The organism is Pseudomonas sp. NFACC45, assembly GCF_900113505.1.
Taxonomy (GTDB): Bacteria; Pseudomonadota; Gammaproteobacteria; order Pseudomonadales; family Pseudomonadaceae; genus Aquipseudomonas; species Aquipseudomonas tehranensis.
Genome location: NZ_FOPO01000009.1, coordinates 56681 through 114351, shown reverse-complemented (window position 1 = coordinate 114351; position 57671 = coordinate 56681). Strand labels below are relative to the sequence as shown.

Genomic DNA, 57671 nt, shown 5'->3' with positions numbered 1-57671 from the left:
TTGATCGTACAGAAATTTGGAGGCACCTCGGTCGGCACTGTCGAGAGAATCGAACAAGTCGCCGACAAGGTTAAGAAATTCCGTGAAGCGGGCGATGACCTGGTGGTTGTGTTGTCGGCAATGAGCGGCGAGACCAACCGTCTGATCGATCTGGCCAAGCAAATAAGCGGCGAGCAGCAACCGGTTCCGCGTGAACTGGACGTGATCGTTTCCACCGGCGAGCAGGTGACCATTGCCTTGCTGGCGATGGCGCTGATCAAGCGGGGTGTGCCGGCAGTGTCCTATACCGGCAATCAGGTTCGTATCCTGACGGACAGTGCGCACAATAAAGCGCGTATTCTGCAGATCGACGATCAGAAAATTCGCGGTGACCTGAAGGCCGGTCGCGTGGTGGTGGTCGCCGGTTTCCAGGGTGTGGACGAGCACGGCAACATCACCACCCTTGGCCGTGGCGGCTCCGATACCACGGGCGTGGCGCTGGCGGCGGCACTCAAGGCTGACGAATGCCAGATCTACACCGATGTGGATGGTGTCTACACCACCGACCCACGGGTGGTGCCTGTGGCTCAGCGCCTGGACAAGATCACCTTCGAAGAGATGCTGGAAATGGCCAGTCTCGGTTCCAAGGTGTTGCAGATCCGGGCCGTCGAATTCGCCGGCAAGTACAACGTTCCGCTGCGCGTTCTGCACAGCTTCAAAGAGGGTCCGGGCACCCTCATTACTATTGATGAAGAGGAATCCATGGAACAGCCGATCATTTCCGGCATCGCTTTCAACCGCGATGAAGCCAAGCTGACCATCCGTGGCGTGCCAGACACCCCCGGCGTGGCGTTCAAGATTCTCGGCCCGATCAGTGCCGCGAACATCGAAGTCGACATGATCGTGCAGAACGTCGCGCACGATAACACCACCGACTTCACCTTCACCGTGCACCGCAACGACTACCAGGCCGCGGAAGCTGTGCTGAAAAAGACGGCTGACGAGATTGGTGCCCGAGAAGTGGTGGGTGATACCAAGATCGCCAAGGTCTCGATCGTCGGTGTCGGCATGCGTTCTCACGCAGGCGTGGCCAGCCGTATGTTCGAATCCCTGGCCAAGGAAAGCATCAACATCCAGATGATCTCTACTTCGGAAATCAAGGTTTCCGTGGTCATCGAAGAGAAGTACCTGGAGCTGGCCGTGCGCGCCCTGCACACGGCTTTCGAACTCGACGCTGCTGCCCGACAGGGCGAGTAAGGCGTTGTCTTGGGGGCGCGGTTTACCGCGCCCTTTGTTTTTCTGAAAGGCGCGCTCCAAAACTGTTCTTTTGCTCGCGCTGGTCAATACTAGGCTTGTAGGCTGCGACCGTTTCGGTTGTAGGGCCTACGCCTTTTTTTTGCAGACTGTTGTCCCTGAACTGAATTGCGTGAGGAGAAAGGTATGTTGATTCTGACTCGTCGGTGCGCAGAGAGCCTGATTATTGGCGATGGCGAAATCACCGTGACCGTGCTCGGCGTCAAAGGAAATCAAGTGCGTATTGGCGTCAACGCCCCGAAAGAGGTCGCGGTGCACCGAGAGGAAATTTACCTGCGTATCAAGAAAGAGAAGGACGACGAACCAAGCCATTAATTTTTATCGTTTTTTATGTTTGCAAACGGGGATGAAGGTGGTTAATATACGCCCCGTGTTGCGGAGAGCTGGCCGAGTGGCCGAAGGCGCTCCCCTGCTAAGGGAGTACACCTCAAAAGGGTGTCGGGGGTTCGAATCCCCCGTTCTCCGCCATTATTTATTTAGTGCGACGTAATCTGGCTTTATCGGTAAGTTGTTGTAATTACTGAAAAAAAGCGCTTTACAAAAAGATTCGGCGACCTATAATGCGCGGCAACAAATGCACTCGTAGCTCAGCTGGATAGAGTACTCGGCTACGAACCGAGCGGTCACAGGTTCGAATCCTGTCGAGTGCACCATTTAAGAGTTGTTTGCAGTGATGCAAATAACTTGGCTTCAACCAGTTGTGATCTGGTATAAAACCACAATCTGCACTCGTAGCTCAGCTGGATAGAGTACTCGGCTACGAACCGAGCGGTCACAGGTTCGAATCCTGTCGAGTGCACCAAACACCAAAAAGCCCGCGTTTAACGCGGGCTTTTTGCTGTCTACGATTTGCCTTTTACACACCCCTTCTCATCGAACACGATCTCTGCGCTGCGACCTTTTTTCGCTTTGTAGGTATATCGGGTGCTGGAGTTCCTGATTTTGACCGAGTCGGGTCTGCCCAGAGCGCTTTCCACGTCCTGCTGGCTCATGCCGCTCACGATTCGCCTGTTTATGATCGCTTCGCGGCGTTGCCTAGGGTTGAGCAGATTCGTGCAGTTGTCTTCAAGCTGACCGACAACAGTCGGTTCCTTGCGGTTGGTTTTGTTGCCAGATGTTTGCCGAACCTCCGCTTCGGGCAGCAGGGTTTCTGTCAGCGGCTGGATCGTCCCTGGGCTGGTCGGATGGACCTGCTGAAGTGACAAGGTTTCTCCTGGTCGGCAACTCAGGGTGGTGAAGGTTACGTGCCCAGCGGTACTTTCGCAGCGATGCACGCTTTGCCCGGCAGCTCCCAAGGGCAGGCAGGGCAGGGCAGCGAGTAAAAACAGGTAATGACTGACGGGCATCCTGACGTCCTCCTTGACGGTGAAGAACAGAAGGGTAGTCGCTACATTTTTACCAGGGCGTGTGTTTTCTTTTCAGGATAAGTCGTCGTAGGCATAGAGGTTCAATCTGCGTTCAGGTATGTCTCGCAAGCGCTTGTTCTTGCCATGATTTTTTAACGTTTTAAAGCGTCAAGCGGTGTATGATTGCGCCCGTCAGCCCCGCCGGGGCTTGTGGAATATCCCATGGACTTACCCAGTAGTTACTCAATATCCCGTTTCACCAATCATGAACTGACTGATTGATCCTTCCGGCGTGCTCCACTGCTGGGAGTGGAGTTCGCCTATGACCGAAATAGAAGTAAAGAAAACGCAGGAAAGCCTTCAGGATCGCCTTGCTCAAGTCGTTGAGCTGCTGCATCGCCAGCGGGTGGTCGAAGACCTGACACATCGCCAGGAAGGCCCGCATCACGACCTGGTCGAGAACCTGGTCCACCGGCAGAATCTCGTCGAGCTGCAACGCAAGCTCGATGACCTGCACTCCGCCGACGTCGCCTACATCCTTGAAGCCTTGCCGCTGGAAGAGCGTCTGACGGTCTGGCAGTTGGTCCAGGCGGATCGTGACGGTGACATCCTGCTTGAAGTGTCCGACTCGGTTCGTGAAACCCTGATCGCTGACATGGATGATCACGAACTGCTGGCGGCGGCCAAGGAAATGGACGCCGACGAACTCGCTGACCTTGCGCCCGAATTGCCACGGGACGTTATCCACGAACTGATGGAAACCCTCGACGGCCAACAGCGCGAGCGCGTGCGTTCGGCGTTGTCCTATGACGAGGAGCAGGTCGGTGCGCTGATGGACTTCGAGATGGTGACCATCCGTGAGGATGTCAGTCTTGAAGTGGTATTGCGTTACCTGCGCCGCCTCAAGGAGCTGCCGGGACATACCGACAAGCTCTTTGTAGTCGATTACGACGGTGTGCTTAAGGGCGTGCTGCCTATCAAGCGATTGCTCGTCAATGATCCGGAAAAGCAGGTGGCCGAGGTCATGGCCAGCGATCCGGTGAGTTTTCATCCGGATGAAGATGCCTACGATGCGGCCCAGGCGTTCGAACGTTACGATTTGATTTCTGCACCCGTTGTCGACAAGAACGGCAAGTTGATCGGCCGTCTGACTATCGACGAAATGGTCGACCTGATTCGTGAGGAGAGCGAAAGCGAAGTCCTCAACATGGCCGGTCTACGCGAAGAGGAAGACATCTTCGCCTCGGTCTGGAAGTCCCTGCGTAACCGTTGGGCCTGGTTGGCGGTCAATTTGATCACGGCTTTTATCGCCTCCCGGGTCATCGGTCTGTTCGAAGGCTCTATCGAAAAACTGGTGGCCCTTGCGGCGTTGATGCCTATCGTTGCGGGGATTGGCGGCAACTCCGGCAACCAGACGATTACCATGATCGTCCGCGCCATGGCGTTGGACCAGGTCAGTACCGGCAATACCTCGCGACTGATGCGCAAGGAACTGGCCGTGGGCTTGATCAACGGTCTGGTTTGGGGTGGGGTGATCGGCGTGGTGGCGTATCTGCTGTATGGCAGTTGGTCGCTGGGTGTGGTGATGACCGCCGCGATGACGCTCAACTTGTTGTTGGCGGCCTTGATGGGGGTATTGATTCCCATGACCCTGGCTCGATTGGGGCGTGACCCCGCCATGGGGGCCAGCGTGATGATTACCGCCATGACCGACAGTGGCGGGTTCTTCATTTTCCTGGGGTTGGCAACGATTTTCCTGCTCTGATTCGCGCATCAATAAAGCCCGCCAATTTGGCGGGCTTTTTCGTGGGCGTCAGAAATCTCAGTCACCAAATTCCAGGCAAAAAAAAGCCAGCACAAGGCTGGCTTTAACATTTTGGGGGCGATCAGGACGCGTCTGCGGCCATTTCTGCGTCATGGGCAATCAGCGAAACGAGGGCGTTTTGCTGGCGATGAGAGAGTTGTCGGAAGCGTTGAAGCAGCTCGCGTTCGTGCAGTGACAGCTCTGGGCTGTCCAGCCGCATGCTCAGCTCTTCACCCAACGCACCTTCCTGAATAAGGCTTTGCTCAAGGCGCGCGATGATTTCGGAGTTCATGCTGCGGTGATGATTGCGAGCCACCTCGGCAATGCGTTCCCGCATTCCGTCTGGCAGACGTACGACGAACTTGTCAGCCGTACGGCTGGAATAAATTGCCTGTTTCATTGGGCGCATATTTATTTAACCGGTTAGTTCAGGGGAGCGGTTCTCGGGATTGGCCGCAGGATGTCGATAGGACAAGCCCCTTAGCCAAATGTTCAACCTGAATTGTTAAGAGGCCCGCATCATGCCTCAAAATTGCCAGATCATTGGCGCCAATTCTGTGACAAATATTGATCCGCGTAAAGGCGTTATGCCAGTACCCTTCATCAAAAATGCGGACTGGTTTGAAAAATTCCCAGGTTCGCATCTTGTGACCACTGCATCGTGTCTATGTGCCATACCGTCTGGCGGATAAGCGCAGAAGGGGGCAGAGGCGTGTGCTGTCCTTGTATTGTACAGGATAGTGGCAATTTGCCGATTTACTAGAATGAGCAGGGTGGGCCAGATAAGCGGCAGCCCGGTCCGGGATTTTCAATGGGGGCTTGGTGAGCGGTACATCTGTCTACACTTAAAAAGCCATGGACGACATGACAAACGCCAGGCTGACCGTTAACATGCACGCCGTCCAACGCACCGCGTTTCTCGTGGTCGACTTGTGTCTCAGTAGCTCAATTGGATAGAGCATCCCCCTCCTAAGGGGAAGGTTGGCAGTTCGAACCTGCCCTGGGACACCACCTTCCAATCAATTCCATTTCCTCAAAGCTGTGACTGCGTCCCCATTTTTCTACGAATCTGTATCGACTCATTCGGGCGCGTGAAACTTATCCCCCCCTTTGCTATCTGAGCGTCTCGGTACGTTGTAGGACTTTTCCTTCGCTACGAGCGGACACGTACCTCTTTATTTATCTGAGTCGGTGCCACTGCCATCCCTGGCGGTCTGACCCACCGTGTCTTTGATTCAGGCCACAAGGATGTGACATGCACCCAGCCGCACCCAGCCGAACGCGTAAACCGAGCAGCGCTCGCCTTCTTGTCGACGGGACCCGTTCATTTCCACAGAACGCCATGCGCTTCGCGCTTCTTTTAGTAGCCGCGTGGACGGTGACGGCTGGAGGCGTTGCACAGGCGGCCGGGCCTGAAGAGGAGTTGCTGCGCCAGCGTGAGCGCGAGCGCGTTCTGCGTGACCAATTGGAGTCTCGGCCGGACGTACGCCTTCAGGCGGCGCCGGTGACCGAGGGTGCCGAACGGTTGCCGGACAAGGAAAGCCCTTGTTTTGCCATCAACGATATCCGCCTGATCGGTGAGGCGTCGGAGCAATTTCAGTGGGTGCTGCGCGCCGCCAACCCCAAGCATGACCCGGCCATAGGCCGTTGTCTGGGCGGCGCCGGGATCAACCTGACGATGAAACGCATGCAGAATGCGATCATCGAAGCCGGTTACGTCACGACTCGCGTGCTTGCTGAAGCCCAGGATCTGAACAGTGGGATTCTGGTACTGACTCTGGTGCCGGGGCGCATTCGCGAGATTCGTTTCGACGAGGGCACCAGCTCCCGCGCCAATGCCTGGAATGCGATGCCCGCCAATCCCGGTGATCTGCTCAACCTGCGCGATATCGAACAGGCGCTGGAGAACTTCAAACGCGTACCCACCGCCGAGGCCGACATCCAGATTGCGCCTGCCCGCGCTGCCGACGCCAAGCCCGGTGAAAGCGACGTAGTGATCGCTTGGAGTCAACGGTTTCCGGCTCGCGTGAGCTTGTCGGTGGACAACTCCGGCAGCAAGACCACCGGTAAATACCAAGGCAACGTCTCGTTGTCCCTCGACAATCTGCTGTCGCTTAACGACCTGTTCTACGCCAGCGTCAACCATGACCTGGGCGGTGGCGAGTCCGGTCAGCGCGGCTCCGATGGCAGCACCCTGCATTACTCGCTGCCGTTCGGTTATTGGCAGCTGGGTTTTACCAGCAGTGAATACGATTACGAACAGTCTGTCGCCGGCGCCACCCAGACCTATCAGTACCGTGGCGAGAGTCGCAACAACGAGGTGCGCCTTTCACGTCTGCTTTACCGCGATGCCGTTCGCAAGACCTCGGCCTGGGGCAGCCTGTGGACGCGTTCGTCGGAGAACTTCATCGACGACACCGAAATCGGCAACCAGAAACGACGCATGGCCGGTTGGCAGTTCGGCCTGAACCATCGCGAGTTCATCGGTGCTTCGATCCTCGATTTGGGCGCCGCCTATCGTCGCGGCACCGGTGCTCATGACTCGCTCAAAGCGCCCGAGGAAGATTTTGATGCCGGCACTTCACGCTCGCAGATCATCACCGCCGACGCGCAATTACAGGTGCCGTTCGTGGTGGGCAAGCAGCGTCTGCGCTACATCGGCGGCTGGCGTGCGCAGTGGAATCGTACACCCCTGGTGCCCCAGGACCGTTTCTCGATCGGGGGGCGCTACAGCGTGCGCGGTTTCGATGGTGAAAACATTCTTTCCGCCGACCGTGGCTGGACCTTGCGCAATGAAGTCGGCCTGTCTTTGGGCCAGACCGGCCAAGAGCTCTACACCGGTATCGATTATGGCGAAGTCAGCGGCCAGGCCAGTGAGTTCCTGATCGGCCAGCGTCTGGCGGGTGCCGTGGTGGGCATACGTGGCGGCTACAAAGGCCTGTCTTATGACTGGTCGCTGGGCACGCCGCTGAAGAAACCCGATGGCTTCGAAACGGCAAACGTGACCAGTGCCTTCAGTGTTATCTGGTCATTCTGAGGTGAATCCATGCAGTTCGAAACGCTAGACATTATTGCCCCCGGCCTGATCGACGAACCCTGGAATGAAGCCGCCGTGTTGGGCTCCGCCACGTGGCTGTGGATGCACTCCAAAGCCCATCGCGATGCACCACTGCATAGCCTGCCGACGCTGTTGTTGCCCGCTCTCAAGCATCGTCAGTTCGTGCTTGGCAGTGAGCACGGTAAGCCCGTGTTCTACCTGTCCTGGCTCAACTTCGACGAGGCCGCCGAGCGACGTTATTTGCAGCAGTCGCCGCTGGCCCTGACTGAAGCCGACTGGAACTGTGGCGAGCGCCTCTGGTTCAACGACTGGGTTGCGCCTTTTGGCCACACGGCGGCATTGAGCCGGTTGCTACAGCGCCACCTGTTCACCAATCGTTGCGCCCGTGCCCTCTATCACCGCGGCGACGAGCGCGGCCTGCGGGTCAAGACATTCCAAGGGATCGGCGTCATCCCTGAACAGGCCAAGGCCTGGTTTGCCGCTCATCCGCTGGCAACTGCACCGTAACCCCAACCTCTGGACTTGCGGACAGTCACCGCAAATGGAATTGCAATGAACAGACATTTGTACCGAATCGTTTTCAACAGGGCCCGCGGACTGCTGATGGTGGTGGCGGAAAATGTCACGGGCCAGGTCAAGGCACCGGGAACCCGTTCCGGCCAGATCGCCGGTGCGCCGCAGTGCACGGCGACGCTCGGGGCATTGCGCTTTGCGCTGATGGCAGCGATCGGGCTGGTGTCCTTGAGCGTAGCGCCGGTCTGGGCCGGCACCATCGTCGCCGACCCCGGTGCTCCGGCCGGTCAACGCCCTATGGTGATCGAAAGCGCCAACGGCACCCCGCAGGTGAACATCCGTGCGCCCAGCGCCGCCGGTGTTTCGCGTAACACCTACAAGCAGTTCGACGTCGACAACCGTGGCGTGATCCTCAACAACGCTGCAGCCAACAGTCAGACGAAGCTGGGCGGCTGGATTGAAGGCAATCCCATGTTGGGCAATGGTGGTGCACGTGTGATCCTCAACGAGGTCAACGCCAGCAATCCCAGTCAGTTACGTGGCTACGTCGAAGTCGCCGGCCAACGCGCCGAAGTGGTGATCGCCAACCCGTCCGGTATCACCTGCAACGGTTGCGGCTTTATCAACGCCGACCGGGCCACCCTCAGCACCGGTCGGGCGCAGTTGGAGAACGGTCGCATCACCGGTTACACCGTGCAGGGCGGCACCATCAATATCGAAGGCAAAGGCCTGGATGCCCGCGAGACCGACTACACGGACCTGATTGCTCGCTCGGTGCAGGTCAACGCCGGGGTGTGGGCCAACGACTTGAAGGTCACCGCCGGACGTAATCAGGTCAATGCCGACAACACCCAGGCCACGCCGCTGCCAGGCACCGAGGAAGACAAACCCACCGTTGCCATCGACGTTGCCAAGCTCGGCGGCATGTACGCCGGGAAAATCATGCTGGTGGGCACCGAATCCGGTGTCGGTGTGCGCAACGCCGGGCAGATCGGCGCCATGGCTGGCGAGGTGGTGATCAGCGCCGACGGAAAGTTGCAAAACCAGGGCGCGATCAGCAGCGCAGCGGCGACCCAAATCACTGCCGGCAGTGTTGAAAACAGTGGCACGCTCTACGCCAAGGGCGACTTGGGCCTCGATAGCGTCGGTGACATCGACAACAGCGGCACCGTTGCCAGCCAGACCCACACGACGCTGACCGCCAAGAACATTCGCAGCACCACGGCCTCGAGCCTGGCAGCGGGCGTCGATGCGGACGGCAAGCTGGGCAGCAGCGGCAACCTCACGCTCAAGGCTTCCACGATCAAGGCGCAAGGTCAGAACGTCGCCGCTGGCGATGTGAGCGTCGAGGCTGCTGATCTGGACCTGAGCAGCAGCCAGACCCGAGGTCGCAATGTCACCCTGACCGCCAGCGGCGGCGACGCCAACCTCAGCGGCAGTCAAGTCGATGCGAGCCAGGTGTTGACCGCCAAAGCGACCAAGACCCTGCGCACCGATGCGGCCAAGGTCAACGCCGGTAATCTGCAATTGAGCGCCCGCGATGTTTCCAATGTCGGCGGTGAGCTGGTGCAGACCGGCACCGCCGACACGTCGATCAAGGCCGCCGCCACGCTCGACAACAGTCGTGGGCGAATCGCTTCCAATGCCGGGAACCTGAAGCTTGAAGCCAATCGCCTCGACAACAGCAACGGCAAGGTCGAGCACGCCGGCAAAGGCATCCTGGACATCCAGGCCGACCAGTTGGCCGGCAGCAAAGGCACTTTAGCGAGTAATGGCAAGCTGAGCGTCAAGGCCCGCGAGGCGGTGGTCGATGATGGCCTGACCCAAGGCCAACAGATCACGCTCGACACCACGACCTTGTCCAACCAACGCGGACGCATTATCCAGACCGGCACGCAGCCCTTACAGGTCACTGCCCGTGAACGTTTCGACAATCAGGCCGGGCAAGTCAGCGCTCCCGCGGCGGTGGTCCTGAAGGTCGGTACGTTGAACAACCAGGGCGGCAAAGTCCTCGCCACCAATAACGGTGCCTTGACCGTCACGGCTGACAACGAGATCAACAACGGCGGTGGGACGCTGGCCGCCGGCGGTGCGACAAAGGTCAGCGGCGAGGCGCTGGATAACACCCAAGGCACGGTGAGTGCCGGCGGTGAGCTGCACGCCGAGTTCGACCGCTTGAACAATATCGGCGGCACGCTCGCTGCTACCCAGCGCATGGAGATTATCGCTGGGCAGTTGAACAACACCAATGGCGTGCTGGGCTCGGTGAAGTCCGGCTTGCTGGTCAGTGTCTCGGCCGATGCATTGAACAACAGCGGCGGGCGCCTTGAAGCGCTGGGCGATATCGAGCTGTCGGCCCAGGGCCTGAATAACCAGGGCGGGGTCATCAGTGGCCAGGCCCTGGACCTGGACAGCCACGGTCTGCTGATGGACAACAGCCAGGGCACGCTCAATGCCGGTGCGACACTCGACCTGCGCAGTGGTGAGCTGCGCAACGCGGCGGGCCTGATCCAGGCCAAGGGCAAGCTGTTCATCGACACCGGCAGCCAGGCGCTGAACAACATTCAATCGGGCACCACCCAAGGCATCAGTGGGCAGGGTGACGTGCAGATCCACACTGCCAACTTCAACAACAGTAGCGGCTTCCTCGGGGCCAAGGGCGCTCTGGTTCTGAAGACCACCGACCTGGGCAACAGCAGCGGTGGCCAGATCATTGGTGAGAAAACCGTAAGCGTCGAAGGCGCCCGGCTGGATAACCGTGGCGGCCAGCTCCAAGGCCTCGGCGATGTCGACCTGATACTGGCTGATACGCTCAATAATCAGGGCGGATTGATACGCAGCGCGGGAACACTGAAGGTGAGCGCCAACGTGCTTGATAACAGTGCCACCCAAGGCGTCAATCAGGGCCTTGAAGGTCGTGCCATCAGCCTGGCAGTCGACACCTTCGGCAACCAGAGCGGTGCTGTGCGCGCCGACCAAGGCCTGTCCATTGGCGTCAGCCAGACGCTGGACAACCAGAGTGGACTGATCTCGTCAGGGGCCGGCCTGACCATCACTGATCGCGACCCGACGCAACGGCGCCAGGCGGTGCACAACCTCGACGGTACCTTGCTTGCTGGCAGTCTGTTATCCCTCAACGCGGCCTATTACAGCGGTTCCGGCCGCGCCCTGAGCCTTGGCGACCTGACGTTCAGCCTGCAAAGTGGCTTGGACCTGAGTGGACAGATCCAGGCCAATAACAAGATCGACCTGAGCACCGAGGGCGCTTTCAACAACAGCGGAAAACTGTTGGCAGGCAATCTCCTGCTGGTGCGCTCGCAGACGCTGGACAACGCCGCCAACGGCGAGATCAACGCCGGTCAGGTTCGCCTGATCGTCAACGACAGCCTGACCAACCGAGGCCTGATCGACGGTCAGCAAGTGCGTGTGCAAGCGCTGTCGCTCAACAACCTGGGCACCGGGCGTCTGTACGGTGATCGATTGGCGATCGCCACCTCGGCACTGAGCAACCGCGATGAGAACGGACTCGCCGCGACTATCGCCGCCCGCGAGTCGCTCGACATCGGCGCTGGCACCCTGGACAACCGCGAACAGGCGCTGATCTTCAGCGCCGGCAACCTGGCCATCGGCGGTGCGCTGGACGCCAACGACAAAGCCCAGAATCGCGCTCAGTTGCTGACCAACGCCAGTGCGACCATCGAGGCCCTCGGCGACCTGTCGCTGAACGTGCAGAGTGTGCGCAACACCAACGAACACTTCAGTACCCAGGAGGTGGAGGTCAGCCGCACCGCCCTGCAAGAGTTCCAGCTCACCGGTTCGTCGAACCGCTATCAGGGCGATCAGATCTCCTTGAGCCACGACGAGGTTCTTTACCTGAACACCCCGGAGGGGCGGCGGGACAACTGGAACCGCTACGACTACACCCGCGTGGTGCGCGAAACCCAGATCGCCACCTCGGCGCCGGCACAGATCCTGTCTGGCGGGACGATGCAGATCAGTGCAGATGATGTGCTCAACGACAAGAGCCGGATCATTGCCGGTGGACTGTTGCAGGCCGACATCGTCAGCCTGACCAACACCGAATTGTCCGGCCAGCGCACCACTTCCGACAGCGGCACCGCCAGCCACTTCTTTCGCATGCAGCGCAAGGGCCGCGACAGGCAGGGAACCACCGTCACGGCCTACACGCCAGCACCTTTGATTCAGGACATCTCCCTGCAGCCCACCGTGTTTGCCCAGAATACCGCCGGCAACGGAAGCGGCACCCAGATCAGCGCCCGCGCGACTCAGAGTGTCAGTGATCAAATCACTGGCACGGGGGCAGTCAGCGCCCCGGTCGGCAGAACCCATCAAGTGGCGCCCATCGTTCAGGTCGCCGCGCAAACCACACTGAACACCAAAGGCGTCGCCGAGCAGATTCGCAGCGGTGGGCCGTCCCTTGAACTGCCGAACAACAGCCTGTTCAACACCACGCCTCAGAACAGCAACGGCTACCTGATCGAAACCGACCCGCGTTTCGCCAGCTATCGCACCTGGTTGTCTTCGGACTACATGCTGCAACGCCTGCAAGTCGACCCGGCACTGACCCAGCAACGTTTGGGGGACGGGTTCTACGAGCAGAAGCTGATTCGTGAACAGATCGCGCAACTCACCGGTCGCCGCTTCCTCGATGGCTACGCCAATGACGAAATGCAGTACCGGGCGCTGATCGACAACGCCGTCACCGTCGCCAGCCAGTGGCAATTGGTCCCCGGTGTGGCCCTGACCTCCGAGCAGATGGCGCAGTTGACCAGCGACATCGTCTGGCTGGTGCAAAAGCAGGTCACCCTCGCCAACGGTGAAACCCGCAACGTGCTGGTGCCGCAAGTGTACGTACGGGTTCAGGAAGGCGACCTCAATGGCTCCGGTGCTCTGATTGCCGGGCAACAACTGAACCTGAACATCGCCGGCGACCTGATCAACAGCGGCAGCCTGGCCGGGCGCAGCGTCATGGCGATCACGGCGCAGAACATCGAAAACCTCGGTGGCCGGATCCAGGCCGACAAGGCCTCGCTCACTGCACGGGAAAACCTCAACAACCTCGGCGGCCTGATCGGTGCCGTGGACAGCCTGTCGCTCAAGGCCGGGCAAGACATCAACGTCGTCTCCAGCACTCGAGACAGCAGCAGTGATCAAGGCACCCGCACCAACCTGTCACGGGTGGCCGGGCTGTTTGTCAGCGGCGCCCAGGGCACGATGGGCGTCAGTGCCGGCAAGGACCTGAACCTCACCGGCGCCCAAGTCGTCAACGCCGGCAAGGGCGGCAGCACATCGCTGGAGGCGGGCAATAACATCAATCTTGCCACCGTTGGCGAGGCCCATCAGCAGTCGTTGACTTGGGACAGCAGCAACTGGCGCAAGGACGAAAGCCGGACCGAAGCGGGTTCGCTGGTACAGGGGCAGGGCGACGTGCGTCTGAGCGCGGGCCAGGACCTCAACACGCGGGCTGCTCGCGTGACCAGCGAGCAAGGAGCGGTGTTTGCCGAGGCCAAGCGTGACGTCAACCTGAGCACTGGCCAGAACTACCAATTTGCCGACGAAGCGCACAAGGTCAAAGGCAGCAGCGGGTGGCTCTCCAGCAAAACCACCACGACCCGCGACACTGTCAGTCAGACCCAGGCCGAAGGCACCACCCTGAGTGGCGAGCAGACCTATGTACAGGCCGGTCGCGACATCAATCTGAAGGGCAGCAATGTAGTGTCCACCAGCCAGACCGTTCTGGTGGCGGACAACAACGTCAACATTGAAGCGGCCACCGACAGCAGCAACGAACGCCACGACAAGTCGGTGAAGAAAAGCGGTCTGTTCAGCGGCGGTGGCATCGCCGTCACCATGGGCAGCCAGCAACAAAGCGTCAAAGACCTCACCACGCAACACACGGCGGTGGCGAGCACCGTCGGCTCGACCACTGGCGATGTACTGATCGAAGCCGGCAAGGGCTATCGTCAGGTCGGCAGCCAGGTATCGGCCCCGCAAGGCAACATCGACGTCACGGCGCAGACCCTCGACATCGTCGAAGCGCGCAACACCAGTCAGCGCGAACGTGAAACGCTGTTCAAACAGACCGGGTTCACCCTGACCGTGACCAACCCGGTGATCAGCGCCATCCAGACCAACCAGCAGATGAAACAGGCGTCGGAAAAAACCGACGACGGGCGCATGAAAGCGCTGGCCGCTGCCACCGCCGTGCTGGCAACCCACAACGCCGCCACCGCCGTGGCGATGGATCCCGGCGCTGCGGGCGGTATCAACATCAGCCTGTCGCTGGGCACCAAGAAGAACGAAAGCACGACCACCTATGTCAGCGACAGCGCCGCCAGTTCGACCATGCTCGCCGGTAACGACATCCGCCTGCGGGCCACGGGGGCCGGCGCCGCCAGTGACATCACCATACAAGGCAGCGATATCAAGGCCGGACGCAACGCCAGCCTGCTGGCAGACGGTGACATCAATCTGCTTGCGGCGCGCAACACGGACAAACAGGACACCGACAGCAAAGGCACCAGCGCCAGCATCGGTATCGGCTTCTCCATTGGCGCTCGTAACGGCTTCACGCTGGACCTGGGCGCGTCCGGCAGCCGTGGCCAGGCGGACGGCGATGGACTCACCCACACCAACACCCACGTCGAGGCGGGTAACCAGTTGCTGTTGTCATCCGGCGGCGACACTAATCTCAAAGGCGCGGTGGCCAGCGGAAAACAAGTGTTGGCCGATATCGGCGGCGACCTGAACATCGAAAGCCTGCAAGACACCAACACCTACGAGGTCGATGAACAGAGCCTGGGCGTTGGCATCAGCCTGTGCATTCCGCCGTTCTGCTATGGTCTGAGTACGATCAGTGGCGCCAGCGGCAGCTTCGGCGCCACGGATATCGACTCCAACTACGCCAGCGTCACCGAGCAATCGGGCATCAAGGCCGGGGACGATGGTTTCGATATTCGTGTCGGTGGCAACACCGACCTGGTCGGCGGCGTCATCGCCAGCAGCGACAAGGCCGTGCAGGACGGCAAAAATCGCCTGGTCACCGCCAGCCTCACCAGCCGCGACATCAAGAACAAAGCCGAGTACGACGCCAGCACTGTCAGCGTCGGCGGCGGTTATCGGGAAGTCGGCAAGGACCAGCAGGGCAACGCCCAGACCGGCGCTCAGCAAACCCCAGGCACCGACCTGCCGAAGAATGAAAATGAGTTCGGCGCCACGATGCCGATCGCCATCAGCGCCAGCGATGACGCCAGCAGCGTCACCCGCAGCGGCATCAGTGGTGGCACGATTGTCATCAGCAACGACGCCGAGCAACAGAAACGCACCGGCCAGAATGGCGAACAAACCGTCGCCAGCCTCAACCGCGACGTGTCCAGCGACCGTGACACCAGCAACGCGCTCAAGCCGATTTTCGACGAAGACGAAATCCGTGCCGGTTTCGAGATCGTAGGGGCGTTCGCCAATGAAGCCAGCACCTTGCTCGCCAACAAGGCCAAGGAAGTCGACCGCAAGCGCCAACAGGCCGAGGAGGCCGAGACCAAGGCGCTGGATCCCAAGGCCCCACTGACCGACACCGAACGCCTGGCGCTGCTCAACAGCTCCCGGCAGTTGAAGGCGCAAGCCCGAGACATCGCCGACAACTGGGGCGCGGGCGGTACCTACCGCCAGATCACCACCGCGCTGGTGGGCGCGGCCAGCGGCAACATCAGCGGCAGCAACGGCGCCTTCGTTCAGGGGCTGGTGGTCAATTACGTGCAACAGCGGGGCGCCGGCTACATCGGCGATCTCGTCGCAGACGGCAAACTCACCGAAGGCTCGCCACTGCACGCCGCCCTGCACGGCATCGTCGCCTGCGCAGGTGCCGCCGCCAGCAGCCAGAGCTGCGGCAGCGGTGCGGCAGGCGCGGCGGCGTCGAGCCTGCTCACCGGCCTGTTCTCCGAAGCCAGCCCCGATGAAAGCGAAGCCCAGCGCGAAGCCAAGCGTAACCTGATTGTCAGCATCGTCACTGGGCTGGCGGCCAACAGCGCTTCAGTGGACGCCACCACCGCCAACACCGCAGCGGGCGCAGCGGTGGACAACAACTGGCTGGCGACTCAGCAATTGGTTCAGGCGGAGAAGGAGTACAGCGAGGCTGATCTGGTGGGCAAAACTAAGGTGGTTGCCAAGTGGGCGTACATCTACCAAAAACAAGAAGTCCTGACCCGATTCGGCATCGGCAAGGGCCTGGCGCAGGCGGGTTGGAGCGACGTTGAAGGGTTGGCGCAATTCCTCCTTAATCCGGTTGAAGGGATCAAAGGTATCAAAGCATTGATCGACGACCCCGAGGCCCGCCAGAAACTAGGCGACAACCTGATCAATGACGCCAACGCCAAAATCGTGCGCATTCAAGACGCCTTGGAACACGGCGGCGACGACCGTGCCGTGCAACTGGGCCAGGATATTGGCGAATTGGTCTGGCAAGTCGGCACCATCGTCACGGGCGTGGGGACGGCGGCCAAGGGCGGCGTGACCCTGGCGAAAGCCGGGATCAAGGTGGGGGCCGAAGGGCTTGAAAAGATGGCCGATATGGCCAAAATTGCCAAAGCTGAAGCGTCGGCTGGTAAGCCGATGAACTGGAGCAGTGTAGAGGGGGCGTATAGCGGAAAGCTTGAGGGGGGGTATGGCCCTGGCACGACCACTTTTAATGGGAAGGTTGTTGAGAATCCTGGGGAGTACAGTGTTGGAGGAAAAGGCGCAGGTCCAACTCTAGAGCGAGGTCTTGCCTATGACAACCCATCGAGCCTTATCCAAAATCGTGTAAGTGAAATTCAGTCACAAATACCTGCGAACTCTCAAGGTCGAATAACTATGGGGGTTGCTGTGGTAGAGGATGCGAATGGTGTTCGCTCTGTTCTAATCAGTACAAGTGAACCTCGTGGCTATCTTCGTCCTGGAGTGAGCTTGCAAGAAGGTGAAAAAATAGTTGTTGGAACTGGTCACGCAGAAGCAGATATTGTCAATTATGCCAACGCTAACGGACTAAAAGTTGTTGATATTGGTGCCACGCGGCCTGTCTGTGTATCATGTCAGAATGTGATTGAGCCGACAGGGGCCAATGTGTCAACACCATTAAAACCACCGCCAAAGGTTAAGCAATGATTATGCGTTTAGAGATGGTTGAGAAAAACCTTGTCGAAAAGCTAAAAGTCGCCAGTGAAGAGCAGCGACGAAATGCGGTAAAAGTAGCCTGTGAGCTTGCTTTTCAGGCCTGTCCAGTAGACGTGCCTATTGTTGTTGAATCCCTTAGGGAACTATGTCTTGGTAATAAGCTTACGACTGAACAGGTTTCTGGGCTAGATGATTTGGCTGCGCAGTTAGACGAGCGGTATTTTGACTTGCAAGACAGTATGGAAGAGGGGCAGAACTTAGATGTAAGAGTCCTTCAGATATTTAGCCAGGCACGCGCTGTATCGGCGCTGTCCTTAGCCGGTGGAGATGATTCGCTTATGGCAGCGGCTGAAGCAATATATGAGGCATCATCAGCGGTTGATGATGGGGCTAATATTTTTAAATCCGTACTTTCGGTCTTGCCAGAGTCTTAATTGGTAGATGTTTTTACTTTGGCTGATACCCGGCGCACGTTTGTTTCGGTACTGTCAGTATTGCTGCGCTCTACATATACCATTTTTGTTATCTGCGGGAAAAGGGACCAGGAAAAGGGGGCAGATGTATTTGATTGCTTTGGTCTTAAATAAATCTGTCCTCTTCGTCTCTCTTTTCTGGGAGGTATCTGATGCGTAACGATAGCGATATTTATAATGATATTGTCGCGATTTTATTCGATGTCGCTCCAAAGGGGGCGTGTAAGGTTGTGATGCGCGCGCAGTTAGCGCAGGAGTTGGACAGCTGCGAGTATGAATATGACTTCGTGGATGAGCAAGGTAACGTGTCCTGGTTTACTGCTGGAGGGCGTGCAAATACGGATATTTTGAAGCTGTTGGTGGAACTCCGACATTGGTATTTTCAGAATAAGCTAACGGCAGGTATGTCTGTTTGGAGTGGCTGTGAAGTGACAATTGACTTGGTTGAGGGGGAAATTGGGATTGAGTTTGTATATCCGCAATGAAGACGACTTCTGTACGGAAAGTTGTGAGTCTTAAGTTTTTAGGAGGGGTAGGTCATAATAGGAAAAGTTGAATTTATTGTTTAGGTAAAGAGAGGGAAGTATTTAATTGCTTGGTTTCTAATTATATTTTTCCTCTTTTTGCCAGGTTGTTGGGGGGTGTTAAATGATTCGGGCTCCACTGGGAGACTCCCGTTATTGGTCGGAATGGGTGGAGTATGGTGATGAACGTATCGTAAAAGCGTCCGAGACCGCGCGTACACCTGCGGGCGATCCCGACTATGCACCACAGTACGTCTTTATCATCGCCCAGAACCACTGGCACCAGATGCTAAGTCGCTACTCTGCCGGATGTCCTATTGCCGACCTGTCGCGTTATTTCCCTGGGTTACTCGATGCCTGGGAGAAGGCTGAGCGGCTCGGCGCGTCAGTCTGGACTCCGGAGCAGCAAATCACCCGCCACAGTTGGCGCGTCAACTACGATCATTACATTGTCTGTTTTTGGTTGGTCGGCTTGGGGTTGGCGCTGGAAATACCCGATGATCAATGGCAAAGGCTGCTAGTCCTTATCGGCAACGAAGGCGAGGACGTGCTGCTCGACCGAATAATCGCGAGTCGCAGCCCTGAACGCAAAACGGGTTCGGTGCTTCTTTACCCAAAACCCTACGCTCGGTTGCTGGCGGCGGTAGACGCTCCGGCGGATTCGCAAGCATCGCTGTTGAATGCATTCGTCAAACATTGGTACATGGAGGCGCGTACCGGTGCCAAGTCCGGCTCTGATCCTCAGGCCGTGAGTTACAGACATCCCTATTGGTACACCTACGGCGATGAAAACTTCGACGGCGGCGCCTATTTCGGTCGTTGGTGCGTGGAGGCGGTGGCGGCGGTCAAGGCTTTTGATATGGACGATTCACAGTGTTTGGGGCTTGAGCATTACCCAGGGGACTTATTGAGGCCCAACGGCCCGAGTACGCACCCGGTAACGCGGCCAGAAGCCGAGCGGTCTGCAACAGTGGTTGCGGAGAGTAAAGTTGGATTTTGGGCGAGGTTGTTGGGACGTCGTTAGCTGCCCCGAAGCGGGCGACCCACAAGTCGCCCGTTTTCTTCATTCCCCCGCCTGGGCCCGCAACCGTCTCCCCAGCACATCCATGACATCACACCCATCGCGCAGCGATATCGTCAGCATTTTGCAAAAGTCGGAAAGCACCAGCGTGTCAGAGCTGACCTCCGAGCGAAACGCGATGTTTTCCAGCAGTTGAGTCACGGTGCGGATGCGGTAATCGGCGGTCTCGAAGAGGACGTCAAGCGGGGCTTCGGTGTCGATTAGCAGGGTAGCGGGGATGCAGTCGATGCCAGTGATGGGCATGTATCGATTCATGAGTTGTAACCTCGTTATTAAGTGAGAGCTACCAACTAATCGTCGCCAAACGAATGGTGGCAGCTGTACGCAGGTTGGCGAACCGGAACGAGGTACCGGCAGACCCGGAGATCTCCCGCGTACAACTGCCATTGTGGTGGCAGTATCGCTGATGCAGGGACGCCTGCAAATAAGCAGATCGCTCTCGCACCTCGTTGCCGAGTCGCCAAACCCGAGTCGCCATCTGGGCGACAAGCGGACTATAAGTCCCACCCCTCAATACACCTAGACACTGGTTTCCGAGGTTTGAGTAGGAATTTGTGACAGCGCCTGTAAGTCCGGACTCGAAGCCGCGAATGTGCGCGAACGGATGCAGCGCAATCGCAGATTTCAGGGCTGCTGCGCAGTCCAGCGGGGATAAATCCCCTCGCCACAGGTTCTGTGCCCGGCAGGTAGCCGATAGGTCCCGGAACCTGTCCGCACAATCCCTTAACGGAACGCCCTTTCCTGCCGATATCCTGATGAGCCCGTTTTCTCCGGCGTTTCGGCGCGCAGAAATGGCTCGCAATGTGCGCCACGACACAGCCACACCAAGCGGTTCGGAAAACCCCTTGATCGTGAGGTGCTGCTGGCTATCATCTGCGCGCCACACCGGGCGGTGACACGGCGTTTCGTTGTTTTGCCATTGGGTGCATCTTTTTACTTGCCTGGACATCCTCGATGCTGGCGTACCACCAAAAAAGTTTTCTGATCGTCGATGATTTCTCGGATTTCCGCAGTTCCGTCCGGTCCATGTTGCGTGAGTTGGGCGTCAAGGACGTGGACACCGCTGACACCGGTGAAGTGGCGCTGCGCATGTGCTCGCAGAAGCGCTATGACTTTATTTTGCAGGACTATCACCTGGGCGACGGCCGCAAGAACGGTCAGCAGGTGCTGGAAGACCTGATGGTCGAGAAGCTGATCAGCCATGAAAGTGTGTTTCTCATGGTGACGGCTGAAAGCAGTCAGGCGATGGTGCTCAGTGCCCTGGAGCATGAGCCCGATGCGTACCTGACCAAGCCGTTCAATCGCTCGGGGCTGGCTCAGCGGCTGGAACGGCTGGAGCAGCGCAAGACCCTGCTCAAACCGATCCTGCAAGCCCTGGATCGTGGCAAGCCGATGGAGGTGCTTAACGCCTGTATCGCCCTGTGCAAGCAGGATCCGCGCTATGGCCCGCTGTGCCTGCGTTATCGGGCCGATGCGCTGCGCGACCTGAATCAGAATGAAGCCCTTGAGCGCCTGTACAACACCATCCTGGCTGACCGTCCTTTGCCGTGGGCCTATGCCGGGCTGGGGAAGTTGTTGTTCAAGCGTGGCCAGGTCAGGCAGGCCAAAGAGGTTTATGAAAAGGCCCTGAAAGTATTCCCGATGATGCCGGCGTTGTATGACGGCATGGCTGAAGTGTTGGTGGCCGAAGGCGATACGAAGCAGGCTCAGCAGGTGCTGGAAGAGGCGGTTCGCCTGTCGCCGCTGGCGGTGCGCCGGCAGTCGCTGCTGGGCAAGCTGGCGATGACCAACGAAGATTTCGAGACGGCGTCCAAGGCCTATCGGCAGGCGGTCGGGCAGGGCGCGCAGTCGCGCTTCAAGGACCCGGAAAGCAACCTGGGCCTGGCCCATGCGCTGATCAGCAAGGGCAGCGAGAAAGGCCTGGATACCCGCACCCGGCTGGAAATCAACACCACCCTCAGCGCGGTGGCGAAGGAAAATATCAACGACCCTGGGTTGCAGGTGCGTGCGCGGTTGATGAAGGCCACCAGCCTGTTGCTCAACGATGCCGAAACCGCCGAAAAGCTCACCGAGCAGGCCTTGCAGCGTCTGGACGGCATGGAGCAGTTCATGAGCGCCGAGGCCGCGTTGCTGGTGGCCAAGCAGTTGCAAATGCTCGGTCAGACCAGCGCTGGCGAGTCGATGCTCAAGAACTGTGCGGAGATCTATGGCGATGATCCGACGGTGATGCAAGGCATCGCCAAGCTGACCGACGACCCGAACATCCTCAATCAAGGCAATGCCGCCGCCGAGCTGAACCGCGAAGGTGTGCGCGTGTACAAGACTGGTGCGTTGCCGGAGGCGCGAGAGCTGTTCCGGCGAGCCCTGAAGATGCAACCGAAGAACATCAGTATTGCTTTGAACATGGCGCAGTCACTGTTGCATGGCACCGATACCAGCGTGGAGTCGGAACTGCTGCAGGAATGCCGCGCCTGCCTGAAACTGGTGGGCATGATGCCCGACACCGATGCGCGTTTTGCGCGTTATCAGAAACTGCGAAGCAAGGCATTTGGCGATGAATGACAGCGAACAGGCTCTCGATTTTTCCACGGTGATCGCATCTACCGTGCACGACATGAAAAACTCCCTGACCTTGCTCATGCAGGCTCATACCCAATGGCTTGAGCGTTTGCCCGACACTGAGCGGCAGACGTCGGAGCAGGGCGTCATGGAGTTCGAGTTCGCTCACCTCAATGGCCTGCTGGTGCAGTTGCTGGGGTTGTACAAGCTGGGGGTCAACCAGCTGCCGCTGCACCCGGCCTATCACGAGCTGGATGACTTTATCGAGGCGCAACTGGCCGGCCATCAGGACGTGTTCCGCAGTCGCGGGATCATGGTCACTTACGACGTCGACCCCCTCAGCCCCTTGGGTTTTTTCGATCGTGAGCTGATTGCCTCAGTGCTCGATAACAGCATCAACAATGCCATCCGCCACGCGCGTCAGGCGTTGCTGATCAGTGCGAGCGACGAGGCCGGGCAACTGGTGCTGACCATCAATGACGACGGCGAAGGCTACCCGGCCGAGATGATCGAGCGTCAGGCCGAGTATGTGCAGGGCATCAATCACAGCAGCGGCAGCACCGGGCTGGGCTTGTACTTCGCCGCGCGGATTGCCGGGTTGCATCAGCGTGGCGGCCAGTGCGGACGTACCGAGATTGCCAATGGCGGCACGTTGGGCGGGGGCGTGTTCCGGATTTATCTGCCCTGAGCCTGCTCGGCACTCATAAATCTGTCGACACAACCCCCTGTGGGAGCGAGCCTGCTCGCGATAGCGGTGTATCAGTCAACTCAGCATTGGCTGACCCGACGCCATCGCGAGCAGGCTCGCTCCCACCCAGTATTCCAGGGCTTGTTGTTTATTGTCTTGGGCCGCTTGATATTCCGAACACCCGAAGCCTATTTTGTACGGGTTGCCGTTCGCGGCTCGCACATTACAAGGATTGCGTCATGACGACCGATGGCCAGTGTTCACTCGCGCAGCGACTGACGGGCATTGATGAGATTGAGTGTGTCACCCCGGATTTGAATGGCGTGCCACGAGGCAAGGTGATGACCGCCGAGGGCTTCCTCGAGGGCCGACGGTTGCAGATGGCGCGGGGTGTGCTGTTGCAATGCATCATGGGCGGTTATCCGCCGGCGCGTTTTTATGGCAGCGACGACGGCGATCTGGCGCTGGTGGCCGACCCGAAACAGATCCACCGCCTGCCCTGGAGCGAACAGCCGCGAGCCTTGGCGATTTGCGACGCCGATGAGCTGACCGGGGAAAGCTCGCGGCTCTCCACGCGCGGCCAGCTCAAGCGCGTTGTTGCCCGTTATGCAGCCCTTGGCCTGGCCCCCGTGGTGGCGACCGAGCTGGAATTTTTTGTGTTTGCGCCCAACCCGGACCCGACCCAACCGTTCCAGCCGCCCGTGGGCCTGGACGGACGGCGTGAAGACGGTCATTCGGCGTTCAGCATCAGTTCCAATAATGGCCTGCGCCCGTTCTTCAAAGAGGTCTATGCCTGCATGGCGGCGCTGGGCTTGCCCCGCGACACCTTCATGCATGAAATGGGCGTGAGCCAGTTCGAGATCAACCTGCTGCACGGCGACCCTTTGTTACTGGCCGACCAGACGTTCCTGTTCAAGCACTTGCTCAAGGAAGTGGCGCTCAAGCACGGCCTGACCGTGGTCTGCATGGCCAAGCCCCTGGCCCATACACCGGGCAGTTCGATGCATATTCACCAGAGCGTCGTCGAGCTGGACAGCGGCCGTAATGTGTTCAGCGACGAAGCGGGCGAGCCGACGGCGGCATTCCGGCATTTCATCGGCGGGCAACAGGCCGGCATGGCGGATTTCACGGCGCTGTTTGCGCCGAACGTGAACTCCTACCAGCGCCTGTGTCACCCGTTTGCGTCACCGAACAATGCCTGTTGGTCCCATGACAATCGTTCGGCCGGGTTGCGCATTCCCGCCAGTTCGCCAGCGGCCCGTCGGGTCGAGAATCGCTTGCCGGGGGCCGATGCCAACCCGTACCTGGCGATTGCCGCGAGCCTTGCCGCGGGGCTTTATGGCATTGAAAACCGCCTCGAGCCAAGCGCCGCGATCCAGGGCGAATTCCAGGTGCCGGACAATCTTTCGCTGCCATGTACCTTGCATGCCGCCCTGGAACGTCTGAAGCGTAGTCATCTGGCGAAGGAACTGTTCGGTACGGAGTTCATCGAAGGCTACATCGCTTCGAAGACTATGGAACTGACCAGCTTCTTTGATGAAATTACTCCCTGGGAGCGGCGTGTTCTAGCGGCCCAGGCATAACCAAACGTCGCATTCGGGCTATCTTCAAAATAGCCCATACTCATCTCAAGGAGCCGCTCGGAACGCCGATGCGCCAAATCTGGAAACCTTTTCGAGCGCTGTATTTCGCCTCGCTGATGATGTTGATCGGCTCGGGCCTGCTGAGTACCTACCTGGCCTTGCGCCTGGCTGCCGACAATGTCGACAGCCTGTGGGTCGGTGCACTGATGGCCGCCAACTATTTCGGCCTGGTGCTGGGCGGCAAGATCGGCCACCGGCTGATCGCCCGCGTCGGGCACATCCGGGCTTATTCGGCCTGCGCCGGGATCGTCGGTGCGGCGGTGCTGGGCCACGGTTTGGTGGATTGGCTGCCGGCCTGGATCGTGCTGCGGGTGATCGTCGGCCTGGGCATGATGTGTCAGTACATGGTGATCGAGAGCTGGCTCAACGAGCAGGCCGATGCCAAGCAGCGTGGTGTGGTGTTCAGTGGTTACATGATCGCCTCCTACCTGGGTCTGGTGCTGGGCCAGTTGATTCTGGTCATGCACCCGTCCCTGGGGCTTGAGCTGCTGATGCTGGTGGCGCTGTGCTTTGCCTTGTGCCTGGTGCCAGTGACATTGACCCGGCGAATTCACCCGGCGGCGCTGCATCCGGCGCCGATGGAGCCACGCTTTTTCATCAAGCGTGTGCCGCAGTCGTTGAGTACGGTGCTGGGCTCGGGGCTGATCGTCGGCTCGTTCTATGGCCTGGCGCCGCTGTACGCCTCTCAGCAGGGGCTGTCGACCGAGCAGGTGGGGTTGTTCATGGGGAGCTGCATCTTTGCCGGTTTGCTGGTTCAGTGGCCCCTGGGCTGGCTGTCCGATCGATATGACCGGGCGCTGCTGATCCGTTGTTTTGCACTGGTCCTGACGGTGTGTGCGCTGCCGCTGGCGATCCTGCCGACGGTGCCGTTGGAGGTGCTGTTCGTTGCGGGGTTCTTCTGTTCGCTGGTGCAGTTCTGCCTGTATCCGCTGGCGGTGGCATTTTCCAACGACCACGTCGAAGCTGACCGACGGGTATCCCTGACCGCGATGCTGCTGGTGACCTATGGGGTTGGCGCCAGTATCGGACCGCTGGTAGCAGGGGTGCTGATGAAGATGTTCGGCAGCCAGATGCTCTATGCCTTTTTTGCCTTCTTCGCTCTGGTGCTGGTGTGGCGAATCCGGCCGAAGGCGGTGACCAACCTGCATCAGGTCGACGACGCACCGTTGCATCACGTGGCAATGCCGGACAGCATGTCCAGTTCGCCCCTGGTGGCGTGCCTCGATCCCCGGGTGGACGAACAAGTGGTGCAGGAGCAGATGCACGTCGATCCTGTGCCGACGGAAGAACCGGTCGACGAAGAACCCGTCATGGAGGAAGCTGCCGCCGCAGAGGCGAACGACGAGCCGCCGAGCCCCGATTTCACTCAGGCCAGGCCTTGAGTGGGGCGGGGATCAAGGCTTGAGGCAGAGGGGGGCGGAGCGCCGGCTGTGTGGATGATTGCGCTGGACAGGTGGGTCGAGGCGCTCGCCAATCGCGAGCAGGCTCGCTCCCACATTGGATCTGCTGCGAACTCCAGTGTTGTATCCACCGCAGATCAACTGTGGGAGCGAGCCTGCTCGCGAGGAGGTCAGCCCAGACACGGCAACTCTCAGGTCAGAGGTGTGCAAATCAGGCAAAAAAACGGGCAGTCACCGCTAGGGACTGCCCGTTTTTTTACGTGTCGAAAATCAGAGGTCGTCTTTGTCGAAACGACGGGCTTCGCGCTGCAGTTGATACACAAAACGCTCAACCTGCCGTTGCACCAGGCCGCTGATGTTGTGGAAGCGCACGCCGGCGAAGGTGGTGTTGATCCTTTCTTCGAAATGCAGATAGCGCAGTTCGACCGGTGCGGTCATGTTGCCGAAGGGCAATGCCGCGATAAAGCGCTCGTAGACCTGGCCCAGTTGCAGGCGCGCAGTAATGTCACCTTCGAAACGCAACTTGCAGCCTGTGGCGGAAATGTCCAGCAGCTTGCCGTCCACCGGTGACTTGAGTTTGTCGCCGCCCAGCTCGACGTTCACCAGTTGCGCCAGCTTCAGGGCGGCACGGAAGGCGTTGCGGCGTTGGTGGTAAACCACTTCGTCAGGCAAGGCGCCGCGATAGCAGCGACCATCGCTGGACTCATCGATGGTCAAAGGGCCGTTGCCGTCCCACGCGATGCGCACGCCATCATGAAAACCCTCGACACGAAACGGTTCGCCCGCTAGCAGGAAGCGCTCACCGTCCCGGGGGATCATTTCGTCCAGGGCGATGACGTTACGCTCTCGGTCGACGTCGACCAGATAGCTCTGAAAGCGCTGGCTGCGTTCGTGAAAGGTGATGATCAGCGGGTCGTGGCTCTCTTGCAGCATCCGCAGGTTGCCGGAAATTTCCAGGGGCGTGGTAAGGACCTTGGGGGGCTGCGGAGCATCATCCGCGTTTGAGGCATTGAACACGGTGGGTCAATCTCCAGGCAAAATACGACGAGTAGCCAGCATTTTGCCAGCATGTGTCGCGCGTTGATAGAGCGCCGGCACTGTTCGTTTCATGCCTGGCTGAGCGGGCGGTGCTTGACCATCTTGGCGGTCGAACCGCGAGCGTCATAGAGCGTCGGGATTTCACCGCCGTTGAGGATGCGCAACTGGTTGGCGGTGGCGGCCTGCTGAACCTGGATCGACTGTCCGTTGCGAGTGTTGGCAGCCTGGCATTGAGCGAGCAGGTCGTTGAGCACTTCGCTTTGGGCCAACAGTTGATCGCCCACCGACGACTGGCGGGCCAGTTGCTCGAGGCCATCGCGATTGGCGGGCAGGTTGAGGCTGGCGAGGATCTCGCTGCGCTTGCGGCCATGCTGATCAAGCAGAATGATCAATGCCTGTTTCTGCGCCAGGATATTCTCCAGCGACGGCATGTCGCGACCGTGCAATGCCAGGGACTCGGCCTGCAATAGCTCCAGCAATTGTTGCGCCGGGGCAAAGTCGTCGGTGATCAGTTGCAATAAATTCGTGTCGTGCATGGCTGGCCTTGGTTCTTAAGCGTCCAAAAGCCTGGCGCTGGCGGTGGCCTAGCGCTGGGCTTCGAAGTTGAGCAGTTTGCTGGCTACACGGTTGCTGTCGACTTTATAGCTGCCATCGGCGATTGCTGCTTTCAACTCGGCCACGCGGGCGTTGTCGACGACAGGTTGATCGCGCAGCTTGTCAGTGACCTTCTGCAACTGCTGAGCCTCATTGCTGAGGTGTACCGACTCCCCGTTGCTGACAGTGGCGGCTTTTTCGGCCGGCGCGGATTTGTCGGTTTCGACGGTTTCCTTGCTGGCGTTAGGACGCGTGGTGCCTGTTAGCGGTGAGGAGCTGTTTAAACGATTGAAATCGATGACCATGGTAAAAAACCTCTGGGTATTTGGACGCTTGCCATGTTTTCGGCCATCCCCAAAAAAACTTTAGGCTCATTTATTCAATGAACGTGCGCACGTCTGCGCTTGCCTTTGCGTAAGGCACAGTCTAGGGAACACCGTGGGCAAGCGCCAGCTCTCTACCCATTTCCAGCCGATTGCTACATAGCCACTTCCACATGGCCGGGGGCCATTACCTGCGCCTTGATAACGCGTTGGGAATTAAGGTTTTTCACCCGAATCTGTTCTCGCATGCCACCGTTGGATAACGCCTCGCCCGGCATCCGCACGGCCAGGGTGCCGCTGCGGGCGGTGATGACCACCTGATCGCCCTTGCGGACCACTTCGGCCTGTTCCAGGTGGACCAGGGTAATAATCTGGTCGGCGACCATTGGTCGGACAAGTTTCTGGCCGATGGCCTGATCGACGGAGGTGAGGAAACCCTGGTTGATCTGGCTGACATCCCGTTCCCGCAGCGTCACATCCTGAGGCTCGACGATCCCGGCCCGTTTGAGCGGACGGGTGGTGGTGACGATTTCGCGAAACAGGCGCACTTGAGCGGGCACGAACACCGTCCAGGGCGCGGCGCTGTCGCAACGCAGCTTCACCGTGACCCGACCCAATGGTCTGGCCGGGCTCTCCAGAGAAGCAGTCAATTCCTTGTCACACATGGGCATGCGCAGGCGCGGATCGAGCTGGTTGACTTCGATTTCGTAGCGACCTTCGGTTTGACTGGTTGCCAGGTAGTCTTCTACGGTGAATTCAAGAAAGCCCTGAGTGACGCCGATAAGGAGATCAGGCAAGGTAACCGGAACAGCACCAACGGCAGGGCCGCCCAAAGCGAGCAGGCAGGCAGCCAACAGTGCACCGAGCCAGTGGCGGCAGTGAGTGGTCAGGCGTCGAAAAAATGTCGTTTGTGCGTTCATGCCGGTTCAATAGCAAGCCCCGTGCCGTTTAGTGATGAATGCGCGTCGGACACATTAGCGTTAGGTAGGAGTCAGGGCATGGCGGGAGTAATGGATTCGGTAAACCAGCGCACTCAACTGGTCGGTCAGAATCGCCTGGAGCTGTTGTTGTTCCGTCTCGACGGCCAACAGATGTACGGGATCAACGTGTTCAAGGTTCGCGAGGTGCTTCAATGCCCGAAGCTGACCCTGATGCCCAAGTCCAGCCCCGTCGTGTGCGGTGTGGCCAATATTCGCGGAGCAACCATCCCGATTCTTGATCTGGCGATGGCCACCGGTTCGGGGCGGTTGCTGGATCAGAGCAATCCGTTCGTGATCATCACCGAGTACAACACCAAGACCCAGGGTTTCCTGGTGCGCTCGGTGGAGCGCATCGTCAACATGAACTGGGAGGAGATCCATCCGCCGCCCAAGGGCACCGGTCGCGATCACTACCTCACGGCGGTGACCCGGGTCGATAACCAGTTGGTGGAAATCATCGACGTGGAGAAAATCCTCGCCGAAGTGGCACCGACCCCGGAAACGATTTCCGTGGGGGTGGTCGACGCCGAAACCCAGCACAAGGCGATTTCACTGCGTGTCCTGACGGTCGATGATTCTTCGGTGGCACGTAAGCAGGTGACCCGTTGTCTACAAACGGTCGGTGTCGAAGTGGTAGCGTTGAACGACGGACGCCAGGCCCTGGATTACCTGCGCAAGCTGGTGGAAGAGGGCAAGAAGCCGGAAGAGGAGTTTCTGATGATGATCTCCGACATTGAAATGCCGGAGATGGACGGGTACACCCTGACGTCGGAAATCCGCAACGACCCGCGCATGCAAAAGCTGCATATTGTCTTGCACACTTCGTTGTCCGGTGTTTTCAACCAGGCAATGGTCAAGAAGGTGGGGGCCGATGATTTCCTGGCCAAGTTCCGGCCCGATGACCTGGCTTCCCGGGTGGTCGAGCGCATCAAGGCAGCAGAATAAAGGTCGGGCGCGTTGTGCGCCCGGCAAATCAACACGATGAAAGAGGCGGTATTTTGTCTACGGGTAATTTGGATTTCGAACAGTTCCGGGTCTTCCTGGAAAAAGCCTGTGGCATTTTGCTTGGTGAAAACAAGCAATACCTGGTGTCGAGCCGTCTCAATAAATTGATGGAACAGCAGGGCCTGAAATCGTTGGGCGAACTGGTCCAGCGCATCCAGACACAGCCACGCAGTGGGTTGCGCGAGATGGTGGTGGATGCCATGACCACCAACGAAACCCTGTGGTTTCGCGACACCTATCCGTTCGAGGTGTTGAAGAACAGGGTGCTGCCGGCGGCTATCAAGGCCAGTCCGGGGCAACGCTTGCGGATCTGGTCGGCGGCCTGTTCGTCGGGACAGGAACCCTATTCGCTGTCGATGTCCATCGATGAGTTCGAGCGGACCAATATCGGCCAACTGAAAATGGGCGTGCAGATCGTCGCCACCGATTTGTCCGGGACGATGCTCAATAACTGCAAGACCGGTGAGTACGACAGCCTGGCCATCGGTCGTGGCCTGTCGCCTGATCGCCTGCAACGCTACTTCGACCCCAAAGGGCCGGGGCGCTGGGTGGTCAAGGCACCGATCAAGAACCGGGTGGAATTCCGCTCGTTCAACCTGCTGGACAGCTACGCCAGCCTGGGCAAGTTCGACATCGTGTTCTGCCGCAACGTGCTGATCTACTTCTCTGCCGAAGTGAAAAAAGACATCCTGCTGCGCATCCACAGCACGCTCAAACCGGGCGGCTACCTGTTCCTCGGCGCCTCCGAGGCACTGAACGGTTTGCCGGACCATTACCAAATGGTGCAGTGCAGCCCAGGGATCATCTATCAGGCGAAGTGATTTGCTTGGGTTGTCAAAAAACGGGAGTCCTCAGGGGCTCCCTTTTTTATACCTGCCAATTTCCTCCCCACCACCACTATCCCTGTGGGAGCGGGCTTGCTCGCGAATGCGGTGTGACAGTGACATTTATTTCGACTGACACACCGCATTCGCGAGCAAGCCCGCTCCCACAAGTTGAGTGTCATTGCGCTTGAGAAGCGGCAGAAAAGCGGCAGCCAGCGGAAACCGATTGCCGCTTTTCTGGCATTGCCGCCTTGCCGATGCCCGCAAAGCCCCGGTTTATGGGGTTTTTGAAAGTGGCACGACGCTTGCTATGTCCATCGTACGTAAATTCTGGTCACCCGAAGGTTTCCAACATGAGCATCAGTTTCGATAAAGCGCTCGGCATCCACGAAAAGGCTTTGAGCTTCCGCGCCCAGCGTGCCGAAGTCCTGGCCAACAACATCGCCAACGCCGACACCCCGAACTTCAAGGCTCGGGACCTGGACTTCTCCAAAGTGCTCGCCGAGCAGAACGAGAAGACCAAGAACGGCCACTTCGCCCTGAACATGACCAACAGCCGTCATATCGAAGCCGAAGGCCTGGGCAATGGCGATGAATCGCTGATGTACCGCACGCCAATGCAGCCTTCGATCGACCAGAACACTGTGGATGCTCAACTGGAACAGTCCAACTACACGGAGAACTCCGTGAACTTCCAGGCCAGCTTCACCCTGCTCAATAGTAAATTCAAAGGGCTGGTATCGGCCCTGCGCGGAGAGTAAGTCATGTCGATTGCGAGCGTATTCAACATTGCCGGCAGCGCCATGAGTGCCCAGACCACGCGTCTGAACACCGTCGCCAGTAACATCGCCAACGCCGAGACCGTTTCGTCGAGCATCGACCAGACCTACCGCGCCCGTCACCCGGTGTTCGCCACCATGTTCCAGGGCGGCCAATCCGGCGGCAGCGACTCGCTGTTCCAGGAGCAGGACGCCGCAGGGCAGGGTGTGCAGGTGCTCGGTGTGGTCGAAGACCAGAGCAACCTCGACGCACGCTACGAGCCGAACCATCCGGCCGCCGACGCCAAGGGCTACGTCTATTACCCGAACGTCAACGTCGTCGAAGAAATGGCCGACATGATTTCCGCCAGTCGTTCGTTCCAGACCAACGTCGAAATGATGAACACCGCCAAAACCATGATGCAGAAGGTCCTGACCCTCGGTCAGTGATAAGGGGCGAGTCACATGAGCGTCACCAACACTACCAGTGGTTTGAGCCTAAACGAGATTCTGGCCAACTCCTCGGTCAAGACCAACACCACCACCGATGGGCTGGGGGCGGCAACGAACGCAGCTACCGGCTCCAAGGAGCTGGGCAAGGATGCGTTCCTGCAACTGCTGGTCACCCAGCTGAAAAACCAGAACCCGCTGGAGCCGCAGGATAACGGCGAGTTCGTTGCCCAGTTGGCGCAGTTCAGCAGCCTGGAAGGCATCACCACGCTCAACGAAACCGTGAGTGGTATTGCCGGCAACTACAACTCGTCCCAGGCTCTGCAAGCCTCCTCCCTGGTGGGCCGTTCGGTCATCGCTCCGGGTGACAAGGCGGTGGTCGATACCTCCAAGAGCCTTAACGGCACGGTGGTGGTACCGGCCTCGGTGTCCTCGCTCGCGATCAAGATCGCTGACAAGGACGGCAAGACCGTCCGTACGATCGAGCTGGGCAGCCAGAATGCCGGTAACTCGGCCTTCATTTGGGATGGCAAGAACGATGCGGGCACCACCCTTGAGTCGGGCACTTACACCTTCACTGCTTCGACCACTATCGACGACAAGCCTGTGTCGCTGATCACCCACCTGCCGGCCACTGTCAGCAGCGTGACGATCAGCCAGACGGGCGGTGAGCTGATGCTCAACCTCGCCGGGCTGGGCAGCATTGCCCTGTCCAAAGTACAAACTATTGGTATGTAGAGCCGACTAAACCGGCAAAAGGAGTGCAACATGTCTTTCAACATCGGCCTTAGCGGTCTCTATGCAGCCAACAAGCACCTGGACGTAACCGGCAACAACATCGCCAACGTGGCGACCACCGGTTTCAAATCGTCCCGTGCGGAATTCGAAGACGTCTACTCGGCTACCAGACTGGGCAGCGGCACCAAGACCGTCGGCAACGGCGTGCGCTTGGCCAACGTCTCCCAGCAGTTCAGCCAGGGTGACGTCAACAACACCGGCAACGTATTGGACATGGGTATCCAGGGCTCCGGCTTCTTTGTCCTGAGCAACGACGGTTCCCTGAGCTACACCCGTGCCGGTACGTTCAAGACCGACAAGGAAGGCTACATCACCAACAGCGATGGCACTGCGCGTTTGCAGGGCTATGGCGTGGATGCCAATGGCAACATCCTCAACGGTATTCTGACCGACCTGCGCATCGACACCTCCAACCTGCCGCCACAAGCGACCAGCCTGGTTTCGTCGACGATCAACCTGAATTCGACAGCAACGCCGATTTCACAGGCGGCGCCCTACGTATTCGATCCAACCGATACCGCCACGTTCACCAAGCAATTCACCACCCCTGTCTACGATACCCAGGGTAACCAGCACTCCATGGACCAGTACATGGTCAAGACTGGGGCCAACACGTGGGATGTCTACACCCTGATCGATGGTCGTAACCTGAATGGCAGCGCGCCGGTCGCTCCAAACGCTCCCGTTCCTTCAACGATGACCTTTGATTCGAGTGGTAAGTTGGTCCAGGTCAGCACCCCGCCTGCGACCATCAACAACGATCTGGTACTCACTGGCTGGGTGCCTGGCACCGTGACCAACGGTGTGTGGGCCGCCAACGGCGCCGGCTCGTCGACTATCACCGTCTCCATGGCCAACACCACCCAGTTCAACGCCGACACCGCGCGTTCGATTCCTGCCCAGAACGGCTACGCCACTGGCCAGATCACCAACCTGACCATCGACGGTAGCGGTGTACTGTTGGCCAACTTCAGCAACAACCAGACCAAGCCGATCGGTCAGCTTGCCCTCGCCAGCTTCACCAACGAGCAAGGCCTGCAGCCGGTAGGCGGCAGCAGCTGGAAAGAAACCTTCGCGTCGGGCATCCCGGGCTACGATGCCCCGGAAACCGGTACCCTGGGTTCGATCGTCTCCAACTCCCTGGAAGAGTCCAACGTCAACCTGACCAACGAACTGGTCGAGCTGATCAAGGCCCAGAGCAACTACCAGGCGAACGCCAAGACCATCTCCACCCAGAGCACCATCATGCAGACCATCATTCAGATGGCGTGATATCGATGGATGCTTGAACGTTGCACAAGGAGCCCCTCGCACGAGGGGCTTTTTCTTGAGCGCAGGTTTTTGTGGTGCCTGTTCCGGCCTCTTCGCGAGCAAGCCCGCTCCCACAGGGGGACGCATTCCAATGTGGGAGCGAGCCTGCTCGCGAAGGCGTCGGCACATTCAATAGGGTCACTGGCTGAACCACCGCTTTCGCGAGCAGGCTCGCTCCCACAGGAGGACGCATTCCAATGTGGGAGCGGGCTTGCTCGCGAAGGCGTCGGCACATTCAATAGGGTCACTGGCTGAACCCCCGCTTTCGCAAGCAATCCCGCACACAGGGATTTTCAGTGAGCGCAACTCTTGCGAACGAACCGGAACAAATGTGGGAGCGAGCCTGCTCGCGATGGAGTCAGCCCAGTCGCTACTTTTCTCAAGGCAAAAGAAAACCCCCGATCAGTCCAGCGAACTCATCGGGGGTTCCTTTTATTAGCAAGCGCCTTGCAGCGCCCGCCCACTCAGCTTATTGGCAAGCTTCGCAATCCGGCTCGTCAATCGCGCACGCCTTTGGCACGGGGGCCGGGCCGGCAGGAGCTGCCAGGACCGAATCGTCACCGTGGTTGCCGCCGCTGGAAACTGCGTTCAGCTTGCCGGTGTTGATGGTCGACTTCTCGGTGCTGGTGGCAGCCAGGGCACGGAGGTAGTAGGTGGTTTTCAGGCCACGGTACCAAGCCATGCGGTAGGTCACGTCCAGCTTCTTGCCCGAAGCGCCGGCGATGTACAGGTTCAGCGACTGAGCCTGGTCGATCCACTTCTGGCGACGGCTGGCGGCGTCGACGATCCACTTGGTGTCCACTTCGAACGCGGTGGCGTAGAGCTCCTTGAGCTCCTGCGGAATGCGTTCGATCTGCTGCACCGAACCGTCGTAGTACTTCAGGTCGTTGATCATGACCGAGTCCCACAGACCGCGAGCCTTGAGGTCGCGAACCAGGTACGGGTTGATCACGGTGAATTCGCCCGACAGGTTCGATTTCACATACAGGTTCTGGTAGGTCGGTTCGATCGACTGCGACACGCCAGTGATGTTGGCGATGGTGGCGGTCGGTGCGATGGCCATGATGTTGGAGTTACGGATGCCTTTCTGTACACGGGCGCGAACCGGTGCCCAGTCCAGGGATTCGTTCAGGTCAACGTCGATGTATTTCTGGCCGCGTTGCTCGATCAGAATCTGTTGCGAGTCCAGCGGCAGGATGCCTTTGGACCACAGCGAACCCTGGAACGTCTCGTAGGCGCCGCGCTCGTCGGCCAGGTCGCAGGAAGCCTGGATAGCGTAGTAGCTGACCGCTTCCATGGACTTGTCGGCGAACTCCACCGCAGCGTCCGAACCGTACGGGATGTGCTGCAGGTACAGGGCGTCCTGGAAGCCCATGATGCCCAGTCCGACCGGACGGTGCTTGAAGTTGGAGTTCTTCGCTTGCGGCACCGAGTAGTAGTTGATGTCGATCACGTTGTCGAGCATGCGCACGGCGGTGTTCACGGTGCGTTGCAGTTTGGCGGTGTCCAGCTTGCCATCGACGATGTGGTTTGGCAGGTTGATCGAGCCCAGGTTGCAGACCGCGATCTCGTCCTTGTTGGTGTTCAGGGTGATCTCGGTGCACAGGTTCGAGCTGTGGACCACGCCCACGTGCTGCTGCGGGCTGCGCAGGTTGCACGGGTCCTTGAAGGTCAGCCATGGGTGGCCGGTTTCGAACAGCATCGACAGCATCTTGCGCCACAGGTCTTTGGCCTGGACGACTTTGAACAGCTTGATCTTGTTGTACTCGGTCAGGGCTTCGTAATACTCGTAGCGCTCTTCGAAAGCCTTGCCGGTCAGGTCGTGCAGGTCTGGCACTTCGGACGGCGAGAACAGGGTCCACTTGCCGTCGTCGAAGACGCGCTTCATGAACAGGTCAGGGATCCAGTTGGCGGTGTTCATGTCGTGGGTACGACGACGGTCATCACCGGTGTTCTTGCGCAGCTCGATGAACTCTTCGATGTCCATGTGCCAGGTTTCCAGGTAGGCACACACCGCGCCCTTGCGCTTGCCGCCCTGGTTGACCGCGACCGCGGTGTCGTTGACCACTTTGAGGAACGGCACCACGCCCTGGGATTTGCCGTTGGTGCCCTTGATGTAGGAGCCCAATGCGCGAACCGGGGTCCAGTCGTTGCCCAGGCCGCCGGCAAATTTGGACAGCATGGCGTTGTCGTGGATGGCGCCGTAGATGCCCGACAGGTCATCCGGCACGGTGGTCAGGTAGCAGCTCGACAGTTGTGGACGCAGGGTGCCGGCGTTGAACAGCGTCGGGGTCGAGGCCATGTAGTCGAAGGACGACAACAGGTTGTAGAACTCGATGGCGCGGTCTTCACGCTGCTTCTCTTCGATCGCCAGGCCCATGGCCACGCGCATGAAGAAAATCTGCGGCAGTTCGAAACGGATACCGTCCTTGTGGATGAAGTAACGGTCGTACAGGGTTTGCAGGCCCAGGTAAGTGAACTGCTGGTCACGCTCGTGGTTGATCGCCTTGCCGAGCTTTTCCAGGTCGAACTCGGCCAGTACCGGGTTCAGCAATTCGAATTCGATACCTTTGGCGACGTAGGCCGGCAGGGCCTTGGCGTACAGGTCGACCATCTCGTGGTGGGTCGCGCTCTCGGCGACTTCCAGGAAGCTCAGGCCTTCGGCACGCAGGGTGTCCATCAGCAGGCGCGCGGTCACGAAGGAGTAGTTCGGCTCGCGTTCTACCAGGGTCCGCGCGGTCATCACCAGGGCGGTGTTGACGTCCTTGAGGGCGACGCCGTCATAGAGGTTTTTCAGGGTTTCGCGCTGGATCAGGTCGCCGTCGACTTCTTCCAGGCCTTCGCAGGCCTCGGTGACGATGGTGTTCAGGCGGCCCATGTCCAGCGGCGCCAGGCTACCGTCGGCGCGTGCAATGCGGATCGACGGGTGAGCCAGTACCGGGGCGTCGGCCGGGGTGCGGATGGCGCGTTCCTTGGCGCGAGAATCACGGTAGATCACATAGTCACGCGCCACTTTCTGCTCGCCGGCACGCATCAGGGCCAGTTCGACCTGGTCCTGGATTTCTTCGATGTGGATGGTGCCGCCCGACGGCATGCGACGCTTGAAGGTCGCGGTGACCTGTTCGGTCAGGCGGGCCACGGTGTCGTGGATGCGCGACGAAGCGGCGGCGGTGCCGCCCTCAACTGCGAGAAATGCTTTGGTGATGGCGACGGTGATCTTGTCATCGGTGTAAGGAACGACAGTGCCGTTACGCTTGATCACACGCAGCTGGCCAGGCGCGGTAGCGGCCAGATCCGAGTTCGAATCAGCGGCCAGCGGCGCGGTGCCCTGCGGGTTCTCGCGAGTTGTGTCGGTGTGCATGGGTGTCTCCACATTCTCTATGTTTGTTTGGGCACCATCACGGTGCCCACCGTTCCGTCCTGAAGCACTACAACCGACTGGCGCCGGGTATAACAACTTCGGGACAGTAGGAAGCAGGCCTGAATACCGCGTCCTTCCGAAGTTCTGGGCTTCGAGCCAGGGCTCGAAACCGGATTGCAGAGGTGCCTGCAATGGACTGCAACACCCGTACCGTTCTGGTCGTTTTGACCTTGAAACGATGACCATCCGCAGGGGGCGGTCTGGTCGTGGGGGAATGCGGTGTTTCAGTCGGACAAAGGCAAGAAAAGCGCTTGAATTCTCTGTCCGACTTGTGTTTGGTTTTTAGCTGAAAACCCTACATGTAGGGTTTTTTGCGCGACGGGCTACAAGATAATGCGTTTTGGGGGATGAATGCAACGTGCTACCTGTGGATAAGCCTGTGCGTAATTTGTGTGCGAAACGTGGAACCGCTCTGTAGGCCGCGACCTTGCTGGAGTGGACCTTTTTTCATCGTTTTGACGATCCGAAAACAGCCCAGTGTTTTTTGCGGGCGCGGACGTTACCACACAAATCCCGCGCGACCGAACGCATTTGTCCGCTTGTTTTATGCAGGGCCGACGTTTATACAATCGGCCCGTGCATGAGCATGCTTATCCTCCTTTAACATGACAAAAAGAGGAGCAGCGCAGAACCCTACCTGTGGGAGCGAGCCTGCTCGCGATGACGGCGGTGCGTTCAACATCGGCTCTGACTGATACACCGCCATCGCGAGCAGGCTCGCTCCCACAAGGAGAGTGGTACGCCTTTCCTTATTAGGTATTCACCGTAAGAGGTCCCCCCGTGGAACAAGAAGCCTGGCAGGTATTGATCGTCGAGGATGACCAGCGGCTGGCCGAGCTGACGCGCGAGTACCTGGAAAGCAACGGCCTGCGCGTGGCCATTGAAGGCAACGGTGCGGTGGCGGCAGCACGGATCATTGCCGAGCAGCCGGACCTGGTAATCCTCGACCTGATGCTGCCCGGCGAGGACGGCTTGAGCATCTGCCGCAAGGTGCGCGAGCATTACGACGGGCCGATCCTGATGCTCACCGCCCGCACCGATGACACCGATCAGATCCAGGGCCTGGACCTGGGCGCCGACGATTACGTTTGCAAACCGGTACGGCCACGCCTGCTCTTGGCCCGGGTCCAGGCCCTGTTGCGACGCAGCGAACCGGAACCGGCCACGCCGCAAAAACCACGGCGCCTGCAATTCGGTCCGCTGGTGGTGGACAACGCCTTGCGCGAAGCCTGGCTGCAAGACCACGGTATCGAGCTGACCAGTGCCGAGTTCGATCTGCTGTGGCTGCTGGTGTCCAATGCCGGACGCATCCTCTCCCGGGAAGAAATCTTCACTGCCCTGCGTGGCATCGGTTACGACGGCCAGGACCGCTCCATCGACGTGCGCATCTCGCGCATCCGCCCCAAAATCGGCGACGACCCGGACCATCCACGGCTGATCAAGACCATCCGCAGCAAGGGTTACCTGTTCGTTCCCGAAGCTTGCGTAGACCCGACGCCGTGAACTCGATCTTCCTGCGCATTTACGGCGGCATGTGCGCGGCCCTGGTGCTGGTGGCGGTGCTCGGCGTGCTGGCCCTGCATTTACTCAACCAGACTCGCAGTGAGCAGTACCGCGAGCGTCTGGCCCACGGCACGTTTTCCTTGATGGCCGATAATCTGCGGCCCATGAACGACACCGAGCGACGCCGGGCCCTGGCGGTGTGGGAGCGCCTGCTGGGCATTCCCCTGGCGTTGCAGACTTACGCCCAGACCGATCTGGATCTCGGCCAGCGCACCCGTGTCATGCGCGGCCAGGCTCTGGTGGAGCAGACCGGGCCCCATGCGGCAAAAGTCTATCGGCTGGTCAGCGACGGCGAAAAACTGATGCTGGTCGGGGAAGTCCGCCAGATCAGCGAGCAACTGGCTCGGGCAACTATCTACCTGCTGGCCGATGAGTTGGTGCGCTACCCGGTGGCCGAGCAGCCTGAACGCCTGGCGCAACTCAAGCAGGAAAAAGGCTTCGGGTTTGACCTGCAGCTGATGACCATCGCGCAGGCGGACATGGACGAAGACCAGCGTCGTCGCGTGGCCGAGGGTGATACGGTCATGGCGCTGGGCAAGGGCGGTGACTCGATCCGGGTGTTCGCCGGCATGGTCGGTACGCCGTGGGTGCTGGAAATCGGCCCGTTGTACCAGATGAATCCTTATCCGCCTGAGTGGCTGGTGCTGATCGCGGCGCTGGGGTTGAGCCTGATCGGGCTGATCGTTTACCTGTTGGTGCGCCAGTTGGAGCGGCGCCTGCGTGGTCTGGAATCGGCCGCTACTCAGATCGCCCAGGGCAGCCTGGAAACCCGAGTGCCGGCCCGCGGTGCCGACTCGGTAGGACGACTGGCCGCCGCGTTCAACGGCATGGCCGAGCACTTGCAGCAGTTATTGGCGATCCAGCGGGAGCTGGTGCGCGCGGTGTCCCATGAGTTGCGCACCCCGGTGGCGCGCCTGCGTTTTGGTCTGGAGATGATCGGCAGCGCCACCACACCCCAGGCCCGGGACAAATACCTGGCGGGTATGGATCACGACATCGAAGACCTGGATCGGCTGGTGGACGAGATGCTGACCTATGCGCGACTGGAGCAGGGATCGCCGGCCTTGAACTTCCAGCGGGTGGATCTGGATGCGCTGGTCAATCAGGTGATTGAAGAATTGGGGCCGCTTCGGGCCGGGATTACGGTCGAGCGTGGCCTGTGCCTGTCTGCCGCTGATTGCGATGGCGCCTGGGTCGAGGCCGAGCCGCGCTTCCTGCATCGGGCCCTGCAGAACCTGGTGAGCAATGCGATGCGTCACGCCAGCGCCCGGGTGACGGTCAGTTACCAAGTGGGTCAGTTACGTTGTCGGGTCGACGTCGAGGACGACGGGCCCGGCGTGCCGGAGGCGGCGTGGGAGCGGATCTTCAAGCCCTTCCTGCGCCTGGACGACAGCCGGGCCCGTGCTTCAGGTGGCCATGGATTGGGGCTGTCGATCGTGCGGCGGATCATCCATTGGCACGATGGCCGGGCGTTGATCGGCAAGAGCAAGAGTCTGGGCGGGGCCTGCTTCAGCTTGAGCTGGCCGAGGCATCAGGATAGGTCCTGAGAGGTGCGGCGCTTGTGTGGCCTCATCGCGAGCAGGCTCGCTCCCACAGGAGACTGCATTTCAATGTGGGAGCGAGCCTGCTCGCGATGAGGGCCTGAAAAGCGCCACAATGCTCAGGCCTTGATCCCCACCAGACTCAACAACTGCCCATCCTTCACACCAAACTGCGCCGACAGCTCACGGCCATGACCCCACTCGGCCGACAGGTCGGTGAGCAACCGCAGCTGGACCTGTCCGTCGTGCGTCCACTCCAGTATTTCGGCATGCTCGAAATAAAAGCGCTGCCTGACGATCGGGTACAACGCCTTGAACAGGCTTTCCTTTACGGAAAAGGTCAGGGTCACCAGCAATGCCCGGTCATCTTGCGGGGTCGCGGCCATGCGCAGCAGTTCCGGCGGCGTGAGGATTTCACCGGCCAGACGCTCGGCGCGCTCGGGGTCGAGCAGGTTTTCCAGGTCCATGCCCAGTCCATGCCAATGGTCTTTTCTGGCGACGATGGCCGCTGCCCGGCCAGTGCTGTGGGTGATCGAGCCACTGACATGGGCCGGCCATACCGGGGCGCGGTCGTCAGCGATGGCCGGCACGCAGATCTGCCCGTCCAACTGATGGAGAGCCGCCCGGGCGCAGATCCGCCCGGCCAGGAATTCCGCCTGACGCTTGGCCACCGAACGCTGAATGCTCGCCGGTGGTTCGATAGCGCTGTTGGGGAAGTCATTGCCGGTCAGCAGCAGTGGATCAAAGCAGGTGCTCAGCAGCACTGTATCGGACAAGGCTTCGGGCAACAGCCATTGATCATCCAGAGGCGTGCAGCAGGCGGGCAGGTTGGGGAGTGCGTTCATGCCCGGCATTTTGCCGGGTTGCCTTGGAACTGGATAGTGGCGACGCAATTGGCCCCGTAGGAGCTGCCGAAGGCTCGGGCCGCGTTCGGGCGATCTTTTGATCCTTGATCGCGACTCAATGGCCTGGGACAAGATCGCAGCCTCGTTGCACTCGTCAGCTCCTACCGGGGGACACAAAGTTCTCTGCTACGGGTGATGCGTCAGCCAAAAATCTTCTTGAAGAACTTCTGCATGTCCGCCCAGGATTTTTCGTCGGCCTCTTTGTTATAGCCAATGTCCGGCCCGCCATGTTCACCGTGACTCAGGCGGTCGGCATCCGGGTTGCTGAAGCCATGTTTGGCGCCTTCAAGGTTGACGAATTTGTAGTCGGCACCGGCCTTGTCCATTTCGCTCTTGAACGCGGTGACGTTGTCCGGGGTGACCATGCTGTCCAGCGCGCCATGTTCGACCAGGATCCTGGCCTTGACGCTGCCCGGTGTCGCCGGGGTATTGGTGACCAGCGCGCCGTGGAAGCTCACCACACCGGCCAGCGCAACACCCTGGCGCGCCGCATCCAGCACCACCTTGCCTCCGAAGCAGTAGCCGATGGCGGCGATTTTGTCCGGGTCGGTGTGGGGGTGTTTCTTCAGCAGGTCGAGCCCGGCCTGGAACCGCGCACTGGCGGCCTTGCCGTCCTTGAGGGCGGCCTGCATGAACGCCATGGCGTCCTTGGGATGCTCGGTGTTCTTGCCGTCGCCGTACATGTCGATGGCCAGGGCGCTGTAGCCCAGGCCCGCGAGGTCACGGGCGCGGCGCTTGGAATAATCGTTCAGCCCCCACCATTCATGCACAACCACCACGCCCGGGCGCGGGCCTTTGACCGCGTCGTCGTATGCGTAGTAACCAATCAGTTTGGTGCCGTCGGCACTGGTGTAGGGGATCTCCTGGGTCTGGATGGCGGCGTGGCTCACAGCGCTAAAGGCCAGAAGTACAACAGCAAGCAACCTGTGCATGACGGATCTCCTTGATAAATGCAGGGGTGAGACAGAACACTCTAGCCGATTCATTCAGCGCAGGTTCAGAGAACGTTCAAGGGCCATTCAGGGACGGTTGGTTAACGTGGCTGCGACTTCACAAACCACCCACGTTGCACAGGAGCTTGAACATGACTCACATGAAAACTCTGCTGTTGGCTTTCACGGTGCTGGGCGCCAGCGCCATGGCCCACGCCGATGACAACTTCGCCAGCCTGACCCTCGGCCAGACCAGCGACAAGGTCAAGAAGTCCGACGCGCTGAACGCTAACCTCAATCACCCGAACGCCGACGGTATCATCGGCAAGGACACCACCTATGGCGTCCGACTGGGCCGGCAAAACGACCAGGGTCGCTACTACGCCACGTACGACAACGTTTCGGGCACTCACAATGGCATCAAATTGCGTCAGGAAAATCTGCTGGGCAGCTACGATGTGTTCTATCCGGTCACCGGCACCACCAAACTGTTCGGGGGTGGTACGGCGGGCCTGACCAAACTGACCCAGGACTCCCCTGGCTTCAGCCGCGACAGTGACATCGGTTATGCGGTGGGCTTGCAGGCCGGCGTCGTGCAGAAAGTCTCGCAGAACACCTCGCTGGAACTGGGTTACCGTTACCTGCGCAGCAACGCCAGCACCGAAATGAGTCCCCACGGTGGCGCCAAGGTCGGGTCGCTGGACCTGACCAGCAGTGCCCAAACCTATCTCTCCGCCAACTACACGTTCTAAGCTTGGCGGGCGAGCGTGGTCAGCCGGATCGGCCCAAGACGATCCGGCGCCCTTTACGAGAACCGATGTGCATCACTGGATTGTTCGATTTGCCTGGGAGAGCCCATGAAACTACTGGTCGTCGAAGACGAAGCCTTGCTGCGTCATCACCTGCAAACCCGTCTCACCGACAGCGGCCATGTGGTGCAGGCCGTGGCCAATGCCGAAGAGGCCTTGTATCAGGTCGCGCAGTTCAATCACGACCTGGCGGTGATCGACCTGGGCCTGCCGGGCATCAGCGGGCTGGAGCTGATCCGCCGGTTGCGCTCCCAAGACAAGACCTTCCCGATCCTGATCCTGACTGCCCGCGGCAACTGGCAGGACAAGGTCGAAGGCCTGGCGGCCGGTGCCGACGACTACGTGGTCAAGCCGTTCCAGTTCGAGGAACTGGAGGCCCGCCTGAATGCGCTGTTGCGCCGCTCCAGTGGTTTCACCCAATCGACCATCGTCGCCGGTCCGTTGCTGCTGGACCTCAATCGCAAGCAGGCGTCGCTTGGCGATGAACCGTTGGCGTTGACGGCTTATGAATACCGGATCCTGGAATACCTGATGCGCCATCATCAGCAGGTGGTCGCCAAGGACCGCTTGATGGAGCAGCTGTATCCGGATGACGACGAGCGTGATCCTAATGTCATCGAAGTGCTGGTGGGGCGCCTGCGGCGCAAACTGGAAGCCCCGGCCGGCTTCAAGCCCATCGAAACCGTACGGGGCCTGGGTTACCTGTTCAACGAGCGTTGCCAGTGATTCGTTCGCTACGGCTGCGGTTGATGCTGGCCGCCATGACCCTGGCGGTGTTGTTCATGCTCGCACTGCTGCCGGCCATGCAAGGCGCGTTCAGCCTGGCTCTGCAGGAGTCCATCGAACAACGCCTGGCGTCGGACGTGACCACGCTCATTTCCGCTGCCCGCGTGGAAAACAACCGCTTGAAGATGCCGGCGCAATTGCCCGATGAGCGCTTTAACCTCGCCGACGCCCGTCTGCTGGGCTACATCTATGATCGTGACGGGCGTCTGGTGTGGCGGTCCAAGGCCACTCGGGAAGAGAACATCAACTACGCGCCGCGCTACGACGGGCAGGGCAATCAGTTCGCGCGTATCCGCGAAGACAACGGCCAGGAATTTTTCGTCTACGACGTCGAAGTCAAACTGCTCGGCGGGCAGAGCGCGGCGTTCAGTTTCGTCACCCTGCAACCGGTGCGCGATTACGAAGTGACGCTCGACGGCCTGCGGGAAAATCTCTACCTGGGCTTTGGTGCCGCCCTGGCAGTGTTGTTGGCCCTGTTGTGGATTGGCCTGAGCTGGGGGCTTCGCGCGTTGAGGCGCCTGAGCCAGGAACTGGACGAAATCGAAAGCGGGAGCCGGGAAAGTCTCAGCACCGAGCACCCGCGGGAGCTGTTGCGCCTGACCGGCTCTCTCAACCGCCTGTTGCAGGGCGAGCGGGAACAGCGCAGCCGCTATCGTGACTCCCTTGATGATTTGGCCCACAGCCTGAAAACCCCGCTGGCGGTGCTGCAAGGCGTCAGTGAAGACATGGCCCGGCGCGCCGAGGACCGTGGGCAGGCCTGGGTGCTGCAAAGCCAGATCGAGCGCATGAGCCAGCAGATCGGCTATCAGTTGCAGCGCGCCAGCCTGCGCAAAAGCGGTCTGGTGCGCCATCAGGTGCGCTTGCGCCCGGTGCTGCAAAGCCTGTGCGATACGCTGGACAAGGTCTATCGCGACAAACGTGTCAACGTCAGCTTCGATCTGCCGGAGCAGTGCCATGTGCCAATCGAGCAGGGCGCCTTGCTGGAAATGCTCGGCAATCTGTTGGAAAACGCCTATCGGCTGTGCCTGGGCGAGGTGCGCATCAGCGTGCATCAGACCCTCGGCGGCATTGAATTGTGTGTCGAGGATGACGGGCCGGGTGTGCCGCCGGATCAACGCGCACGGATTCTGCAGCGTGGCGAGCGCCTGGATCGCCAGCATCCGGGGCAGGGCATCGGACTGGCGGTGGTCAAAGACATCATCGAAAGCTACGGCGCCCGGTTGACCCTGGGAGATTCCGAGCTGGGCGGGGCGGCTTTCAGGATTCTTTTTTCGGTGGTTTGACTGGAATGTTTCGCTGTGCCGGCGGGCCCCTTCGCGAGCAAGCCCGCTCCCACACTGGATCTTCAGTAGTCACAAATCTGTGTTCACCGCGGATCAACTGTGGGAGCGGGCTTGCTCGCGAAGGGGCCGGCAGGCGCACCACAGAAGTTGGATGTCATCACTCAATTCTCCTGCTCCCGATAAGCCCCCGGCGTCACCCCTGTCCATTTCTTGAAAGCCCGGTGAAAAGCCGACGGCTCGGAGAACCCCAACTGTTCGGCAATCTGTTGCAACGACAGGTCGGCGCGGCCCAGATGGTAGATGGCGATATCCCGCCGCAACTGATCCTTGAGTTCCTGGAAGCTGGTGCCTTCCTCCCGCAGATGCCGACGCAGCGTTTGCGGACTGATGTGCAAATGCGCGGCGACGGTGTCCAGATCCGGCCAGCGTGCGGCGTCGCGGCTGAGCAGGCGGCGTAACTGGCTGGTCAGGCTGTTGCCATCGTCAGGGCGTGACAGCAGGTCGGCGGGGGAGTGTTCGAGGAAGTGTTTGAGGGTTCGTTCGTCCTGCAACAACGGCATATCCAGGTAGCGACTGTGAAATAACAGGCTGCACCGTTGCGCCTGGAACACCAGCGGGCAGGGGAATAACAAATCGTACTCGGCCCCATGGGCCGGCTTGGCATAACTGAAGGTCGCCTGTTCCAGGCCGATCCGCTGGCCGATCAGCCAACTGCCGAGGCGATGCCAGATCACCAGCAGGCTTTCGGCCAGGAAATGGTCGGGGTCGCGCAGTGTCGATTCATCCAGGTTCAAGCGCACCCGCTCCCCTTCGGCCTCCAGTGTCAGGCTCGGTGCGTCGGGGAACAGGCTGTAGAACAACAACCCGCGCTGAAGCGCCTTGCCCAGGGTCCGGCAATGGATCAACGCGTGGCACATCATGGCAAACGTCCCGGGTTTACTCGGGGCCCGACCAAACCCCAAATATTCGTCCCCCAGTGCCAGCCGCAAGGCCTGCAACAGGCTGGCGAACTGCGCGGGCGCCAGGCGTGCTCGCGGCTCGTCCAACAGCTCGGGGCTGATGCCCAGCTCTTGCAGCAAGGGAACGTAATCGAAACCTTGCCGGCGCGCGCCACCCAGGGCGGCGCGGGCGAAGTGGCTGGCGATGGTGCGTTGGCGCATGGCAGGAATCCGTTTATTGAGCGGCGATGGTAGCAGGGGGCTTCGGCGCGACAAGGCGGATATCCGCCAAATTCCGGAGCGAGAACTGCCGTGTGGGCGGGAATCCGCCATCTGTGTGTGGGTGACTAGGCGTGTTTAACGATGTGTAGCCCTTGTGGCTAAAGGGTTGTAGGCATTTTCCCGAAAATGGCATGGGCCTTGCGATAGGCATCCGCAGGTCTGCCACCGTGCAGCCGCCAAAACAAATCCCTCCAATGCAGGAGGGTTCGAAATTGAGGTTTCGTGGACGACAGGTGGATGTTGTCACACGGGACGCTTGAGGAAGGTTTGCCATGACGACTCGTCAGCCACTGTACAAATCCCTGTATTTCCAGGTGATCGTAGCCATTGCCATCGGCATTTTGCTTGGCCACTTCTATCCGCAGACCGGCGTTGCCCTCAAACCGCTGGGTGACGGATTCATCAAACTGATCAAAATGGTCATCGCCCCGATCATCTTCTGTACCGTTGTCAGCGGTATTGCCGGCATGCAGAACATGAAGTCGGTGGGCAAGACTGGTGGCTACGCGCTGCTGTACTTCGAAATCGTCTCCACGATCGCCCTGTTGATCGGCCTGGTCGTGGTCAACGTCGTGCAACCGGGCGCCGGCATGCACATTGATGTGACGACCCTGGATACCAGCAAGATCGCCGGTTACATCTCGGCCGGTAAAGACCAGAGCATCGTGGCCTTCATCCTCAACGTGATCCCGAACACCATCGTCGGCGCGTTCGCCAATGGCGATATCCTGCAAGTGCTGATGTTCTCGGTGATCTTCGGTTTCGCCCTGCATCGCCTGGGTGCCTACGGCAAGCCGGTACTGGACTTCATCGATCGCTTCGCCCACGTGATGTTCAACATCATCAACATGATCATGAAGCTGGCGCCCGTCGGTGCGTTTGGTGCCATGGCGTTCACCATCGGCGCCTACGGTGTCGGTTCGCTGGTGCAATTGGGTCAGTTGATGATCTGCTTCTACATCACCTGTGTGGTGTTTGTACTGGTGGTGTTGGGCGCCATCTGCCGGGCCCACGGCTTCAGCGTCGTCAAGCTGATCCGTTACATCCGTGAAGAGCTGTTGATCGTACTGGGCACGTCCTCGTCGGAATCGGCCCTGCCACGCATGCTGATCAAGATGGAGCGTCTGGGCGCGCAGAAATCCGTGGTGGGTCTGGTGATCCCGACCGGCTACTCGTTCAACCTCGACGGCACTTCGATCTACCTGACCATGGCGGCGGTGTTCATTGCCCAGGCCACCGACACGCCGATGGACCTGACTCACCAGATCACCCTGTTGCTGGTGCTGTTGCTGTCGTCCAAAGGTGCGGCCGGCGTGACCGGTAGCGGCTTCATCGTGCTGGCGGCCACCCTGTCGGCCGTGGGTCATCTGCCGGTGGCCGGCCTGGCGCTGATCCTGGGTATCGACCGCTTCATGTCCGAAGCCCGCGCCCTGACCAACCTGGTGGGCAATGCTGTCGCCACCATCGTGGTTGCCAAGTGGGTCAAGGAACTGGACGTAGACCAGTTGCAGAGCGAACTGGCTTCCGGCGGTCGCGGCATCTCCGACACCCGTGAAGAAGACGATCTGGGCGTGGCCGAAGGCCCAACTCCTGCTGGCGTGAAGTAACCTTTCGCTGCAATAAAAAACCCGCTTCGGCGGGTTTTTTATTGGGCCCGGGTTCTCAAGGCGCGAACACTTTTGTGGCGAGGGGATTTATCCCCGCTGGGCTGCGCAGCAGCCCCTACAAATGCACGCAGGTGTATCGGGCAAATGCCAGAGGGCCGCTTCGCGCCCCAGCGGGGATAAATCCCCTCGCCACAAAGGATCTGCGCCAGCCTTGAGCGCAATGGTCAGCCAGACTGACCCCTGCGGTAATTGCCCCACCGCCAACCCCTGCCTAGTCTTGAGTCCATCATCCCTCGGAGATCGCCCATGCAAGGCCCACTGGCATCGCTCAAGGTTCTGGACTTCTCGACCCTGCTGCCCGGCCCGTTCGCCTCGCTGTTGCTGGCGGACATGGGGGCCGAAGTGTTGCGCATCGAGTCGCCGACCCGCCCGGACCTGTTACGGATACTGCCGCCCCATGATCAGGGCGTCTCGGCCAGCCATGCCTACCTCAACCGCAACAAGCGCAGCCTGGCCCTGGACCTCAAGCAGCCCGCGGCGTTGGAGGTGATCAAGCAGTTGCTGGGCGATCACGACATCCTGCTGGAACAGTTCCGCCCCGGCGTGATGGAGCGACTGGGCCTGGGGTACGAAGCCTTGAAGGCGATCAATCCCCGGTTGATCTACGTGTCCATCACCGGCTACGGCCAGACCGGGCCCTACAAGGACCGCGCCGGCCACGACATCAACTACCTGGCCCTGGCGGGGCTGGCCAGCCACACTGGGCGTGCCGACGCCGGGCCATTGCCGCTGGGCATCCAGGCGGCGGACATCGCCGGTGGCTCACTGCACGGGGTGATCGGGCTATTGGCGGCGGTGATCGCCCGGCAGCAGACCGGGCAGGGCCAGCATCTGGACGTGAGCATGACCGACTGTGTGTTCAGCCTCAACGCTTTGGCCGGTGCCGGTTATCTGGCCTGCGGCGTGGAACCTGAGTGGGAGAACCAGATGCTCAACGGTGGCAGCTTCTATGACTATTACCGCACCCGGGATGGCCGTTGGATGTCGGTGGGCAGCCTGGAGCCGGCCTTCATGCAGGCGTTGTGCGAGACCCTTGGACGACCGGAACTGGCGGCCCAGGGGCTGTCGCCCAGTCCAGATCAGCAACAGCGGCTAAAGCAGCAACTGCAGGCCGAATTCGAGAAGCATGATTTCGCTGAGCTTTGCAGTTTATTTGCGGGGGTTGATGCTTGCGTCGAACCGGTGCTGAGCCTGGAAGAAACACTCAGGCATCCCCAGTTAGCGGCCCGGGACGTCGTGATCCAGGTGCCTCGTGGCGATGGCTCGAGTCAGGCGCAGATGGCCTGTCCGTTGAAATTCTCGGAAGGCTTGCCCGAGCCTCGGCATATCGGCGCGGAACTGGGAGCGCACACGGATCAGGTGTTGGGGGAGTTGGGGTTCAGTGTTGAGCGGATTGCTCACTTACGTGCTGGCGGAGTGGTTGTGTAGTGCTCTTTTTGGCCTCATCGCGAGCAGGCTCGCTCCCACATTGGATCTATGGCGTTCACAAACCCTTGTGGGAGCGAGCCTGCTCGCGATGAGGCCGGCCCAGACACCACAAGAACCAGCTACTCCACCCGCGTCTCCCCACTGAACACCAAGGTATTGCGACAACTGCGGCACAAGTAACGGCGCCCCTGGCCCACCAGGCTGTGACGCTGGGCCGAGAAGGGGAAGTCGCTGCCGTCGCAGGGGCATGTGTAGATGTAGCGGGTCACGCTGCGGCGTTTGATCTCGTAGGTATGGCAGCGGTTGGGCGGCAGTTCGTAAACGCCGCGCATGATCAGTTGCCATTCTTCGCCGTGGGGCTGAATGCGTTCGCCAAACAGCTGATGGGCAATCAGGTGCGCAACCTCGTGGGCGACGGTCTGCTTGAGAAAGTCTTCGGCGTTTTCCCGGTACAACTGTGGATTGAAGCGCAGCAGATTTTCATGCAAGTGCGCGACGCCGGCCTTCTGGCCACGCAACTTGAAGCTGACCACGGGACGTTTGAAAGGACGTTTGAAAAAGGTTTCGGCTTGTTGGTAACACTCTTCGACGCGGGTATTGAGTTGCTCAAGCATGCTGTACGGGTCTCCAGAGGCTCGAGTATGCCGCAAGCGCCGGCCGTTGCGAATCGCCCAGACGCCCAGTGGTCGTTTCGCCAGCGCCAAACACAGGAAGGCCGCCTTGCGGCGGCCTGTGTTGGCAGATATTGCTTTGTTTTCAGGAGGGAACCCTGAGCGGGTTAGAACACTTCAGCTGGTATACACCGGACCGACGCCCAAACCCCAGACGATCACCGTGAACGCCATGATAGCCACCAGCACCACCAGGCCCACGGCGAGCACCGAACTGGAAAACAGAAAACCCTCGTCCTGAGGAATATTCATGAAGGTGGGCAGGCCCACATACAGCAGGTAGACGGTGTAGCAGATGGCCGCCGTACCGACGATCATCCCCAGCCACATGTGCGGATAGAGCGCCGCCAGGCCGCCGATGAACAAAGGTGTCGCGGTGTAGGTGGCGAACGCGACGCAGCGCGCCAGGCTCGGGTTGGCGTCATAGGTGCGGGCCATCCAGTGCACGAAGGCGCCCATCACGGCCACACCGCCCAACATGGCGAGGTACGACATGATGGTCATCCACAGTGCGCTTTCCATGGTCAGCATCACCGGTGGCCGGTTGCCGATGACCCATCCCACCTGCGTGGTGCCGATAAACGCCGAAACAGCCGGAATGGCCGCCAGGATCAGCGTGTGGGTGAGGTACATGTGGCTGATGCTTTCCTCCTGATCGCCACGGATTTCTTTCCATTCTTGATCAGGGTGGGTAAAGAGCCCCACGACATGATGGATCATAGTCAGTCACTCCTTTGTTATTGCCATCGCCCCCCAACGGAGCGCCTACGGGCCAAACGGCCGAGTAAGTACAGGTCTGTAAGTGTGTGCGACCTTATGTCGCAGTATAGAAAGGAGTTCTCGCCAGGGGGATGGGGGGCTTAGAGCAAATCGCGCTGTAGGAAGGTGTGTTAATCGCCGATGAGTCTGTGCACCGCTCCGGCTGGCAGGAACTCTCCTGTGGCGAGGGGATTTATCCCCGTTGGGGTGCGAAGCGCTCCCAATCCATTGATTCCTCAGTAGGTCAGCCCTGATAAGGGGGGCTGCTGCGCAGCCCAACGGGGATAAATCCCCTCGCCACAATAGCGTCCGTCATGAGCTTTCGCCGAAAGGGGATTTTTTGCGTAAAATGCCGGCCTTTCGTCACACCTCACGGATTTCGCGTCATGGGCACTCTTACGGTCAACCAGAACAAACTGCAAAAGCGCCTGCGCCGCCAGGCCGGTGAGGCGGTCGCTGATTTCAATATGATTGAAGACGGCGACAAGGTCATGGTCTGCCTGTCCGGCGGCAAGGACAGCTACACCTTGCTCGATGTGCTGATGCATTTGCAGAAGGTTGCGCCGATCAAGTTCGATATTGTCGCGGTGAACATGGACCAGAAGCAGCCCGGTTTCCCCGAGCATGTGTTGCCGGCCTACCTTCAATCGTTGGGCGTGGAATATCACATCGTCGAGAAGGACACCTATTCGGTGGTCAAGGAACTGATCCCGGAAGGCAAGACCACCTGCTCGCTGTGCTCACGCCTGCGTCGCGGCACGCTCTACACCTTTGCCGACCAGATCGGCGCCACCAAGATGGCCCTGGGGCACCACCGCGACGATATCGTCGAGACCTTTTTCCTGAACATGTTCTACAACGGCTCGCTCAAAGCCATGCCGCCCAAGCTGCGCGCCGATGACGGGCGCAACGTGGTGATCCGCCCGCTGGCCTACTGCAGCGAGAAAGACATCCAGGCCTATTCGGACTTCAAGCAATTCCCGATCATCCCTTGCAACCTGTGTGGCTCCCAGGAAAACCTGCAACGCCAGGTGGTCAAGGAGATGCTGCAGGAGTGGGAGCGCAAGACCCCGGGCCGCACCGAGAGCATTTTCCGCGGTCTGCAGAACGTCGTTCCGTCGCAGCTGGCGGACCGCAACCTGTTCGACTTCACCAACCTGCGCATCGACGAAAGTGCCACGCCGCGATTCGTCAACGTGGTGAACCTCTGAGGAGCTCAACGGCTCCTATTCACGGCGCTCGTGGCCATGCCACTTAGAGCGCCGTTTTCATTTCCGATCCCAGGAGAGGGCATGCGCGATTACAAGTGGCTGCACGAGTATTGTCTGAACCGCTTCGGTTCGGCGGCTGAACTGGAAGCCCACCTGCCTGTTCCCAAGACCCCGGCCCAACTGCGCAAAATCAGCGATGACCGCTACCTCTCGACCATGGCGTTGCGAGTGTTCCGCGCCGGGCTTAAGCACAGCCTGGTGGACGCCAAGTGGCCGGCCTTCGAAGAGGTTTTTTTCAAGTTCGACCCGGAAAAAGTCGTACTGATGAGCGCCGAGCACCTGGAACGGCTGATGCAGGACGCGCGGATCATCCGCCATTTGGGCAAGCTCAAAAGCGTGCCGCGCAACGCGCAGTTGATACTGGACGTGGCCCATGAAAAGGGCAGCTTCGGCGCGCTGATCGCCGACTGGCCGGTGACCGATATCGTGGGCCTGTGGACCTACCTGAAAAAGCACGGCCATCAACTGGGCGGTCTGTCGGCGCCGCGTTTTTTGCGGATGATGGGCAAGGACACCTTCGTGCCCAGTTATGACGTGGTAGCCGCGCTCAATGCGCAGGACATCATCGACAAAGTCCCCACCAGCTTGCGGGATCTGGCGACGGTGCAACAGGCCTTCAACCAGTGGCATGAAGAGAGTGGTGGAAGGCCGATGAGCCAGCTTTCGATGATGCTGGCGTATACCGTCAATCATTGAGACCGCATCGCGAGCAGGCTCGCTCCCACAGGGATAGTGAACGCCACACATCTCATGTGGGAGCAAAGCTTGCTCGCGATAGCGGTGAGTCAACTTACATCAATGTTGAATCTGCCTCAGTCATCGCGAGCAAGCTTTGCTCCCACAGTGGTCTGGTGGTTTCTTGCGGATTCCCTACACCCAAAATCCCTTGTGGGAGCGAGCCTGCTCGCGATAGCCATCTATCAGGCGACAGAAGGCTCGCCTTCTCCAGCCAACCGCCGGTTCAACTGAAACCGCCAGCGCACATACAGCAGGGCTGAGCAGAACACCGCCACGCTCGCGGCCATTTCCAGCACGCCGAACACCTGTCGGTTCGGGTCATAGGCCGCCAGTGCGCCTTTGATGAAGTACAGGTTCACCACAAAGCACATCCACGAATGCCCGCGGGGGCTGCCGCTGATCATGCCTGGCGCCAGTATCAGCAGCGGCACCAGCTCGATCAGCAGAATCACCCAGGGGCGCGCGCCGTGCAGGTCGGCGATCAGCAGGTAATACACACAGAGCAACCCCGCCAGCCCGAAAAAACACAGCAGGCTCAGGACCCGGGCGATGCGTACCCGCGGTTCCAGCCACTGAATGGGCGGCAGTATTTTCGGCTTCTTAGCCACGGCCGTTCTCCAGCAGTAGGGCGGTTTTTGCCAGGCGCAAACCCAGTGCCCGGCACAGCGCGACTTCATGTTCGTTCAAGCCGCTTTTACCGTCGGCCCCGGCGTGATGGCTCGGGCCGTAAGGCGTGCCTCCGCCCTCGGTTTCGATCAAGGCTGACTCGCTGTAGGGCAGGCCGGTGATCAGCATGCCGTGGTGCAACAGCGGCAGCATCATCGACAGCAAGGTGGTTTCCTGGCCGCCATGCAGGCTCGCGGTGGACGTGAATACACCGGCCGGTTTGCCCACCAGTGCGCCGGTCAGCCACAGGTTGCTGGTGCCATCGAGAAAGTATTTCAGCGGCGCGGCCATGTTGCCGAAACGGGTCGGACTGCCCAGGGCCAGGCCGGCGCAGTTTTTCAGGTCATCGAGGCTGGCGTACAGCGGGCCTTGCTCGGGGATGTCCGGCGATACCGCTTCGCACTCGGCGGAAATTGCCGGCACCGTACGCAACCGGGCTTCCAGCCCGGCCTGCTCAATGCCGCGGGCGATCTGCCGGGCCATTTCGTTGGTCGAGCCACTGCGGCTGTAATACAACACCAGAATGTACGGTGTGCTCACGGCAGGATCTCCAGGATCTTCTCTGGCGGGCGACCGATCACGGCCTTGTCAGCGGTTTCCAGAATCGGTCGTTCCATGAGTTTGGGGTGGGCGACGATGGCGGCGATCAATTGGGACTGGCTCAGGTTTTCATCAGCCAGGTTCAGGGTCTTGTATTCGTCCTCGCCGGTGCGCAGCAGTTGCCGGGCGGTGATACCGAGCTTGGCCAACAGGCGTTCCAACTGCGCTGCGTCGAGCGGGGTTTCCAGGTAGCGGACCACGGTGGGCGTCAGGCCACGGGTCTCCAACAGTTCCAGCGCACCGCGGGATTTGGAGCAGCGCGGGTTGTGATAAAGCGTCAGATCGGTCATGAGCGGGTCGCATCTTGCGTAAGGTGGCGGCTATTCTACTGTGTCGCGAGGTACCCGGCACCTGAGACAGGCGCGTTCGAATACGGTGGGCCGCGCCGACGTTCACATTCAATACAAGGATTGGCACATGGCAAGGCGATTGACGACGGCACTGGCATTCATGGGAATTTTGTTGCTCGCCGGCTGCGGGAATGACTACGGAGTTGACCAGAACGGCCAGGCTATCGCCTCAAAACGGCTGGACAATCAGTGGGTGGTGATCAATTACTGGGCCGAGTGGTGCGCGCCGTGCCGCACCGAAATCCCCGAGTTCAACGCCCTGGCCGAACAGCTCAAGGGCCGTAACGTGGGGGTGTTCGGGGTCAACTTCGATCAGGTGCAAGGTGAGGAGCTCAAGAGCGCCAGCGACAAGATGGGGATTGGTTTCACTGTACTGGCCCGCGATCCTGCCGAGATCTTCGATCTGCCGCGCAGCGAAGGACTGCCGGTAACCTACATCATCGATAACCAGGGCAAGGTGCGCGAGCAGATGCTGGGGGAACAGACGGCGGCGGGGGTGATGGCCAAGCTTGAGGCGTTGCAGGCGTTCAAATAACACCTGTTTTGACAGGTGAGATCCCTGTGGCGAGGGGATTTATCCCCGCTGGGGTGCGAAGCAGCCCCAAGATCTATATGCCACCGTGGTGTGTCAGACGGAAAGCAGAGGGGCTGCTGCGCAGCCCAGCGGGGATAAATCCCCTCGCCACAAAGTGCTTTATCAAGCTTGGAATAGTATCAACCTTCCTCCAACCACCACCGCAGTGGCTTGCCCTGAGCCGGCCAGAAGCGCATTTGCTCGATGGGCGAGATGTCCCAGCGTTCGACCTTTTCCAGCGCCTGCAAAAAGCGCGTCTCCTGCTCCATCAGCGCCGGGGCGCAGAGTTTGCGGGTGCTGCCGATCTTGCCGAAGCTCAAACGGTGGCCTTCCAGGGTGTAGGGCGCGAACCAGTGGTTACAGCCGCCGTTGCCGTAGGCCCGGCCGTCGTCCCCCAGGGTAATGGTCAGGTTGCTGTAGTCCATCAATGGCCGTTCGCCAATCCATTCCAGGATGTAGCTGCGGTTTTGCTGCAGTTGCACCGGCTCGGCGGCGCAACCCATCAGGCCGGCGCCGATCAGCGCGGTCAGGGCCAGGCGTTTCATCAGGCGGCTTCCTGGCATGTCGGGCACAGGTGTTTTTCACCGACGGTGGTCCAGCCCAGCTCGGCAATGCGCGCGGTGGCGGCCGGCTTCTGCGCCTTGACGCCGAGCTTGGCGTCGACGGCAAATTCAAAGCTCAGTTGCTTGGCGCAGCGGTCGCAGTTGACCTGCCAGGTGTGGATCGCCAGCTCCCCGAACACCGGGCCGGTGGTCATGGCAGTCCATTGGCCCATGGGCTTGAGCAAGTGCCGAACGGTGTCCACGGTCAGGCGCATGGACAAGTCCTTGCTGCCTTTGAGGGTGACGAGCAGCACATCGTTGGCCTGAATCGAACCGCCGTTGCCGGTGACCTGATAACGGCCCGGCGCCAGGGCGCGGACCTCGGTCAGGGTGTGTTGCGGGTTCATCAGGGTGTAGCGGAAATCGTGTTCGGCCATGGGTCCTCCAGATAGGCGCGATATGCTAGCACGGGGCATGGCATGGAATGATCCGGATGCTGGTCAGGTGACGAAATCCACTGTGGGAGCGAGCCTGCTCGCGATAGCGGTGTGTCAGTTGACATAAATGTAAGACGATCCTCCGCTATCGCGAGCAGGCTCGCTCCCACAAGGGGGGTATGGGCCGAGTGCTCAGCTGTCCACCAGGTTCTGTGGGGTGCCGGCGGCCCAGGCGCCGATGTTGTCCAGGGTCGTCGCGGCGATGGCGGCCAACGCTTCATGGGTCAGGAAGGCCTGATGCGCGGTGACCACCACGTTGGGGAAGGTCAGCAGCCGAGCCAGCACATCATCCTGCAAGGGCAGGTCGGAGCGGTCCTCGAAGAACAGTTGTGCTTCTTCCTCATAGACATCCAGCCCCAAATAGCCCAACTGACCGCTTTTCAATGCCTCGATCAAGGCGGGTGTGTCCACCAGACCGCCGCGTCCGGTGTTGATCAGCATCGCGCCTCGTTGCATGGCAGCCAATGAATCGGCGTTGATCAAATGTCGGCTCTGCTCGTTGAGCGGGCAATGCAGGCTGATGATCTGCGCTTGTGCCAGCAGGTCGGCCAGGGGCAAATAGCGCGCCCCCAAGGCTTCGACCTGCGGGTTGGGATACGGGTCATAGGCCAGCAACTGGCAGCCGAAGCCGGCCATGATCCGCGCGAACGTCGCGCCGATCTGCCCGGTGCCGATCACGCCGACTGTCTTGCCCACCAGATCGAAACCGGTCAGCCCATGGAGGCTGAAATTGCCGTCCCGGGTGCGGTTGTAGGCGCGGTGCAGGCAGCGATTGAGGGCCATGATCAGCGCCACGGCGTGTTCGGCCACGGCATGGGGCGAATACGCCGGCACCCGGACGATGCTCAACCCCAGCCGTTTGGCAGCGGCCAGGTCCACATGGTTATAGCCGGCCGAGCGCAGGGCGATCAGCCGCGTGCCACCCTGTGCCAGCCGTTCCAGCACCGGGGCGCTCAGGTCGTCGTTGATGAAGGCGCACACCACTTCATGTCGTTCGGCCAGGGCCACGGTGTCGAGGTTCAGGCGTGCTGGCTGAAACTGCAGTTCAAGGCCTGCGGGTGCCGGGGCTTTACTGAAACTGTCGCGGTCGTAGGTTTGGCTGCTGAAAAGAATCACGCGCATGGCGGCCTCCTGGCATAAAAATAAACCCGTACGGTCGGGGTAGGAGCCTGGATTTTCCTTGATCCTGGGTTTTGGGCTGTTGCCCTGGATCAGGCGCTGATGCGTGCCTCGTTGGCCAGGCGGTCGATGGCACGCTCCAGTTCCTGCAGAGCGGCCTCGGCCTTGGGGTCCTGTTGTTTGAGCAGGGTCTCGCTGCGCTGGCAGGCGGCGCGCAATTGCGGCACGCCACAGTAACGAGTGGCGCCATGCAGGCGGTGGACCCGTTCGATCAGGGCGTTGTGATCATTGGCTTCGTTGGCCTGGCGAATCGCTTCGCGGTCGGCTTCCAGCGAAGCCAGCAGCATCGCCAGCATGTCCGCCGCCAGATCGGCCTTGCCGGCGGCCAGGCGCAGGCCTTCTTCGTGATCGAGCACCAACAGGTCGCTGCCGCCCTGAGCGTCGGTGCTCCGGTCCGGCGCCTGGTTGCGCAGGGCCAGGCCGGTCCACTTAAGCACCACCTGGGCCAGTTGCCGTTCGCTGATGGGCTTGGTCAGGTAGTCATCCATGCCGCTTTGCAGCAGGGCGCGTTTTTCGTTGGCCATGGCGTGGGCGGTGAGGGCGACGATCGGCAGCGGCGTACAATGACGCTCGCTTTCCCATTGGCGAATCGCCTCGGTGCTCTGGCGGCCGTCCATACCAGGCATCTGAACGTCCAT

Annotated in this window: 48 protein-coding genes, 4 tRNA genes and 1 pseudogene (2 of these 53 running past the window's edge); 33 read left to right on the top strand and 20 right to left on the bottom strand. The window is 60.0% G+C overall.

What is annotated here, in order from left to right; translation table 11 throughout:
• The 5 genes from BM132_RS17655 to BM132_RS17635 form a co-directional block, all read left to right on the top strand.
• Window positions 1–1236, top strand: the 3' portion of a protein-coding gene (locus BM132_RS17655) for an aspartate kinase (RefSeq protein WP_092392961.1). It extends 6 nt beyond the left edge of the window; 1236 of the gene's 1242 nt are visible here — the last part of the coding sequence; its start codon lies beyond the left edge, outside the window; its stop codon occupies window positions 1234–1236.
• 183 nt (window positions 1237–1419) lie between these two features.
• A complete protein-coding gene (gene csrA / locus BM132_RS17650) occupies window positions 1420–1608 on the top strand; it encodes a carbon storage regulator CsrA (RefSeq protein ID WP_003178872.1) in 189 nt (62 codons plus the stop codon).
• 62 nt (window positions 1609–1670) lie between these two features.
• Window positions 1671–1761, top strand: a tRNA-Ser gene (locus tag BM132_RS17645).
• Between the two features lie 108 nt (window positions 1762–1869).
• Window positions 1870–1946, top strand: a tRNA-Arg gene (locus BM132_RS17640).
• Between the two features lie 72 nt (window positions 1947–2018).
• A tRNA-Arg gene (locus BM132_RS17635) sits at window positions 2019–2095 on the top strand.
• A gap of 40 nt (window positions 2096–2135) precedes the next feature.
• On the opposite strand, the gene BM132_RS17630 is transcribed toward BM132_RS17635, so the two are convergent.
• Window positions 2136–2639, bottom strand: a complete 504-nt coding sequence (locus tag BM132_RS17630; protein ID WP_092457304.1) for a cell envelope protein SmpA — start codon at window positions 2637–2639, stop codon at window positions 2136–2138.
• A gap of 322 nt (window positions 2640–2961) precedes the next feature.
• On the opposite strand from BM132_RS17630, the gene mgtE reads away from it, so the two are divergent.
• Window positions 2962–4404, top strand: a complete 1443-nt coding sequence (mgtE, locus tag BM132_RS17625) for a magnesium transporter (protein WP_092392955.1) — start codon at window positions 2962–2964, stop codon at window positions 4402–4404.
• 121 nt (window positions 4405–4525) lie between these two features.
• On the opposite strand, the gene BM132_RS17620 is transcribed toward mgtE, so the two are convergent.
• Complete coding sequence (locus BM132_RS17620) at window positions 4526–4852, bottom strand: Arc family DNA-binding protein (protein WP_010226671.1); 327 nt, start codon at window positions 4850–4852, stop codon at window positions 4526–4528.
• Window positions 4853–5377: 525 nt separating this feature from the next.
• Between BM132_RS17620 and BM132_RS17615 the strand changes: the two genes are divergently transcribed.
• The 7 genes from BM132_RS17615 (at window position 5378) to BM132_RS17585 (ending at window position 19203) form a co-directional block, all read left to right on the top strand.
• Window positions 5378–5454: transfer RNA gene (locus BM132_RS17615), tRNA-Arg, on the top strand.
• Window positions 5455–5785: 331 nt separating this feature from the next.
• Window positions 5786–7480 carry a ShlB/FhaC/HecB family hemolysin secretion/activation protein gene (locus BM132_RS17610; RefSeq protein ID WP_177218185.1) on the top strand — a complete coding sequence of 565 codons (1695 nt, stop codon included), beginning with the start codon at window positions 5786–5788 and terminating at the stop codon, window positions 7478–7480.
• A 9-nt stretch (window positions 7481–7489) separates the two neighbouring features.
• On the top strand, window positions 7490–8008 hold the full coding sequence (locus BM132_RS17605; RefSeq protein WP_092457298.1) for a toxin-activating lysine-acyltransferase: 519 nt from the start codon (window positions 7490–7492) through the stop codon (window positions 8006–8008).
• Between the two features lie 45 nt (window positions 8009–8053).
• Window positions 8054–17173, top strand: a complete 9120-nt coding sequence (locus BM132_RS17600) for a two-partner secretion domain-containing protein (protein WP_256244277.1) — start codon at window positions 8054–8056, stop codon at window positions 17171–17173.
• Window positions 17170–17616 (top strand): hypothetical protein, encoded by a 447-nt coding sequence (locus BM132_RS17595; protein ID WP_092457295.1) that lies wholly within the window; start codon window positions 17170–17172, stop codon window positions 17614–17616. The genes BM132_RS17600 and BM132_RS17595 overlap by 4 nt, the downstream gene beginning before the upstream one ends.
• Window positions 17617–17807: 191 nt before the next feature.
• Window positions 17808–18140, top strand: a complete 333-nt coding sequence (locus BM132_RS17590) for a hypothetical protein (RefSeq protein WP_092457292.1) — start codon at window positions 17808–17810, stop codon at window positions 18138–18140.
• A 163-nt stretch (window positions 18141–18303) separates the two neighbouring features.
• Entirely contained in the window at window positions 18304–19203 is a 900-nt protein-coding gene (locus BM132_RS17585) for a PoNi-like cognate immunity protein (protein WP_092457289.1), read from the top strand.
• Between the two features lie 39 nt (window positions 19204–19242).
• On the opposite strand, the gene BM132_RS17580 is transcribed toward BM132_RS17585, so the two are convergent.
• Window positions 19243–19515 (bottom strand): hypothetical protein, encoded by a 273-nt coding sequence (locus BM132_RS17580; protein ID WP_092457287.1) that lies wholly within the window; start codon window positions 19513–19515, stop codon window positions 19243–19245.
• A gap of 699 nt (window positions 19516–20214) precedes the next feature.
• On the opposite strand from BM132_RS17580, the gene BM132_RS17575 reads away from it, so the two are divergent.
• The 4 genes from BM132_RS17575 (at window position 20215) to BM132_RS17560 (ending at window position 25532) form a co-directional block, all read left to right on the top strand.
• The gene (locus tag BM132_RS17575; protein ID WP_092457284.1) at window positions 20215–21822 is read left to right on the top strand and encodes a tetratricopeptide repeat-containing response regulator; all 1608 of its coding nucleotides are present in this window, start codon (window positions 20215–20217) and stop codon (window positions 21820–21822) included.
• The gene (locus BM132_RS17570; protein WP_092457281.1) at window positions 21815–22507 is read left to right on the top strand and encodes a sensor histidine kinase; all 693 of its coding nucleotides are present in this window, start codon (window positions 21815–21817) and stop codon (window positions 22505–22507) included. Before BM132_RS17575 ends, BM132_RS17570 begins: the two co-directional genes overlap by 8 nt.
• 341 nt (window positions 22508–22848) lie before the next feature.
• Window positions 22849–24090: a glutamine synthetase family protein gene (locus BM132_RS17565; RefSeq protein WP_177218188.1), complete on the top strand. Its 1242-nt coding sequence runs from the start codon at window positions 22849–22851 to the stop codon at window positions 24088–24090.
• Window positions 24091–24158: 68 nt separating this feature from the next.
• Entirely contained in the window at window positions 24159–25532 is a 1374-nt protein-coding gene (locus tag BM132_RS17560) for an MFS transporter (RefSeq protein ID WP_092457275.1), read from the top strand.
• Between the two features lie 288 nt (window positions 25533–25820).
• On the opposite strand, the gene BM132_RS17555 is transcribed toward BM132_RS17560, so the two are convergent.
• The 4 genes from BM132_RS17555 to flgA form a co-directional block, all read right to left on the bottom strand.
• On the bottom strand, window positions 25821–26567 hold the full coding sequence (locus BM132_RS17555) for a flagellar brake protein (RefSeq protein WP_092392919.1): 747 nt from the start codon (window positions 26565–26567) through the stop codon (window positions 25821–25823).
• An 89-nt stretch (window positions 26568–26656) separates the two neighbouring features.
• Window positions 26657–27124, bottom strand: coding sequence for a flagella synthesis protein FlgN (locus BM132_RS17550; RefSeq protein ID WP_092457272.1), 468 nt, complete (start codon window positions 27122–27124; stop codon window positions 26657–26659).
• A 48-nt stretch (window positions 27125–27172) separates the two neighbouring features.
• A complete protein-coding gene (gene flgM / locus BM132_RS17545) occupies window positions 27173–27487 on the bottom strand; it encodes a flagellar biosynthesis anti-sigma factor FlgM (RefSeq protein ID WP_092457269.1) in 315 nt (104 codons plus the stop codon).
• Between the two features lie 173 nt (window positions 27488–27660).
• On the bottom strand, window positions 27661–28425 hold the full coding sequence (gene flgA / locus BM132_RS17540) for a flagellar basal body P-ring formation chaperone FlgA (RefSeq protein WP_092457266.1): 765 nt from the start codon (window positions 28423–28425) through the stop codon (window positions 27661–27663).
• 78 nt (window positions 28426–28503) lie between these two features.
• On the opposite strand from flgA, the gene BM132_RS17535 reads away from it, so the two are divergent.
• The 6 genes from BM132_RS17535 to flgE all read left to right on the top strand — a co-directional run bounded on the left by BM132_RS17535 (window position 28504) and on the right by flgE (window position 33592).
• Window positions 28504–29430 carry a chemotaxis protein CheV gene (locus BM132_RS17535; RefSeq protein ID WP_047228760.1) on the top strand — a complete coding sequence of 309 codons (927 nt, stop codon included), beginning with the start codon at window positions 28504–28506 and terminating at the stop codon, window positions 29428–29430.
• Between the two features lie 53 nt (window positions 29431–29483).
• Window positions 29484–30311: a protein-glutamate O-methyltransferase CheR gene (gene cheR / locus BM132_RS17530; protein ID WP_092392907.1), complete on the top strand. Its 828-nt coding sequence runs from the start codon at window positions 29484–29486 to the stop codon at window positions 30309–30311.
• A gap of 356 nt (window positions 30312–30667) precedes the next feature.
• Window positions 30668–31075 carry a flagellar basal body rod protein FlgB gene (flgB, locus tag BM132_RS17525; RefSeq protein WP_092392904.1) on the top strand — a complete coding sequence of 136 codons (408 nt, stop codon included), beginning with the start codon at window positions 30668–30670 and terminating at the stop codon, window positions 31073–31075.
• A 3-nt stretch (window positions 31076–31078) separates the two neighbouring features.
• A complete protein-coding gene (gene flgC, locus BM132_RS17520) occupies window positions 31079–31522 on the top strand; it encodes a flagellar basal body rod protein FlgC (RefSeq protein WP_014339780.1) in 444 nt (147 codons plus the stop codon).
• Between the two features lie 15 nt (window positions 31523–31537).
• On the top strand, window positions 31538–32260 hold the full coding sequence (flgD, locus tag BM132_RS17515; RefSeq protein WP_092392901.1) for a flagellar hook assembly protein FlgD: 723 nt from the start codon (window positions 31538–31540) through the stop codon (window positions 32258–32260).
• A 30-nt stretch (window positions 32261–32290) separates the two neighbouring features.
• A complete protein-coding gene (gene flgE, locus BM132_RS17510; RefSeq protein WP_092457262.1) occupies window positions 32291–33592 on the top strand; it encodes a flagellar hook protein FlgE in 1302 nt (433 codons plus the stop codon).
• A gap of 508 nt (window positions 33593–34100) precedes the next feature.
• On the opposite strand, the gene BM132_RS17505 is transcribed toward flgE, so the two are convergent.
• On the bottom strand, window positions 34101–36992 hold the full coding sequence (locus BM132_RS17505; protein ID WP_092457259.1) for a ribonucleoside-diphosphate reductase subunit alpha: 2892 nt from the start codon (window positions 36990–36992) through the stop codon (window positions 34101–34103).
• Window positions 36993–37832: 840 nt separating this feature from the next.
• Between BM132_RS17505 and BM132_RS17500 the strand changes: the two genes are divergently transcribed.
• Together BM132_RS17500 and BM132_RS17495 are read left to right on the top strand one after the other, a co-directional pair.
• A complete protein-coding gene (locus BM132_RS17500) occupies window positions 37833–38555 on the top strand; it encodes a response regulator (protein ID WP_092457256.1) in 723 nt (240 codons plus the stop codon).
• Entirely contained in the window at window positions 38552–40162 is a 1611-nt protein-coding gene (locus BM132_RS17495) for an ATP-binding protein (protein ID WP_092457253.1), read from the top strand. Before BM132_RS17500 ends, BM132_RS17495 begins: the two co-directional genes overlap by 4 nt.
• A 113-nt stretch (window positions 40163–40275) precedes the next feature.
• Here the strand turns inward: BM132_RS17495 and BM132_RS17490 are convergent, their stop codons facing one another.
• Both BM132_RS17490 and BM132_RS17485 read right to left on the bottom strand, forming a co-directional pair.
• On the bottom strand, window positions 40276–41001 hold the full coding sequence (locus tag BM132_RS17490) for a 4'-phosphopantetheinyl transferase family protein (protein WP_218157843.1): 726 nt from the start codon (window positions 40999–41001) through the stop codon (window positions 40276–40278).
• Between the two features lie 200 nt (window positions 41002–41201).
• A complete protein-coding gene (locus tag BM132_RS17485) occupies window positions 41202–41993 on the bottom strand; it encodes a dienelactone hydrolase family protein (RefSeq protein ID WP_092457247.1) in 792 nt (263 codons plus the stop codon).
• A 152-nt stretch (window positions 41994–42145) separates the two neighbouring features.
• On the opposite strand from BM132_RS17485, the gene BM132_RS17480 reads away from it, so the two are divergent.
• The 3 genes from BM132_RS17480 (at window position 42146) to BM132_RS17470 (ending at window position 44871) form a co-directional block, all read left to right on the top strand.
• Window positions 42146–42745, top strand: a complete 600-nt coding sequence (locus BM132_RS17480; RefSeq protein WP_092402703.1) for an outer membrane beta-barrel protein — start codon at window positions 42146–42148, stop codon at window positions 42743–42745.
• Between the two features lie 105 nt (window positions 42746–42850).
• Window positions 42851–43528: a response regulator gene (locus BM132_RS17475; RefSeq protein ID WP_092457244.1), complete on the top strand. Its 678-nt coding sequence runs from the start codon at window positions 42851–42853 to the stop codon at window positions 43526–43528.
• Window positions 43525–44871: an ATP-binding protein gene (locus BM132_RS17470; RefSeq protein WP_092457241.1), complete on the top strand. Its 1347-nt coding sequence runs from the start codon at window positions 43525–43527 to the stop codon at window positions 44869–44871. The genes BM132_RS17475 and BM132_RS17470 overlap by 4 nt, the downstream gene beginning before the upstream one ends.
• Window positions 44872–45032: 161 nt before the next feature.
• Here the strand turns inward: BM132_RS17470 and BM132_RS17465 are convergent, their stop codons facing one another.
• The gene (locus BM132_RS17465; RefSeq protein ID WP_092457238.1) at window positions 45033–46031 is read right to left on the bottom strand and encodes an AraC family transcriptional regulator; all 999 of its coding nucleotides are present in this window, start codon (window positions 46029–46031) and stop codon (window positions 45033–45035) included.
• Window positions 46032–46363: 332 nt separating this feature from the next.
• Here BM132_RS17465 and BM132_RS17460 point away from each other — a divergent pair, with 332 nt between their 5' ends.
• Window positions 46364–47698, top strand: coding sequence for a dicarboxylate/amino acid:cation symporter (locus BM132_RS17460; RefSeq protein WP_092402712.1), 1335 nt, complete (start codon window positions 46364–46366; stop codon window positions 47696–47698).
• A 306-nt stretch (window positions 47699–48004) separates the two neighbouring features.
• Window positions 48005–49186 (top strand): CaiB/BaiF CoA transferase family protein, encoded by a 1182-nt coding sequence (locus BM132_RS17455; protein WP_092457235.1) that lies wholly within the window; start codon window positions 48005–48007, stop codon window positions 49184–49186.
• Between the two features lie 119 nt (window positions 49187–49305).
• On the opposite strand, the gene BM132_RS17450 is transcribed toward BM132_RS17455, so the two are convergent.
• A complete protein-coding gene (locus tag BM132_RS17450; RefSeq protein WP_092457232.1) occupies window positions 49306–49800 on the bottom strand; it encodes a SprT family zinc-dependent metalloprotease in 495 nt (164 codons plus the stop codon).
• Window positions 49801–49974: 174 nt separating this feature from the next.
• On the bottom strand, window positions 49975–50577 hold the full coding sequence (locus BM132_RS17445; RefSeq protein ID WP_092402718.1) for a Yip1 family protein: 603 nt from the start codon (window positions 50575–50577) through the stop codon (window positions 49975–49977).
• Window positions 50578–51002: 425 nt separating this feature from the next.
• Between BM132_RS17445 and ttcA the strand changes: the two genes are divergently transcribed.
• Together ttcA and BM132_RS17435 are read left to right on the top strand one after the other, a co-directional pair.
• On the top strand, window positions 51003–51827 hold the full coding sequence (gene ttcA, locus BM132_RS17440) for a tRNA 2-thiocytidine(32) synthetase TtcA (RefSeq protein ID WP_076383752.1): 825 nt from the start codon (window positions 51003–51005) through the stop codon (window positions 51825–51827).
• A gap of 81 nt (window positions 51828–51908) precedes the next feature.
• Window positions 51909–52583, top strand: coding sequence for a DNA-3-methyladenine glycosylase I (locus BM132_RS17435; protein WP_092457229.1), 675 nt, complete (start codon window positions 51909–51911; stop codon window positions 52581–52583).
• 224 nt (window positions 52584–52807) lie between these two features.
• Here the strand turns inward: BM132_RS17435 and BM132_RS17430 are convergent, their stop codons facing one another.
• The 3 genes from BM132_RS17430 to arsC are packed head-to-tail and all read right to left on the bottom strand — an operon-like array spanning window position 52808 to window position 54181.
• Window positions 52808–53233 (bottom strand): DUF2069 domain-containing protein, encoded by a 426-nt coding sequence (locus tag BM132_RS17430; protein ID WP_092457226.1) that lies wholly within the window; start codon window positions 53231–53233, stop codon window positions 52808–52810.
• Complete coding sequence (wrbA, locus tag BM132_RS17425; protein WP_047228739.1) at window positions 53226–53831, bottom strand: NAD(P)H:quinone oxidoreductase; 606 nt, start codon at window positions 53829–53831, stop codon at window positions 53226–53228. The genes BM132_RS17430 and wrbA overlap by 8 nt, the downstream gene beginning before the upstream one ends.
• A complete protein-coding gene (arsC, locus tag BM132_RS17420) occupies window positions 53828–54181 on the bottom strand; it encodes an arsenate reductase (glutaredoxin) (protein ID WP_092457223.1) in 354 nt (117 codons plus the stop codon). Before arsC ends, wrbA begins: the two co-directional genes overlap by 4 nt.
• A gap of 127 nt (window positions 54182–54308) precedes the next feature.
• Here arsC and BM132_RS17415 point away from each other — a divergent pair, with 127 nt between their 5' ends.
• Window positions 54309–54776 carry a TlpA disulfide reductase family protein gene (locus tag BM132_RS17415; RefSeq protein ID WP_092457220.1) on the top strand — a complete coding sequence of 156 codons (468 nt, stop codon included), beginning with the start codon at window positions 54309–54311 and terminating at the stop codon, window positions 54774–54776.
• A gap of 179 nt (window positions 54777–54955) precedes the next feature.
• On the opposite strand, the gene BM132_RS17410 is transcribed toward BM132_RS17415, so the two are convergent.
• The 4 genes and pseudogenes from BM132_RS17410 to BM132_RS17395 all read right to left on the bottom strand — a co-directional run.
• Window positions 54956–55360 carry an META domain-containing protein gene (locus tag BM132_RS17410; RefSeq protein WP_047228736.1) on the bottom strand — a complete coding sequence of 135 codons (405 nt, stop codon included), beginning with the start codon at window positions 55358–55360 and terminating at the stop codon, window positions 54956–54958.
• Entirely contained in the window at window positions 55360–55794 is a 435-nt protein-coding gene (locus BM132_RS17405; RefSeq protein WP_047228735.1) for a hypothetical protein, read from the bottom strand. Before BM132_RS17405 ends, BM132_RS17410 begins: the two co-directional genes overlap by 1 nt.
• A 192-nt stretch (window positions 55795–55986) precedes the next feature.
• Complete coding sequence (locus BM132_RS17400; RefSeq protein WP_092457217.1) at window positions 55987–56976, bottom strand: 2-hydroxyacid dehydrogenase; 990 nt, start codon at window positions 56974–56976, stop codon at window positions 55987–55989.
• A gap of 89 nt (window positions 56977–57065) precedes the next feature.
• Window positions 57066–57671 (bottom strand): annotated as a pseudogene (locus BM132_RS17395) (response regulator); it runs 2145 nt beyond the window's last position.

Excerpts from the sequence above, each read along its gene's own strand:
- csrA (WP_003178872.1), top strand. The coding sequence starts at position 1,420 with ATGTTGATTCTGACTCGTCGGTGCGCAGAGAGCCTGATTATTGGCGAT.
- BM132_RS17630 (WP_092457304.1), bottom strand. The coding sequence starts at position 2,639 with ATGCCCGTCAGTCATTACCTGTTTTTACTCGCTGCCCTGCCCTGCCTG.
- mgtE (WP_092392955.1), top strand. The coding sequence starts at position 2,962 with ATGACCGAAATAGAAGTAAAGAAAACGCAGGAAAGCCTTCAGGATCGC.
- BM132_RS17620 (WP_010226671.1), bottom strand. The coding sequence starts at position 4,852 with ATGCGCCCAATGAAACAGGCAATTTATTCCAGCCGTACGGCTGACAAG.
- BM132_RS17610 (WP_177218185.1), top strand. The coding sequence starts at position 5,786 with ATGCGCTTCGCGCTTCTTTTAGTAGCCGCGTGGACGGTGACGGCTGGA.
- BM132_RS17605 (WP_092457298.1), top strand. The coding sequence starts at position 7,490 with ATGCAGTTCGAAACGCTAGACATTATTGCCCCCGGCCTGATCGACGAA.
- BM132_RS17600 (WP_256244277.1), top strand. The coding sequence starts at position 8,054 with ATGAACAGACATTTGTACCGAATCGTTTTCAACAGGGCCCGCGGACTG.
- BM132_RS17595 (WP_092457295.1), top strand. The coding sequence starts at position 17,170 with ATGATTATGCGTTTAGAGATGGTTGAGAAAAACCTTGTCGAAAAGCTA.
- BM132_RS17590 (WP_092457292.1), top strand. The coding sequence starts at position 17,808 with ATGCGTAACGATAGCGATATTTATAATGATATTGTCGCGATTTTATTC.
- BM132_RS17585 (WP_092457289.1), top strand. The coding sequence starts at position 18,304 with ATGATTCGGGCTCCACTGGGAGACTCCCGTTATTGGTCGGAATGGGTG.
- BM132_RS17580 (WP_092457287.1), bottom strand. The coding sequence starts at position 19,515 with ATGAATCGATACATGCCCATCACTGGCATCGACTGCATCCCCGCTACC.
- BM132_RS17575 (WP_092457284.1), top strand. The coding sequence starts at position 20,215 with ATGCTGGCGTACCACCAAAAAAGTTTTCTGATCGTCGATGATTTCTCG.
- BM132_RS17570 (WP_092457281.1), top strand. The coding sequence starts at position 21,815 with ATGAATGACAGCGAACAGGCTCTCGATTTTTCCACGGTGATCGCATCT.
- BM132_RS17565 (WP_177218188.1), top strand. The coding sequence starts at position 22,849 with ATGACCGCCGAGGGCTTCCTCGAGGGCCGACGGTTGCAGATGGCGCGG.
- BM132_RS17560 (WP_092457275.1), top strand. The coding sequence starts at position 24,159 with ATGCGCCAAATCTGGAAACCTTTTCGAGCGCTGTATTTCGCCTCGCTG.
- BM132_RS17550 (WP_092457272.1), bottom strand. The coding sequence starts at position 27,124 with ATGCACGACACGAATTTATTGCAACTGATCACCGACGACTTTGCCCCG.
- flgM (WP_092457269.1), bottom strand. The coding sequence starts at position 27,487 with ATGGTCATCGATTTCAATCGTTTAAACAGCTCCTCACCGCTAACAGGC.
- flgA (WP_092457266.1), bottom strand. The coding sequence starts at position 28,425 with ATGAACGCACAAACGACATTTTTTCGACGCCTGACCACTCACTGCCGC.
- BM132_RS17535 (WP_047228760.1), top strand. The coding sequence starts at position 28,504 with ATGGCGGGAGTAATGGATTCGGTAAACCAGCGCACTCAACTGGTCGGT.
- flgB (WP_092392904.1), top strand. The coding sequence starts at position 30,668 with ATGAGCATCAGTTTCGATAAAGCGCTCGGCATCCACGAAAAGGCTTTG.
- flgC (WP_014339780.1), top strand. The coding sequence starts at position 31,079 with ATGTCGATTGCGAGCGTATTCAACATTGCCGGCAGCGCCATGAGTGCC.
- flgD (WP_092392901.1), top strand. The coding sequence starts at position 31,538 with ATGAGCGTCACCAACACTACCAGTGGTTTGAGCCTAAACGAGATTCTG.
- flgE (WP_092457262.1), top strand. The coding sequence starts at position 32,291 with ATGTCTTTCAACATCGGCCTTAGCGGTCTCTATGCAGCCAACAAGCAC.
- BM132_RS17505 (WP_092457259.1), bottom strand. The coding sequence starts at position 36,992 with ATGCACACCGACACAACTCGCGAGAACCCGCAGGGCACCGCGCCGCTG.
- BM132_RS17490 (WP_218157843.1), bottom strand. The coding sequence starts at position 41,001 with ATGAACGCACTCCCCAACCTGCCCGCCTGCTGCACGCCTCTGGATGAT.
- BM132_RS17485 (WP_092457247.1), bottom strand. The coding sequence starts at position 41,993 with ATGCACAGGTTGCTTGCTGTTGTACTTCTGGCCTTTAGCGCTGTGAGC.
- BM132_RS17480 (WP_092402703.1), top strand. The coding sequence starts at position 42,146 with ATGACTCACATGAAAACTCTGCTGTTGGCTTTCACGGTGCTGGGCGCC.
- BM132_RS17475 (WP_092457244.1), top strand. The coding sequence starts at position 42,851 with ATGAAACTACTGGTCGTCGAAGACGAAGCCTTGCTGCGTCATCACCTG.
- BM132_RS17465 (WP_092457238.1), bottom strand. The coding sequence starts at position 46,031 with ATGCGCCAACGCACCATCGCCAGCCACTTCGCCCGCGCCGCCCTGGGT.
- BM132_RS17460 (WP_092402712.1), top strand. The coding sequence starts at position 46,364 with ATGACGACTCGTCAGCCACTGTACAAATCCCTGTATTTCCAGGTGATC.
- BM132_RS17455 (WP_092457235.1), top strand. The coding sequence starts at position 48,005 with ATGCAAGGCCCACTGGCATCGCTCAAGGTTCTGGACTTCTCGACCCTG.
- BM132_RS17450 (WP_092457232.1), bottom strand. The coding sequence starts at position 49,800 with ATGCTTGAGCAACTCAATACCCGCGTCGAAGAGTGTTACCAACAAGCC.
- BM132_RS17445 (WP_092402718.1), bottom strand. The coding sequence starts at position 50,577 with ATGATCCATCATGTCGTGGGGCTCTTTACCCACCCTGATCAAGAATGG.
- ttcA (WP_076383752.1), top strand. The coding sequence starts at position 51,003 with ATGGGCACTCTTACGGTCAACCAGAACAAACTGCAAAAGCGCCTGCGC.
- BM132_RS17435 (WP_092457229.1), top strand. The coding sequence starts at position 51,909 with ATGCGCGATTACAAGTGGCTGCACGAGTATTGTCTGAACCGCTTCGGT.
- arsC (WP_092457223.1), bottom strand. The coding sequence starts at position 54,181 with ATGACCGATCTGACGCTTTATCACAACCCGCGCTGCTCCAAATCCCGC.
- BM132_RS17415 (WP_092457220.1), top strand. The coding sequence starts at position 54,309 with ATGGCAAGGCGATTGACGACGGCACTGGCATTCATGGGAATTTTGTTG.
- BM132_RS17410 (WP_047228736.1), bottom strand. The coding sequence starts at position 55,360 with ATGAAACGCCTGGCCCTGACCGCGCTGATCGGCGCCGGCCTGATGGGT.
- BM132_RS17405 (WP_047228735.1), bottom strand. The coding sequence starts at position 55,794 with ATGGCCGAACACGATTTCCGCTACACCCTGATGAACCCGCAACACACC.
- BM132_RS17400 (WP_092457217.1), bottom strand. The coding sequence starts at position 56,976 with ATGCGCGTGATTCTTTTCAGCAGCCAAACCTACGACCGCGACAGTTTC.